This is a genomic window from Sphingomonas oryzagri (genome assembly GCF_029906645.1).
GTDB lineage: Bacteria > Pseudomonadota > Alphaproteobacteria > Sphingomonadales > Sphingomonadaceae > Solisphingomonas > Solisphingomonas oryzagri.
The window spans coordinates 341,483-394,600 of sequence record NZ_JARYGZ010000002.1; the positions used below are offsets into that span (position 1 = coordinate 341,483).

At 66.9% G+C, this 53,118-nt stretch carries 63 protein-coding genes (2 of these 63 only partly in view); 30 read left to right on the plus strand and 33 right to left on the minus strand.

The window, feature by feature from the left end:
- Positions 1-334: the beginning of a quinone-dependent dihydroorotate dehydrogenase gene (locus tag QGN17_RS15695; protein ID WP_281045541.1), read on the minus strand. It extends 689 nt beyond the left edge of the window; only the first 334 of its 1,023 coding nucleotides appear in the window; the start codon lies at positions 332-334; its stop codon lies beyond the left edge, outside the window.
- Positions 335-580: 246 nt separating this feature from the next.
- Here QGN17_RS15695 and QGN17_RS15700 point away from each other — a divergent pair, with 246 nt between their 5' ends.
- From QGN17_RS15700 to QGN17_RS15750, 11 genes are all read left to right on the plus strand, one after another.
- A complete protein-coding gene (locus QGN17_RS15700; RefSeq protein WP_281045542.1) occupies positions 581-1,111 on the plus strand; it encodes an SUF system Fe-S cluster assembly regulator in 531 nt (176 codons plus the stop codon).
- Between the two features lies 1 nt (position 1,112).
- Positions 1,113-2,606, plus strand: a complete 1,494-nt coding sequence (gene sufB / locus QGN17_RS15705; RefSeq protein WP_281045543.1) for a Fe-S cluster assembly protein SufB — start codon at positions 1,113-1,115, stop codon at positions 2,604-2,606.
- Entirely contained in the window at positions 2,603-3,016 is a 414-nt protein-coding gene (locus tag QGN17_RS15710; protein WP_281045544.1) for a hypothetical protein, read from the plus strand. Before sufB ends, QGN17_RS15710 begins: the two co-directional genes overlap by 4 nt.
- Positions 3,003-3,848 (plus strand): Fe-S cluster assembly ATPase SufC, encoded by an 846-nt coding sequence (sufC, locus tag QGN17_RS15715; RefSeq protein WP_281045545.1) that lies wholly within the window; start codon positions 3,003-3,005, stop codon positions 3,846-3,848. The genes QGN17_RS15710 and sufC overlap by 14 nt, the downstream gene beginning before the upstream one ends.
- A gap of 160 nt (positions 3,849-4,008) precedes the next feature.
- Positions 4,009-4,734 (plus strand): SufD family Fe-S cluster assembly protein, encoded by a 726-nt coding sequence (locus QGN17_RS15720; RefSeq protein WP_281045546.1) that lies wholly within the window; start codon positions 4,009-4,011, stop codon positions 4,732-4,734.
- A 5-nt stretch (positions 4,735-4,739) separates the two neighbouring features.
- Positions 4,740-5,945 (plus strand): cysteine desulfurase, encoded by a 1,206-nt coding sequence (locus QGN17_RS15725; RefSeq protein WP_281045770.1) that lies wholly within the window; start codon positions 4,740-4,742, stop codon positions 5,943-5,945.
- Between the two features lie 10 nt (positions 5,946-5,955).
- Entirely contained in the window at positions 5,956-6,444 is a 489-nt protein-coding gene (locus tag QGN17_RS15730) for an SUF system Fe-S cluster assembly protein (RefSeq protein ID WP_281045547.1), read from the plus strand.
- Positions 6,444-6,800, plus strand: coding sequence for a HesB/IscA family protein (locus tag QGN17_RS15735; RefSeq protein ID WP_281045548.1), 357 nt, complete (start codon positions 6,444-6,446; stop codon positions 6,798-6,800). Before QGN17_RS15730 ends, QGN17_RS15735 begins: the two co-directional genes overlap by 1 nt.
- 119 nt (positions 6,801-6,919) lie before the next feature.
- A complete protein-coding gene (locus QGN17_RS15740) occupies positions 6,920-7,591 on the plus strand; it encodes a pyrimidine 5'-nucleotidase (protein ID WP_281045549.1) in 672 nt (223 codons plus the stop codon).
- A complete protein-coding gene (gene dapD / locus QGN17_RS15745) occupies positions 7,588-8,415 on the plus strand; it encodes a 2,3,4,5-tetrahydropyridine-2,6-dicarboxylate N-succinyltransferase (RefSeq protein ID WP_281045550.1) in 828 nt (275 codons plus the stop codon). Before QGN17_RS15740 ends, dapD begins: the two co-directional genes overlap by 4 nt.
- Positions 8,415-9,173, plus strand: a complete 759-nt coding sequence (locus QGN17_RS15750) for a glutaminyl-peptide cyclotransferase (protein WP_281045551.1) — start codon at positions 8,415-8,417, stop codon at positions 9,171-9,173. The genes dapD and QGN17_RS15750 overlap by 1 nt, the downstream gene beginning before the upstream one ends.
- A gap of 93 nt (positions 9,174-9,266) precedes the next feature.
- On the opposite strand, the gene QGN17_RS15755 is transcribed toward QGN17_RS15750, so the two are convergent.
- Positions 9,267-9,674: a TlpA family protein disulfide reductase gene (locus tag QGN17_RS15755; protein WP_281045552.1), complete on the minus strand. Its 408-nt coding sequence runs from the start codon at positions 9,672-9,674 to the stop codon at positions 9,267-9,269.
- Between the two features lie 187 nt (positions 9,675-9,861).
- Here QGN17_RS15755 and argH point away from each other — a divergent pair, with 187 nt between their 5' ends.
- The 6 genes from argH (at position 9,862) to QGN17_RS15785 (ending at position 16,703) form a co-directional block, all read left to right on the plus strand.
- Complete coding sequence (gene argH, locus QGN17_RS15760) at positions 9,862-11,232, plus strand: argininosuccinate lyase (protein WP_281045553.1); 1,371 nt, start codon at positions 9,862-9,864, stop codon at positions 11,230-11,232.
- Entirely contained in the window at positions 11,229-11,474 is a 246-nt protein-coding gene (locus QGN17_RS15765) for a hypothetical protein (RefSeq protein WP_281045554.1), read from the plus strand. Before argH ends, QGN17_RS15765 begins: the two co-directional genes overlap by 4 nt.
- 7 nt (positions 11,475-11,481) lie before the next feature.
- Positions 11,482-12,579, plus strand: a complete 1,098-nt coding sequence (gene lysA / locus QGN17_RS15770) for a diaminopimelate decarboxylase (protein WP_390902704.1) — start codon at positions 11,482-11,484, stop codon at positions 12,577-12,579.
- Positions 12,580-12,764: 185 nt separating this feature from the next.
- A complete protein-coding gene (gene galU, locus QGN17_RS15775; protein ID WP_281045555.1) occupies positions 12,765-13,637 on the plus strand; it encodes a UTP--glucose-1-phosphate uridylyltransferase GalU in 873 nt (290 codons plus the stop codon).
- 45 nt (positions 13,638-13,682) lie between these two features.
- Entirely contained in the window at positions 13,683-14,438 is a 756-nt protein-coding gene (locus QGN17_RS15780) for a precorrin-2 dehydrogenase/sirohydrochlorin ferrochelatase family protein (RefSeq protein WP_281045556.1), read from the plus strand.
- A 63-nt stretch (positions 14,439-14,501) separates the two neighbouring features.
- Positions 14,502-16,703 carry a transglycosylase domain-containing protein gene (locus QGN17_RS15785; protein WP_390902705.1) on the plus strand — a complete coding sequence of 734 codons (2,202 nt, stop codon included), beginning with the start codon at positions 14,502-14,504 and terminating at the stop codon, positions 16,701-16,703.
- Here the strand turns inward: QGN17_RS15785 and QGN17_RS15790 are convergent.
- The 3 genes from QGN17_RS15790 to QGN17_RS15800 are packed head-to-tail and all read right to left on the minus strand — an operon-like array spanning position 16,688 to position 18,424.
- The gene (locus QGN17_RS15790) at positions 16,688-17,386 is read right to left on the minus strand and encodes a M48 family metallopeptidase (protein WP_281045557.1); all 699 of its coding nucleotides are present in this window, start codon (positions 17,384-17,386) and stop codon (positions 16,688-16,690) included. The genes QGN17_RS15785 and QGN17_RS15790 overlap by 16 nt on opposite strands.
- Positions 17,376-17,819: a YcgN family cysteine cluster protein gene (locus QGN17_RS15795; RefSeq protein ID WP_026094573.1), complete on the minus strand. Its 444-nt coding sequence runs from the start codon at positions 17,817-17,819 to the stop codon at positions 17,376-17,378. Before QGN17_RS15795 ends, QGN17_RS15790 begins: the two co-directional genes overlap by 11 nt.
- Positions 17,819-18,424, minus strand: coding sequence for an SCO family protein (locus QGN17_RS15800; RefSeq protein WP_281045558.1), 606 nt, complete (start codon positions 18,422-18,424; stop codon positions 17,819-17,821). Before QGN17_RS15800 ends, QGN17_RS15795 begins: the two co-directional genes overlap by 1 nt.
- Before the next feature lie 40 nt (positions 18,425-18,464).
- On the opposite strand from QGN17_RS15800, the gene QGN17_RS15805 reads away from it, so the two are divergent.
- Positions 18,465-19,073, plus strand: coding sequence for an ankyrin repeat domain-containing protein (locus QGN17_RS15805; protein ID WP_281045559.1), 609 nt, complete (start codon positions 18,465-18,467; stop codon positions 19,071-19,073).
- Here QGN17_RS15805 and QGN17_RS15810 read toward each other — a convergent pair.
- The 11 genes from QGN17_RS15810 to QGN17_RS15860 form a co-directional block, all read right to left on the minus strand.
- Positions 19,066-19,566 (minus strand): MmcB family DNA repair protein, encoded by a 501-nt coding sequence (locus QGN17_RS15810; RefSeq protein ID WP_281045560.1) that lies wholly within the window; start codon positions 19,564-19,566, stop codon positions 19,066-19,068. The genes QGN17_RS15805 and QGN17_RS15810 overlap by 8 nt on opposite strands.
- A 97-nt stretch (positions 19,567-19,663) precedes the next feature.
- Positions 19,664-20,344, minus strand: a complete 681-nt coding sequence (locus QGN17_RS15815; protein WP_281045561.1) for a cell wall hydrolase — start codon at positions 20,342-20,344, stop codon at positions 19,664-19,666.
- Between the two features lie 151 nt (positions 20,345-20,495).
- On the minus strand, positions 20,496-20,837 hold the full coding sequence (locus tag QGN17_RS15820) for a DUF1491 family protein (protein WP_281045562.1): 342 nt from the start codon (positions 20,835-20,837) through the stop codon (positions 20,496-20,498).
- Positions 20,834-21,292: a PaaI family thioesterase gene (locus tag QGN17_RS15825; RefSeq protein ID WP_281045563.1), complete on the minus strand. Its 459-nt coding sequence runs from the start codon at positions 21,290-21,292 to the stop codon at positions 20,834-20,836. The genes QGN17_RS15820 and QGN17_RS15825 overlap by 4 nt, the downstream gene beginning before the upstream one ends.
- On the minus strand, positions 21,289-21,756 hold the full coding sequence (locus QGN17_RS15830) for a PTS sugar transporter subunit IIA (protein ID WP_281045564.1): 468 nt from the start codon (positions 21,754-21,756) through the stop codon (positions 21,289-21,291). The genes QGN17_RS15825 and QGN17_RS15830 overlap by 4 nt, the downstream gene beginning before the upstream one ends.
- A 20-nt stretch (positions 21,757-21,776) precedes the next feature.
- Positions 21,777-22,361 carry a ribosome hibernation-promoting factor, HPF/YfiA family gene (gene hpf, locus QGN17_RS15835; protein WP_281045565.1) on the minus strand — a complete coding sequence of 195 codons (585 nt, stop codon included), beginning with the start codon at positions 22,359-22,361 and terminating at the stop codon, positions 21,777-21,779.
- 35 nt (positions 22,362-22,396) lie between these two features.
- Positions 22,397-23,128 carry a DNA polymerase III subunit epsilon gene (dnaQ, locus tag QGN17_RS15840; protein ID WP_281045566.1) on the minus strand — a complete coding sequence of 244 codons (732 nt, stop codon included), beginning with the start codon at positions 23,126-23,128 and terminating at the stop codon, positions 22,397-22,399.
- Entirely contained in the window at positions 23,089-23,730 is a 642-nt protein-coding gene (gene coaE, locus QGN17_RS15845; protein ID WP_281045567.1) for a dephospho-CoA kinase, read from the minus strand. The genes dnaQ and coaE overlap by 40 nt, the downstream gene beginning before the upstream one ends.
- Positions 23,727-24,578 (minus strand): shikimate dehydrogenase, encoded by an 852-nt coding sequence (gene aroE / locus QGN17_RS15850; RefSeq protein ID WP_281045568.1) that lies wholly within the window; start codon positions 24,576-24,578, stop codon positions 23,727-23,729. The genes coaE and aroE overlap by 4 nt, the downstream gene beginning before the upstream one ends.
- Positions 24,575-25,168 (minus strand): Maf family protein, encoded by a 594-nt coding sequence (locus tag QGN17_RS15855; RefSeq protein WP_281045569.1) that lies wholly within the window; start codon positions 25,166-25,168, stop codon positions 24,575-24,577. Before QGN17_RS15855 ends, aroE begins: the two co-directional genes overlap by 4 nt.
- A gap of 10 nt (positions 25,169-25,178) precedes the next feature.
- Positions 25,179-26,006: a pyruvate, water dikinase regulatory protein gene (locus tag QGN17_RS15860; protein WP_281045570.1), complete on the minus strand. Its 828-nt coding sequence runs from the start codon at positions 26,004-26,006 to the stop codon at positions 25,179-25,181.
- A 322-nt stretch (positions 26,007-26,328) separates the two neighbouring features.
- On the opposite strand from QGN17_RS15860, the gene hemE reads away from it, so the two are divergent.
- Positions 26,329-27,360, plus strand: a complete 1,032-nt coding sequence (hemE, locus tag QGN17_RS15865) for a uroporphyrinogen decarboxylase (protein ID WP_281045571.1) — start codon at positions 26,329-26,331, stop codon at positions 27,358-27,360.
- Positions 27,357-27,815 carry a CopD family protein gene (locus QGN17_RS15870; protein WP_281045572.1) on the plus strand — a complete coding sequence of 153 codons (459 nt, stop codon included), beginning with the start codon at positions 27,357-27,359 and terminating at the stop codon, positions 27,813-27,815. The genes hemE and QGN17_RS15870 overlap by 4 nt, the downstream gene beginning before the upstream one ends.
- On the opposite strand, the gene QGN17_RS15875 is transcribed toward QGN17_RS15870, so the two are convergent.
- Complete coding sequence (locus tag QGN17_RS15875; protein WP_281045573.1) at positions 27,787-28,122, minus strand: hypothetical protein; 336 nt, start codon at positions 28,120-28,122, stop codon at positions 27,787-27,789. The two genes, QGN17_RS15870 and QGN17_RS15875, sit on opposite strands and share 29 nt — an antisense overlap.
- Positions 28,123-28,203: 81 nt before the next feature.
- On the opposite strand from QGN17_RS15875, the gene QGN17_RS15880 reads away from it, so the two are divergent.
- Positions 28,204-28,629: a TIGR01244 family sulfur transferase gene (locus QGN17_RS15880; RefSeq protein ID WP_281045574.1), complete on the plus strand. Its 426-nt coding sequence runs from the start codon at positions 28,204-28,206 to the stop codon at positions 28,627-28,629.
- Between the two features lie 197 nt (positions 28,630-28,826).
- Here the strand turns inward: QGN17_RS15880 and QGN17_RS15885 are convergent, their stop codons facing one another.
- Both QGN17_RS15885 and QGN17_RS15890 read right to left on the minus strand, forming a co-directional pair.
- Entirely contained in the window at positions 28,827-30,281 is a 1,455-nt protein-coding gene (locus QGN17_RS15885) for an ammonium transporter (RefSeq protein WP_281045575.1), read from the minus strand.
- Positions 30,282-30,295: 14 nt separating this feature from the next.
- On the minus strand, positions 30,296-30,634 hold the full coding sequence (locus QGN17_RS15890; protein WP_022688693.1) for a P-II family nitrogen regulator: 339 nt from the start codon (positions 30,632-30,634) through the stop codon (positions 30,296-30,298).
- A gap of 202 nt (positions 30,635-30,836) precedes the next feature.
- Between QGN17_RS15890 and QGN17_RS15895 the strand changes: the two genes are divergently transcribed.
- Positions 30,837-30,968 carry a hypothetical protein gene (locus tag QGN17_RS15895; protein ID WP_281045576.1) on the plus strand — a complete coding sequence of 44 codons (132 nt, stop codon included), beginning with the start codon at positions 30,837-30,839 and terminating at the stop codon, positions 30,966-30,968.
- Between the two features lies 1 nt (position 30,969).
- On the opposite strand, the gene recQ is transcribed toward QGN17_RS15895, so the two are convergent.
- Complete coding sequence (gene recQ, locus QGN17_RS15900) at positions 30,970-32,736, minus strand: DNA helicase RecQ (RefSeq protein WP_281045772.1); 1,767 nt, start codon at positions 32,734-32,736, stop codon at positions 30,970-30,972.
- A gap of 113 nt (positions 32,737-32,849) precedes the next feature.
- Between recQ and QGN17_RS15905 the strand changes: the two genes are divergently transcribed.
- The 3 genes from QGN17_RS15905 (at position 32,850) to QGN17_RS15915 (ending at position 35,485) form a co-directional block, all read left to right on the plus strand.
- Positions 32,850-33,365 (plus strand): thioredoxin family protein, encoded by a 516-nt coding sequence (locus QGN17_RS15905; protein ID WP_281045577.1) that lies wholly within the window; start codon positions 32,850-32,852, stop codon positions 33,363-33,365.
- Between the two features lie 221 nt (positions 33,366-33,586).
- Positions 33,587-34,843 (plus strand): transcription termination factor Rho, encoded by a 1,257-nt coding sequence (gene rho / locus QGN17_RS15910; RefSeq protein WP_281045578.1) that lies wholly within the window; start codon positions 33,587-33,589, stop codon positions 34,841-34,843.
- Positions 34,844-34,852: 9 nt separating this feature from the next.
- Positions 34,853-35,485, plus strand: a complete 633-nt coding sequence (locus tag QGN17_RS15915) for a YjbE family putative metal transport protein (protein ID WP_281045579.1) — start codon at positions 34,853-34,855, stop codon at positions 35,483-35,485.
- On the opposite strand, the gene QGN17_RS15920 is transcribed toward QGN17_RS15915, so the two are convergent.
- Entirely contained in the window at positions 35,482-36,156 is a 675-nt protein-coding gene (locus QGN17_RS15920) for a YggS family pyridoxal phosphate-dependent enzyme (protein WP_281045580.1), read from the minus strand. The genes QGN17_RS15915 and QGN17_RS15920 overlap by 4 nt on opposite strands.
- A 60-nt stretch (positions 36,157-36,216) precedes the next feature.
- Between QGN17_RS15920 and QGN17_RS15925 the strand changes: the two genes are divergently transcribed.
- Positions 36,217-36,720: a thiamine phosphate synthase gene (locus QGN17_RS15925; protein WP_281045581.1), complete on the plus strand. Its 504-nt coding sequence runs from the start codon at positions 36,217-36,219 to the stop codon at positions 36,718-36,720.
- Here the strand turns inward: QGN17_RS15925 and QGN17_RS15930 are convergent.
- Positions 36,710-37,402, minus strand: a complete 693-nt coding sequence (locus tag QGN17_RS15930) for a hypothetical protein (RefSeq protein WP_281045582.1) — start codon at positions 37,400-37,402, stop codon at positions 36,710-36,712. The two genes, QGN17_RS15925 and QGN17_RS15930, sit on opposite strands and share 11 nt — an antisense overlap.
- 223 nt (positions 37,403-37,625) lie before the next feature.
- Here QGN17_RS15930 and QGN17_RS15935 point away from each other — a divergent pair, with 223 nt between their 5' ends.
- The 4 genes from QGN17_RS15935 to holA are packed head-to-tail and all read left to right on the plus strand — an operon-like array spanning position 37,626 to position 42,176.
- Positions 37,626-38,087 (plus strand): DUF3576 domain-containing protein, encoded by a 462-nt coding sequence (locus tag QGN17_RS15935; protein ID WP_281045583.1) that lies wholly within the window; start codon positions 37,626-37,628, stop codon positions 38,085-38,087.
- Between the two features lie 17 nt (positions 38,088-38,104).
- Positions 38,105-40,642 (plus strand): leucine--tRNA ligase, encoded by a 2,538-nt coding sequence (gene leuS / locus QGN17_RS15940; RefSeq protein WP_281045584.1) that lies wholly within the window; start codon positions 38,105-38,107, stop codon positions 40,640-40,642.
- Positions 40,639-41,151 carry an LPS assembly lipoprotein LptE gene (lptE, locus tag QGN17_RS15945; protein ID WP_281045585.1) on the plus strand — a complete coding sequence of 171 codons (513 nt, stop codon included), beginning with the start codon at positions 40,639-40,641 and terminating at the stop codon, positions 41,149-41,151. The genes leuS and lptE overlap by 4 nt, the downstream gene beginning before the upstream one ends.
- Positions 41,151-42,176, plus strand: coding sequence for a DNA polymerase III subunit delta (holA, locus tag QGN17_RS15950; protein ID WP_281045586.1), 1,026 nt, complete (start codon positions 41,151-41,153; stop codon positions 42,174-42,176). The genes lptE and holA overlap by 1 nt, the downstream gene beginning before the upstream one ends.
- On the opposite strand, the gene QGN17_RS15955 is transcribed toward holA, so the two are convergent.
- From QGN17_RS15955 to QGN17_RS16005, 11 genes are all read right to left on the minus strand, one after another.
- Positions 42,173-43,054: a ParB/RepB/Spo0J family partition protein gene (locus QGN17_RS15955; protein WP_281045587.1), complete on the minus strand. Its 882-nt coding sequence runs from the start codon at positions 43,052-43,054 to the stop codon at positions 42,173-42,175. The two genes, holA and QGN17_RS15955, sit on opposite strands and share 4 nt — an antisense overlap.
- Positions 43,051-43,836, minus strand: a complete 786-nt coding sequence (locus QGN17_RS15960) for a ParA family protein (protein ID WP_281045588.1) — start codon at positions 43,834-43,836, stop codon at positions 43,051-43,053. The genes QGN17_RS15955 and QGN17_RS15960 overlap by 4 nt, the downstream gene beginning before the upstream one ends.
- Positions 43,833-44,426, minus strand: coding sequence for a 16S rRNA (guanine(527)-N(7))-methyltransferase RsmG (gene rsmG / locus QGN17_RS15965; protein ID WP_281045589.1), 594 nt, complete (start codon positions 44,424-44,426; stop codon positions 43,833-43,835). The genes QGN17_RS15960 and rsmG overlap by 4 nt, the downstream gene beginning before the upstream one ends.
- Entirely contained in the window at positions 44,423-46,186 is a 1,764-nt protein-coding gene (gene mnmG / locus QGN17_RS15970) for a tRNA uridine-5-carboxymethylaminomethyl(34) synthesis enzyme MnmG (RefSeq protein WP_281045773.1), read from the minus strand. Before mnmG ends, rsmG begins: the two co-directional genes overlap by 4 nt.
- 28 nt (positions 46,187-46,214) lie before the next feature.
- On the minus strand, positions 46,215-47,495 hold the full coding sequence (gene mnmE / locus QGN17_RS15975; RefSeq protein WP_281045590.1) for a tRNA uridine-5-carboxymethylaminomethyl(34) synthesis GTPase MnmE: 1,281 nt from the start codon (positions 47,493-47,495) through the stop codon (positions 46,215-46,217).
- Positions 47,476-47,712, minus strand: coding sequence for a DUF6489 family protein (locus tag QGN17_RS15980; protein ID WP_022692175.1), 237 nt, complete (start codon positions 47,710-47,712; stop codon positions 47,476-47,478). The genes mnmE and QGN17_RS15980 overlap by 20 nt, the downstream gene beginning before the upstream one ends.
- 36 nt (positions 47,713-47,748) lie before the next feature.
- Positions 47,749-48,276, minus strand: coding sequence for a L,D-transpeptidase family protein (locus tag QGN17_RS15985; protein WP_281045591.1), 528 nt, complete (start codon positions 48,274-48,276; stop codon positions 47,749-47,751).
- Positions 48,276-49,361 carry a GTP cyclohydrolase II gene (ribA, locus tag QGN17_RS15990; protein WP_281045592.1) on the minus strand — a complete coding sequence of 362 codons (1,086 nt, stop codon included), beginning with the start codon at positions 49,359-49,361 and terminating at the stop codon, positions 48,276-48,278. Before ribA ends, QGN17_RS15985 begins: the two co-directional genes overlap by 1 nt.
- Positions 49,358-50,149 (minus strand): exodeoxyribonuclease III, encoded by a 792-nt coding sequence (locus QGN17_RS15995; RefSeq protein ID WP_281045593.1) that lies wholly within the window; start codon positions 50,147-50,149, stop codon positions 49,358-49,360. Before QGN17_RS15995 ends, ribA begins: the two co-directional genes overlap by 4 nt.
- Before the next feature lie 259 nt (positions 50,150-50,408).
- On the minus strand, positions 50,409-51,029 hold the full coding sequence (locus tag QGN17_RS16000) for a LolA family protein (protein ID WP_281045594.1): 621 nt from the start codon (positions 51,027-51,029) through the stop codon (positions 50,409-50,411).
- 97 nt (positions 51,030-51,126) lie between these two features.
- Positions 51,127-53,118, minus strand: the 3' portion of a protein-coding gene (locus QGN17_RS16005; RefSeq protein ID WP_281045595.1) for an FtsK/SpoIIIE family DNA translocase. Its footprint extends 360 nt past the window's final position; only the last 1,992 of its 2,352 coding nucleotides appear in the window; its start codon lies off the right edge, out of view; it ends in the stop codon at positions 51,127-51,129.

Genomic DNA, 53,118 nt, shown 5'->3' on the forward strand with positions numbered 1-53,118 from the left:
TGAAGCCCATGCGGTTGATCACGGCGTGGTCCTCGACCAGCCGGAACAGGCGCGGCTGCGGGTTGCCCTGCTGCGGCTTGGGCGTCAGCGTCCCCACCTCGACGAAACCGAAGCCCAGCCCCAGCATCGCGTCCGGCACCCGAGCATCCTTGTCGTAGCCCGCCGCGAGGCCGACCGGCGACGGGAAGCGCAGCCCCGCCACCTCCGTTGCCAGCCTCGGATCGAAGGCGGGCACCTTGCGCTTCGGCGCCATCTCCAGCGCGGACAGCGAAAGCAGGTGCGCGCGCTCCGCCTCGAAGCGGAAGACGAGCGGGCGGAGAAGGGGGTAGAGCATGAGCCCAGCTAGTGTTAATGGCGTGCCCTGTCACCTCTTCTCCCCTCCCAGAAAGGGAGGGGTCGGGGGTGGGTTCGCTCGGGGCGGGCGCAACCGGATACGGAGGCGAACCCACCCCAAACCCCTCCCTTTCTGGGAGGGGCTTATACCCCTTGACCCAGCCCCTCCCCGCGCCCACATGGCAATTCGGATCGAATCAGTCTGAATTGAGAACGGATCGCAAGAAGACATGCGCCGGAACCGGATATGAGACTCTCCAGCCTCGCCGACTATGCCGTCGTCATGATGGCCGCCGCCGCGCGGCATTGCCCGCATGCGCGCCTGTCCGCAACGATCCTCGCCGCCGAGACCGGCGTGCCGCTGCCCACCGCGCAGAAGCTGGCGGGCAAGCTCGCCGCCGCCGGCCTGCTGGAGACGCAGCGTGGCGCCGCCGGCGGCTTCGTACTGGCGAAGTCGTGCGAGACGATCACGCTGGCCGATATCGTTGAAGCGGTCGAAGGCCCGATCGCGCTCACTGCCTGTGTCGAGGAGGCCAAGCATGACTGCGCGCTCGAAAGCGCCTGCAAGGTCCGCCCGCACTGGGGCGTCGTCAACGAGGCGGTGCGCGGCGCGTTTGCCGGTGTCAGTCTTTCCAGCCTCGCCGCTTCTCCACCCGTTCGTCCTGAGCCTGTTGAAGGACGTGCCGCAGTCGAAGCGCTTGGAGCACGTGCTTCGACAAGCTCAGCACGAATGGGGGATAAGGCATCCCCGGAATTGAACTCGATGAGTGTCGCTTAAAATGGCCACCCAGAATCTCGAAGCTATCGCCGCCGCGGAGAAGCTGTCCACCTACGAGTGGGGCTTCAACACCGAGATCGAGCAGGAGTTCGCGCCCAAGGGCCTGAACGAGGATACCGTCCGCTTCATCTCCGCCAAGAAGAACGAGCCGGAGTGGATGCTCGACTGGCGGCTCAAGGCCTTCCGCCTGTGGCAGACGATGGAGGCGCCGGACTGGGCCAAGCTCAACGTCCCGCCGATCGACTATCAGGACGCCTATTATTACGCGGCGCCCAAGAAGAAGCCGACGCTCGCCTCGCTCGACGAGGTGGATCCGGAGATCCTGCGCACCTACGAGAAGCTCGGCATCCCGATCGCCGAGCAGAAGCTGCTCGCCGGCGTCGTCGAGGAGGAAGATCCGAACGCCCCGCCCAAGCGCAAGATCGCGGTCGATGCGGTGTTCGACAGCGTCTCGGTCGCCACCACCTTCCGCGAGGAGCTGAAGAAGGCCGGCGTCATCTTCCTGTCGATCAGCGAGGCGATCCGCGAATATCCCGAGCTGGTGAAGAAGTGGCTCGGCAAGGTCGTGCCCACGTATGACAATTATTTCGCCACGCTCAACTGCGCGGTCTTTTCGGACGGCACCTTCGTCTATGTGCCCGAAGGCGTGCGCTGCCCGATGGAGCTCAGCACCTATTTCCGCATCAACGCGGAGAATACCGGCCAGTTCGAGCGCACCCTGATCGTCGCCGACAAGGGCGCCTACGTCTCCTACCTCGAAGGCTGCACTGCGCCCCAGCGCGACGAGAACCAGCTCCACGCCGCCGTGGTCGAACTGGTCGCGCTCGACGATGCCGAGATCAAATATTCGACCGTGCAGAACTGGTATCCGGGCGATGCCGAGGGCAAGGGCGGCATCTACAATTTCGTCACCAAGCGCGCGCTCTGCCAGGGCAGGAACAGCAAGGTGAGCTGGACGCAGGTGGAGACCGGCTCCGCGATCACCTGGAAATATCCGAGCTGCGTGCTGGCGGGCGAGAACAGCGTCGGCGAATTCTATTCGGTCGCCGTCACCACCAACCGCCAGCAGGCCGATACCGGCACCAAGATGATCCACCTCGGCAAGGGCAGCCGATCGACCATCGTGTCGAAGGGCATTTCGGCGGGCCGATCGGACAACACCTATCGCGGCCTCGTCCGCGTCGGGCCGACCGCCGAAGGCGTGCGCAACTTCACCCAGTGCGATTCGCTGCTGCTGGGCGATCAGTGCGGCGCGCACACCGTGCCCTATATCGAGGTGCGCAATCCGTCGGCGCAGATCGAGCATGAGGCGACCACCTCCAAGATCAGCGACGACCAGCTCTTCTACGCGATGCAGCGCGGGCTGGACCCGGAGGCGGCGGTGGCGCTGATCGTCAACGGCTTCGCGCGCGAGGTGCTCCAGCAGCTGCCGATGGAGTTCGCGGTCGAGGCACAGAAGCTGCTGGGGATCTCGCTGGAGGGGAGCGTGGGATGAGCGCAACTCCGAATTTTGTCGATGATGCTGCCGATTTCCTGATCAGCACTACTGACGGCTCACCGAGCGAAAGGTCGCAACGGATCGCTGATTTTTATGAGTTTGCAGAAGCCCTTGCCTACAAAGCTGGCGCGGCCGGTTTTGTTGATCTCGCAGAACGAGGAACGCCGATTGCTATGGCTCGCGCGGTTGAGATGTCGCGGTCATGCTATCTAGAAGCTCACGCCGAAAAAGCTGACGATACTGGCGTAATCGCTGCCGCGCATTTGATGGCGTTCAATCTTGTCCGAGGATTGGAGCAAGCGCCGGAAGCCAAGAAGGTCGCTGAAATGGCAGCTTACTTATTTTCTCAAGAAACAGCTTATCGCCGCCTCTCCGGAAAGCAGACCTCCTCTAATGCTCAAAATTGAAAACCTCCACGCCGAAGTCGACGGCAAGGCCATCCTCAAGGGTATCACGCTCGCGATCAATCCGGGCGAGATCCATGCGATCATGGGGCCGAACGGCGCCGGCAAATCGACCACCGCCTATGTGCTCGGCGGGCGGCCCGGCTACGAGGTGACCGAGGGGACGGTCCGCTTCCGCCCCACCACCGTCACCCCGGACTTGATCCGGGGTCCCGCTTCTTCTTCTGCGGGGCAAGGCAGCGGGACCCCGGGTCAAGCCCGGGGTGACGAAGAAGATGGTTGGCTGGACCTCCTCGCGATGGAGCCGCACGAGCGCGCCGCCGCCGGCCTGTTCCTCGGATTCCAGTATCCGGTCGAGATCCCCGGCGTCTCCAACCTCCAGTTCCTGCGCGAGGCGCTGAACGCGCAGCGTAAGGGGCGTGGCGAGGAGCCGCTCAGCGGCGGCGAGTTCATCAAGCTCGCCCGCGCGCAGGCGAACGAGCTGGGCCTCGATCCGGAGATGCTCAAGCGGCCGGTCAATGTCGGCTTTTCGGGCGGCGAGAAGAAGCGCAACGAGATGGTGCAGATGGGCATCATCGGCCCCAAGCTCGCCATCCTCGACGAGACCGACAGCGGCCTCGATATCGATGCGCTGAAGACGGTGGGCCACGGCATCAACACGATCATGCGCCGGCCGGACCGCGCCGTGCTGCTGATCACCCACTATCAGCGGCTGCTCGATTACGTGAAGCCGGACTTCGTGCACGTGCTGGCGGGTGGCCGCATCGTCCGCTCGGGCGGGCCGGAGCTGGCGCTGGAGCTGGAGCGTGAGGGCTACGCGGCGGTGGCGGCATGAGCGCGGTGCTGAAAATCCTCCCCCGGCGGGGGAGGGGGACCGCTCGCGCAGCGAGTGGTGGAGGGGTAGCTCTCCGTATGGCGAATGGTTTGCCCAGCCGTGACCTACCCCTCCGTCACGCCTTCGGCGCGCCACCTCCCCCTCCGGGGGAGGATTTCCGATGAGCACGCTCCCCACCCGGCGCGACGAGGCGTGGCGCTATTCCGATCTGGAGGCGGCGGCGGCCGTGTGGCCGGTGGCGACGCGCACCCACGTCGTCGCGCCGGGCGAGACTTTGGTGCTGCCGATCCTGATCGACGGCGATGCCGAGAGCGTCGGCATCGAGGACCATGCGATCGAGGTCGGCGCGGGCGCGCGGGTCGAGGCGCAGGTGGCGGTGACGGGCGGCAGGCTCGGCCGGGTGTCGCTCGCGGTGAAGCTGGGCGAGGGCGCGCATCTGTCGCTGGCCGGCGTGATCGTCGGCGGGGGCAGCGAGACTCACGAGATCGTCACCCACGTCACCCATGCCGAGCCCGACGCCACCAGCGAGCAGACGGTGCGCATCATCCTCGGCGGGCAGGCGACCGGCTCCTATCTCGGCAAGGTCGCGGTCGCGCGCGGCGCGCAGGGGACGGACGCGGTGCAGTCGGCCAAGGCGATGCTGCTGAACCGCACCGCGACCGCCAATTTGAAGCCCGAGCTGGAAATCTACGCCGACGATGTGAAGTGCGCGCACGGTGCCACGGTCGGTGAACTGGACGCGCAGGCGCTCTTCTACTTGGCTTCGCGCGGCATCGCCCCGGCCGAGGCCAAGACGTTGCTGCTGCGCGCCTTCGTCGGCGGGTTGTTCGAGGAGAACAGCGATTTCGCCACCGCGATCGACCGGGCGCTGGAGCGCGTGCTGTGAGCGTGATGGTGTCCGACAAGCCGCTCGATCGCGTTGCGGATTTCCCGGCGATCCCCTCCGGCTGGGCCTATCTCGACACCGCCGCGACCGCGCAGAAGCCGACGCCCGTCGTCGACGCCATCGACCGCGCCTATCGCGAGACCTACGCCACCGTGCATCGCGGCGTGTACCAGCGCTCCGCCGACATGACGCTCGCCTACGAGGCGGCGCGGCGGCGGGTGGCGCAGTTCATCGGCGCGGCCTCCGACAAGGAAGTGGTGTTCGTGCGCGGCGCCACCGAGGCGATCAACCTCGTCGCGCAGAGCTGGGGCCTCACTCACCTCAAGCCCGGCGACCGCATCCTGCTCTCGACGCTGGAGCATCACAGCAACATCGTGCCGTGGCAGCTGATCCGCGAGCGGACCGGCCTCATCATCGACGTCTGCCCGCTGACCGAGGACGGCCGCATCGATCTCGATGCCGTCGAGGCGATGCTGACGCCGCAGCACAAACTGGTGGCGCTGGCGCACGTCTCGAACGTGCTGGGCTCGGTGCTGGACGTGAAGCGCGCCGCCGATCTGGCGCGTGCGGTGGGCGCGAAGATCCTGATCGACGGCTGCCAGGCGGTGCCGCGCCTGCCTGTGGACGTGCAGGCGCTCGGCGTCGATTTCTACGCCTTTTCCGGCCACAAACTCTACGGGCCGACCGGCATCGGCGTGCTGTGGGCGCGCTCGGAAATCCTCGATTCCATGCCGCCGTGGCAGGGCGGCGGATCGATGATCGACAAGGTCACGTTCGAACAGACCACCTACCTCCCCGCTCCCGCCCGCTTCGAGGCGGGGACGCCGCACATCGTCGGCGTTGTCGGCCTCCATGCCGCCATCGATTATGTCGAGAGCATCGGGCTGGAGGCGATCCACGCCCACGAAACCGCTCTGGTGGCGGAGACACGCGCGGCGCTGGCGGGCATCAACTCGGTGCGGGTGTTCGGGCCGGAGGATTCGGCCGGGATCGTCAGCTTCGCGATCGAAGGGGTTCATCCCCACGACATCGGCACCATATTGGACGAGAGCCGGGTGGCGATCCGGGCGGGGCATCATTGCGCGCAGCCGCTGATGGCGGCGCTGGGCGTCGATGCGACCGCGCGGGCGAGCTTCGGCGTCTACAATGGCCCTGCCGACGTGCAGGCGCTGGTCGAGGGCATCGAGCGTGTTACGCGGATTTTTGGCTAGGTTTCGGAAGATGAGCGACAGCGAGATCAGGGTCGAGGAAGTGGCGGCGGCGCCGGACAAGCCGGAGCGGCCGCGTCTCGATGACAGCGACGTGCGCGCCAACGGCAGCGAGATGGTGAAGCGCGCGGTCGATTATCTCGACGGCTTCTACAATCCGAAGCCCGCCGTCGCGGCGTCGGCGGAGGACGAACAGCCGGGCGGCGCGCTCTACGAGGCGGTGATCGAAGGGCTGAAGGACATTTACGACCCCGAAATCCCGGTGAACATCTACGATCTCGGCCTGATCTACGGGCTGGAGATCGCCGGCGGCCATGCCGTCGTGACGATGACGCTCACCACCCCGCACTGCCCGGTCGCGGAATCGATGCCCGGCGAGGTCGAGATGCGCGTCGGTGCCGTGCCGGGCGTCGGATCGGCCGAGGTCAATCTCGTCTGGGATCCGCCATGGGATCCGCAGAAGATGTCCGACGAGGCCAAGCTCGAACTGGGGATGCTGTGATGACCACCACCACACGCCGCCCCCGCCCCGCCGCGCTGACGCTCACCCGGTCGGCCGAGGCGCGGATCGCCGAACTGATGGCCAAGGCCCCCGAAGGCGCGATCGGCGTCAAGCTCTCGACCCCGCGCCGGGGCTGTTCGGGACTCGCTTATTCGGTCGATTACGTCGCGCAAGCCGATCCGATGGACGAGCGGATCGAGACGCCCGGCGGCACCTTCTTCGTCGATGGCGGATCAGTACTCTACCTGATCGGATCGACGATGAACTGGGTGGAAGACGATTTCACCGCCGGCTTCGTGTTCGAGAACCCCAACGCCAAGGGCAGCTGCGGCTGCGGCGAAAGCTTCATGGTCTAAGTACCCAAATCCGTTCGGCCTGAGCGCAGTCGAAGGCCATGCGCTACGGCTGCACTTCGACTTCGCTCAGTGCGAACGGGGGTGGATTGTGGAGCGGGCAAAGGCTAACGCCGCGCCCGATGCCCCCCGGTCTCTCGCATATCCGCGCCTGGATCTTCGATCTCGACAACACGCTGTATCCGGCGTCGGCGGACCTGTTCGGGCTGATGGACAAGCGCATGACCGCCTATGTCGCCCGCACGCTCGGCATCGACGACATGACGCAAGCCTACGCGCTCCAGAAGAGCTATTTCCAGCAGCACGGCACGACGATGGCCGGGCTGATGGCCGAGCACGGCATCGATCCGCATCATTATCTCGCCGACGTCCATGACATCGATCTCTCGGTGCTGGCCGAGGATGCGCGGCTCGCCCGCCTGATCGCGCGGCTGCCCGGCCGCAAGCTGATCTTCACAAACGGCGACGAGCCTTATGCCCGCAAGGTGCTGGCGCGGCTCGGCCTGTCGGAGACGTTCGAGGCGATCCACGACATCCACGCCAGCGCCTACAAGCCCAAGCCGCATGACGACAGCTACGCCGCGATGATCGCCGGCCTCGGCGTCGATCCGCGAGAGAGCGTCTTCGTCGAGGACATGGCGCGCAACCTCGCCCCCGCCAAGGCGCTGGGCATGACGACGGTGTGGATCGACAACGGCTCCGAACAGGGCCACGACGCCGATCGCTCCTACGTCGATCATCACATCACCGATCTCGCCGACTGGCTCCATTCCATCCTGGGAGACCCCGAATGACCGCCGATCTCGCCGCCACCATCGATTCCGCCTGGGAGGCGCGCGACGGCCTCGGCTTCTCCACCACCGGCGCGGTGCGCGAGGCGGTGGAGGAGGCGATCGCCGGCCTCGACGCGGGCACCTACCGCGTCGCCGAGAGGCAGGCCGACGGCAACTGGCACGTCCACCAGTGGCTCAAGAAGGCCGTCCTCCTCTCCTTCCGCCTCAACGACAACGAAATCGTCGACGGCGGTGCGGCGGGCGCCCCGGCCTTCGACAAGGTGCCGAGCAAGTTCGCCGGCTGGGGCGAGGCCGAGTTCCGCACCGCCGGCTTCCGCGCCGTGCCGGGTGCGATTGCGCGGCGTGGCGCCTTCATCAGCAAGGGCGCGGTGCTGATGCCTAGTTTCGTCAATATTGGCGCCTATGTCGGCGAGGGATCGATGGTCGATGCCTGGGCGACGGTCGGCTCCTGCGCCCAGATCGGTAGCGGCGTCCACCTTTCGGGCGGCGCCGGGATCGGCGGCGTGCTCGAGCCGCTGCAGGCGAACCCGGTGGTGATCGAGGACGGATGCTTCATCGGCGCGCGCGCCGAGGTGGCCGAGGGCGTGATCGTGCGCGAAGGCGCGGTACTCTCGATGGGCGTCTATCTCGGCGCCTCCACCAAGATCGTCGACCGCGCCACCGGCACCGTGCATCGCGGCGAGGTGCCGGCCTATTCGGTGGTCGTGCCGGGCGCGCTGCCCGATCCCAAGGGCGGCCCCTCGCTCTATTGCGCAGTGATCGTGAAGACCGTCGATGCGCAGACCCGCGCCAAGACCGGTATCAACGAGCTGCTGCGCGATTGATGCGCGGCGCGGTCGCGCTCCTCGTCGCGTTGCTCCTGCCGGCGGCGGCTTCGGCCGAGCTGCCGGTGGAGCCGGCGCAGGTGGTGCGCAGCTACCCGCACGACACCGGCGCCTTCACCGAGGGCCTGCTGATCCGCGACGGCTGGCTCTACGAGAGCACCGGCTACGAAGGGCAGAGCTTCATCCGCAGGAAGGAGCTCGCCACCGGCCGCACAGTCCAGAGCATCCAGATCCCGCCCGGCCTGTTCGGCGAGGGCATCGTCGACTGGGGCAACACGCTCTACAGCTTCGTCTGGCATGGCGAAAAGGGCTTCGTCTGGGATCTGAAGAGCCTGAAACAGACCGGCGCATGGCATTATACCGGCGAAGGCTGGGCGATGACGCAGGACGGCCGCCGGATCATCATGTCCGACGGCACGCCGGTGCTGCGCTTCCTGGCACCCGGATCGATGAAGGTGGTGCGCCGCCTGACCGTGACGGCGGAGGGCAAGCCGGTCTCGCAGCTCAACGAGCTGGAATATGTCCATGGCGAGATCCTCGCGAACATCTGGCAGACCCGCTACATTGCCCGCATCGACCCCAAGGACGGCCATGTGAAGGGCTGGATCGACGTCGGCGCGTTGTGGGACCAGGTGGGCGTCACCGATCCCGGCGCGGTACCCAACGGCATTGCCTACGACAGGAAGGCCGACAGGCTTTATGTAACGGGCAAGGACTGGCCGACCCTGTTCGAGATCCGGTTGCCGAGCCAACTCTGATCCCCAACATCCGTTCGGCCTGAGCGCAGTCGAAGGCCATGCGCAAATGGTGGCTGCACTTCGACTTCGCTCAGTGCGAACGGATGTGATGGACTATTTCGCCTCCGCCAGCAGCTTCGCCATCTCCGGACCGTTCCAGTCCTTGCCGCCGGCGACGCGCCAGACTTCCTTGCCTTTCGAATCGTAGAGCACCGTCACCGGCAGCTCGGCCGCACCCATCGCGGTCATCAACTTGTTGGCCTTGTCGGTGTAGGCGGTCAGCGCCTTGATATTGTGCGATTTCCAGAAGGGCTGGACGTCGCTATCACCGTTCATATCCTGGCTGACCGCGATCACCGCCATCTTGCCTGTGCTGCTCGCTGCCAACGCATCCAGCGCGGGCAGTTCCTTCACGCACGGCGCGCACCAGGTCGCCCACAGGTTGACCAGAACCGGGTGACCTCTGAAGGCGGTCAGCGTCGCGGGCGCGCCGCCGGGTTGCGCGAAGGGCATGGCGGGCATCGCATCGCCCTTGTGGCTGCGATCGACGCCCCCCGCGGCAGGAGCGGTCGGGAAAGCAGGGGTAGCCGCATTGTTACCGGCGCTTGCTTGCTCGTTGGCGGCCTTGGGCTTATCGCAGCCGGCGATTCCAAGGGCGACGATCAGCGGGAGACAGGCGATTAGCGAGCGCAAGACTAGCTCCAATCAGATGTGGGGCGGGCGCTTCGCCGAAGGCCCGGCCGCGGTGATGCGCGAGATCAATGCCTCGATCCCGTTCGACAAGAGGCTCTGGCGGCAGGACATAGCCGGCTCCAAGGCCCATGTCGCCATGCTTGGCAAACAGGGAATCGTCGCCGAGGCCGATTCGGTTACAATCGCCGAAGGGCTGGATCGGGTCGCGGCGGAATATGAGGCGCACGGCGTCACCGACGATCTCGCGCTCGAAGATATCCACATGGCGACCGAAAGTCGTCTGGCGGAACTGATCGGGGCGACGGCGGGCCGCCTCCACACCGCCCGTTCGCGCAACGACCAGGTGGCGACCGACTTCCGCCTGTGGGTGCGCGATTCGATCGATGCGGTGGATGCCGGGCTGAAGGCGCTCCAGCAGGCGCTCGTATCCCGCGCGGAGGAACATGCCGAGAGCGTGATGCCCGGCTTCACCCATCTGCAGGCAGCGCAACCGGTGACGCTCGGCCATCACCTGATGGCTTATTACGAGATGGTCCGCCGCGACCGCTCGCGCTTCGCCGATGCGCGCGCCCGGATGAACGAATGCCCGCTCGGTGCCGCCGCACTGGCCGGCACGGGCTTCCCGATCGACCGGGAGGCGACGGCGCAAGCCCTCGCATTCGATCGGCCCACCGCCAATTCGCTCGATTCGGTGTCGGATCGCGACTTCGCGCTCGATTACCTGATGAGCGCGGCGCAGGCCTCGCTCCACCTCTCGCGTCTCGCCGAGGAGATCGTGCTGTGGGCCTCGCAACCCTTCGGATTCGTGTCGCTGCCCGATCAATGGTCGACCGGATCGTCGATTATGCCGCAGAAGCGCAACCCCGATGCCGCCGAACTGGTGCGTGGCCACAGCGGGCGGATCGTCGGCTGCCTGACCAGCTTGATGATCACGATGAAGGGCCTGCCGCTGGCCTATTCGAAGGATATGCAGGACGACAAGCCGCCAGTGTTCGAGGCGCACGACCTGCTCGCGCTGTCGATCGCGGCGATGACCGGCATGATCGAGACGCTGACCTTCCGCACCGATCGCATGCGCGCGGCGGCCGAGGCGGGTTTCTCCACCGCCACCGATCTCGCCGACCGGCTGGTGCGCGTGGCGGGTGTCCCGTTCCGCGAGGCGCACCACATCACCGGCGCCGTAGTGAAGACGGCCGAGGGCAAGGGCTGCGCGCTCTCCGACCTCAGCCTCGCCGAACTGCAGGCGATCGATCCGCGCATCGACGAAGGGGTGCAGGCCGCGCTATCGGTGGACGCATCGGTCGCGGCGCGCGCATCCGAGGGCGGCACCGCACCGGAGCGCGTCCGACAGGCGGTCGCACGGGCGAAGGAGGCTTTGGGATCATGAAGCGGATCGCGATCGCAGCGGTGGCGGCGCTGGCCTTGCTGGCGGGCTGCGGCAAGCGCCCGGTACTGCGCCCGGCCGATGGCAAGGTCCTGCCCCCCAAGGCGCAGACCGCCGCTGCACAACCGGGCGTCGGCGATCTGCTCACCGTGCCGACCCAGGCCAAGCCGAGCCGCGATGACGAGCTGGTGACAAAATCCACCCCGCTCCAGCCCGACCGTTTCGATCTCCCTCCTCCCGGCTGACATCCCCATGGATCATTTCGACATTCGCGACGGCGCCATGCACGCCGAGGGCGTTCCGCTCGACACCATCGCCGACGCGGTGGGGACGCCGGTCTATGTCTATTCGGCGGCGACGATCCGCCGCCACGTCCGCGTGTTCCGCGAGGCTCTGGACGGGCTGGCCCATGAGGGACAGGAGCCGCTGGTCGCGTTCGCGGTGAAGGCCAATCCCAACAAGGCGGTGCTCACCGTGCTGGCGCAGATGGGGTGCGGCGCCGACGTCGTCTCGGGCGGCGAGCTGAAGCGCGCTTTGGCCGCCGGCATCCCGGCGGAGCGCGTGGTGTTCTCGGGCGTCGGCAAGACGGCGGACGAGATGGCCTTCGCGCTCGACGCCGGTATCGGCCAGTTCAACCTCGAATCCGAGGAAGAGGCGGAAACCCTGTCCGCCGTCGCCGCGAGGATGAGCAGGACGGCGCGCGTCGCCTTCCGCGTGAATCCGGACGTCGATGCCGGCACCCATGCCAAGATCTCGACCGGGCGATCCGAAAACAAGTTCGGCATCCCCTTCGATACCGCCCCGCAGGCCTATGCCCGCGCTGCCGCATTGCCGGGCCTGGCGGTGCAGGGCGTCGCCGTCCATATCGGCAGCCAGCTGACCGATCTCCATCCGCTCAAGCAGGCCTTCGCCCGCATCGGCGCGCTGATCCAGAGCCTGCGTGCCGCCGGCCACGCCATCGTCACGGCCGATCTCGGTGGCGGGCTCGGCGTGCCCTACGATCCGGCCAAGCCCGCCCCGCCCTCGCCCGCCGCCTACGGCGCGATGGTGCGCGAGGCGACCGCCGGCTGGGGCTGCCGCCTGATCTTCGAGCCGGGTCGCCTGATCGTCGGCAATGCCGGCGTGCTGCTGACCAGCGTGATCCGGGTGAAGCCGGGCGTCCGCTCGCCGTTCGTCATCGTCGATGCAGCGATGAACGACCTGATGCGCCCGGCACTCTACGATGCGTGGCACAATATCCGCGCCGTCCGGCCCAAGGGCGACCAGTTCGAGGCCAATGTCGTCGGCCCGGTCTGCGAGACGGGCGACACCTTTGCGATGCAGCGTGGCATGGACCAAGTCGGATCGTAGCCATGTCGTTCTGTGAGCCAAGGAGTTGTGTACACACCTTGTCTTCCTAAGACCGCTTGGCCTCCGACTTCGCCGGAGGTGATGGTGTCGGGCGATCGGTGGGCGGTCGTGCGGGCACGTCAGCCGGTCGAGGCACTGATCGCTGCCGACAGCGTTCCTGCCTGGGCAATCGAACAAACGGAGGAATGATGGTCGCCAGGGTTCGTAAGGCGGTATTCCCGGTCGCGGGCTTCGGCACGCGATTCCTGCCCGCCACCAAGGCGGTGCCGAAGGAGCTGCTGCCGGTCGTCGACAAGCCGCTGATCCAGTACGCCATCGACGAGGCGCTGGCGGCGGGCATCGAGCAGATGATCTTCGTCACCGGCCGCGGCAAGGGGGCGATCGAGGATTATATCGACACCGCCTTCGAGATCGAGGCCGATCTCGTCGCCAAGAACAAGTCGGCGATCCTCGAACTGATGGCCGAAACCAAGCTCGGGCCGGGCCAGGCAGCGTTCGTCCGCCAGCAGCAGATGGCGGGCCTGGGCCATGCCGTGTGGTGCGCGCGCCATCTCACCGGGGACGAGCCGTTCGCGGTGCTGCTGCCCGACGAACTGCTGTGGAATCCGGACAAACCCTGCCTCAGCCAGATGATGGAAAGCTACGAGGCGAAGGGCGGCAGCGTCATCGCCGTCGTGGACGTGCCGAAGGAGCATACCGGCCGCTACGGCATCGTCTCGCCGGGCGACACCGACGGCAAGGCGATCGAGGTGAAGGGATTCGTCGAGAAGCCCCGACCGGAAGAGGCGCCCTCCACGCTGGCGGCGGTGGGCCGTTACATCCTCGATCCCAAGGTGATGCGCCTGCTCGAGGGGCAGGAGAAGGGCGCGGGCGGCGAGATCCAGCTGACCGACGCACTGGCGAAGCTGATCGGCGATCAGGCCTTCCATGCCCACATCTTCGAGGGCGCGCGCCACGATTGCGGCGAGAAGACCGGCTTCATCCAGGCCAATATCGCGCTGGCGCTGGAGCGCGAGGACATGGCGGGGCCGCTCCGCGCCTTCCTCAAGGGGCTGTAACAGCGACCGCTTGGCAAGGCGCCCGGACGGGACGACAAGGGCACGATGCACAGCCTGCCCGTCTTCCTCCGGCTCGCGGGGCGTCCCGTCATCCTGCTGGGTGACGGCGCCGCTGCCGATGCCAAGCGCCGGCTGCTCAACCGTGCCGGGGCGGTGATTGTCGGTGAAGGGACCGACGCAGCACTTGCGATCGTCGCGATCGAGGATGAAGGCGAGGCGACGAAGGCGGTCGCCCGACTGAAGGTTCGCGGCATCCTCGTCAACGCGGTCGATCGGCCGGCTCTGTGCGATTTCACCCTGCCCGCCATCGTCGATCGCGATCCGGTGCTGGTCGCGATCGGCACGGGCGGCGCTTCGGCGGGGCTGGCCAAGGCGCTCCGCCAGAGGATCGAGGCGTTGCTGCCATCGGGTCTCGGCGGATTGGCGGACCGGCTGCACGGCGCGCGGACACGGATCAAGGCGCGCTTTCCCGAGCCCGACGCGCGGCGGCGCGCGATCGATGCGGCGCTCGATCCCGGCGGCCCTCTCGATCCTTTGGGCACGCCTGCGGAGATCGACGACTGGCTGGCCTCGCCGGACTCGCGCGCTCCGCAGATTGTCACCATCACGCTCCGCTCGGACGATCCCGACGACCTGACGCTGCGCGAGGCCCGCTGGCTGGCGCAGGCGGATGCCGTGCATGTCTGCGACGCAGTGCCCGTCGCCGTCCGGAACCGGATTCGTGCCGATGCGCGCCAGATCGAAAGCGCCGGCGCCGACACCACAACAGGGCTGACCGTCATTTTGAAGGCGGCGGTTTGACGTCGTTCGCATCGCTTCCGCTTGTCCCGGCGCGGCGGGCGCGCTAACGGCCAGAACAGTAGCATGGCTCGCCCTATCCGTCAGACGCCCCGACAGGCCCCCCCGCCTCCGCCCGAGCCGCCCCGCCGCAAACGGAGTGGTTTCGTGAAGGCGTTGATCACCGCTGCCAAGCTGTTCGGCGGTGCCGCCTTCCTTGGACTGGTCGCGCTGGTCGTGGCGGTCGGCATCGCGATGTCGGGCCTGCCGAGCTTCGATCAGCTCAAATCCTCGCCCAACGGCCAGATGATCCGCGTCCATGCCGTGGACGGCACGGTGCTCGTCTCGCTCGGGCCGAGCTACGGCCAGTGGCTGCGGTCGGACCAGATCCCGCAGGTGATGAAGGACGCGATGATCTCGGTCGAGGATCGCCGCTTCTACGATCATCCCGGCGTCGATCCGATCGGCATCATCCGCTCGATCGGCGTGCGCGCACAACGCGGGCATTGGACGCAGGGCGGATCGACGATCACCCAGCAGCTCGCCCGCAATGTCTTCCTGACCAGCAACAAGACGTTCGGGCGCAAGTTCCGCGAGGCGATCATCAGCCTCGCGCTCGAGCGGAAGTTCTCGAAGGACCAGATCCTCGAACTCTATCTCAACAAGGTCTATTTCGGCGGCGGCAGCTACGGCATCGATGCCGCCAGCCGGAAGTTCTTCGGCCACGGCGCCGATCATCTGAGCCTGGGCGAAGCGTCGATCATCGCCGGCCTCGTCAAGGCGCCTTCCAACTATTCACCCACTGCCGATGCGCAGGCCGCGGTCGATCGCGCGGGGGTCGTGCTGGAAACGATGGTCGAGACCGGCAAGATCACCAATGCCGAGGCGCAGGCCGCGCAACCTTCCGCGGTGAAGCTCGCGCCCGAGCCGAAGCAGAACAGCGTCCGCTATTTCACCGACTGGGCGCTGCCGCAGCTCAACACGCTGATCGACGACCAGACCGATCCGCTCGACGTGTGGACAACGCTGGACATCCGTATGCAGCGCCAGGCCGATCAGGCGATTGGCGCGGACACGCCCGCCGGGCTGCAGGGTGCGCTCGTCTCGATGGAGCGCGACGGCGCGGTGCGTGCGATGGTGGGCGGCAAGGACTATATCACATCCAACTACAACCGTGCCGTCACCGCCGAGCGTCAGCCCGGTTCCGCGTGGAAGCTGTTCGTCTATCTCGCGGCGATCGAGGCCGGGCATAAGCCCGACGAGGCGATCGTCGACGAGCCGGTGACGATCGATGGCTGGAGCCCGCGCAACGACGAGCGCACCTATTCGGGCCAGATCAACATCCGGACCGCCTTCGCCTTCTCGCTCAACACGGTGGCGGCGAAGCTGGGCCAGGCAGTGGGCTTCGAGACGGTTGCCGACATGGCCCGCCGCTTCGGCATCTCGACGCCGATCAACACGCATCCGGCAATGGTGCTCGGCACATCTGACGTCCACCTGATCGACATGGTCCGCGCCTTCGCCGAGATCGACAACAAGGGCGCCATGGTGCAGCCCTATGCGATCGAGAAGGTCGTCGGGCCGGACAACAAATTGCTCTACCAGCATACGCCGCCCGAAAATCGCGTGCTCGTGGCACCATGGGTGGCGGCCGAGATGACCGACCTGCTGCAGACTGCCGTGAACACCGGCACCGGCAGGGCCGCGCAGATCGGCCGCCCGGTGGCGGGCAAGACGGGAACGACCTCCACCAACCGCGACGGCTGGTTCTTCGGCTTCTCCTCGGGCCTCACCACCGGCGTATGGATGGGCCGCGACGACGCCAAGCCCAATCCCGGCCTCTACGGTGGCCGCGCCCCCGCGCGTGCCTTTGCCGATTACATGAAGGTCGCGGTGGCGAACCGCCCGGTCGAGCAGTTCGATACGCAGGTGACGCTGCCCGAATGGCAGCTCGAGCCCGACGACGAAGCCTATTACGGCCAGCCCGACAGCGGCATCCCGACGATCGACGCCAACGGGCAGGTGATCGAGCAGGGTGGCGATCAGGGCCAGCCGATGAGCGACGGCGGCGATCAGGGCTATCCCTCGCAGCAACAGCAGCCTGCGCAGCAGCAGCAGCAAGGTGGCGGTCGTCGGCAGCCGCAGCAGGATGACGATTGGCAGGGTCCGCCTCCGCCACCCGCGCCCGGCCAGCGGCTCGACCAGAACTGGCTGAACGGCGTGCTGGGTCGCAAGGGCACCGCCACCCCGCCGCAACATGGCGGCGGAACGCCTCAACCCAACCAGTAAAGTCCGGCGCCGTGCGCGCGCAACCAGTCGCGCGCGGGCCGGGGATCACGGCCGTAGAGCCGCTTCTCCGCCGCCCGGAAGGCGGACGAATGATCCATGTGCAGCCGGTGCGCCACCTCGTGCGCGACCGTGGAACTCAGCACGAAGGGCGGCGCCAGGATGAGTCGCCACGAATAGCGGATGTCGCCATTGGCGGAGCAGCTTCCCCAGCGCGTCCGCGGATCGCCGATCGCCACGCGGCCGACCGTGACGCCGGCCTCGATCGCGACGGCCCGCGTTTCCGCCTCCAGCTGCCGAAGCGCCTCGCGGCGAAGCCAGGCCACCACCCGTTTTGCCACCGATTCGGCCGGCCCGCCGACACGCAGGCGATCGCCCTCCAGCCGGACGATGCGCGAATGATTGGGCGACCAGTCCACCACCACATCATCGCCGCGAAACGGGATGGTCGCGCCCGGTTCGATCCGCTGCGGACGCGGAAGCTTCGCCAGCTGCGCCTCGATCCAGTCGCGATGCTGCTCGGCCCAGGCGCGCCCGCTCCGCTCCGACGCGCGGCGCGGCAGCGTCAGCCGGACGTCGCCGGTGCGCGGATCGATCGCGAGGCGCATCCGCCGCGCATTGGCGACGCGGCGCACCAGCAGCGGACGACGCCCCTCGCCCTCGCCGAAGAAGATCTCAGAGCTCACGCTCGACGATATGGTGTTCGAGGTCGCCGGCTTCATCCTCGGAGACGGTCCAGCCCTTCACCGAAATGCCGGCCTTGTGGACCGAGTCCGGATCGCCGGAGATCAGATAATGCCATTCGCGCAGCGGCTCGCCACTGGCGAGCAGGCGGTAGGCGCAGGTATTGGGCAGCCAGTCGATCGAGGCGAGCGTGCGCGGCGTGAGGCGTACGCACTCCGGCACATAGGCATGACGATGCCGGTAATCCTTGCACCGCCCCGTGCGGCGATCGAGCAGGCGGCAGGCGACGTTGGTGGGGAAGACCTCCCCGGTCACGTCGTCCTCCAGCTTGTGCAGGCAGCATTTGCCGCAGCCGTCGCACACCGCTTCCCACTCCTCGCGGCTCATCTCGTCGAGGCGTTTGGTCTCCCAGAAGCGTGGCGCCAGCGCGGCCATCACCGCACCCACTGGGCAAGCGTGTCCGCCACCGCCTTGGCGCCCTGATCGGTCGGCACCATGGCGATCGGCTTCCCGTCCGGCCCGAACAGAATCACGACGCTCGAATGGTTCATCAGATAGCCGCTCGCGCCCTTGGCCGGCGGCTGCTTGCTGTAGGAGACGGCATATTCCTTCGCGACCTTCGCGATCTCCTGCGCGCTGCCGGTCAGCCCCTTCAGCTCCGGCCCGAAAGCGGCGACATATTGCTTCAGCACCGCCGGCGTGTCGCGCGCCGGATCGACGCTGATGAAGATCGGGACCAGCCTGGCGGCCGCGTCCGGGCTGTCCTTGGCGAAGACGTGATAGCCCTGCATCAGCACCTGCAGCGTCGTCGGGCAGACGTCCGGGCAGAAGCTGTAGCCGAAATAGATGGCGCGGTAGCGGCCGGCAAAATCCTTGTCGGTGACGGCATGGCCATCCTGATCGACCAGCGCGAAGGGTCCGCCGATCGCAGCCCCCTCGAGCGGCGGTTGCGAGGCGGGGCCGCTGCACGAGGCCAGCGGCAGCATACCGAGCCAGAGTGCGGCGAAAGCGGTGCGCATGTTCATGACAAGGCCAGCCATGCTTTGCTATGGCGCGCGATGCAAGAACAGGGAGTGACCAATGAAGCGTGGCGTGCGGGCGGTGATGCTTTCCGCTCTGGTGGCGACGGCCGCCGTGGTGCCGGCGAACGGCCAGCAATTCACCTCGCAGGGCTACACCTTCCTGAAGGCCGTGAAGGATCGCGACGGCACCAAGGTGACCGACGCGCTCAACACGCCGGGCACGACGGTGATCACCTCGCGCGATGACGATGGCCAGAACGCGCTCCATATCGTCGCCAAGCGCCGCGATCTTCCCTGGCTGCAGTTCATGCTTTCCAAGGGCGCGCCGATGGATGCGCGCGACAACAATGGCGACACGCCGCTGATGGCGGCCACCCGCATCGGCTTCGTCGAGGGCGAGCAGCAGCTTCTCGACGTCGGCGCGCAGGTCGATCTCGCCAACAATCGCGGCGAGACGCCACTGATCGTCGCCACGGAGGCGCGCGATCTCGGTTCAGTTCGCGTGCTGCTCACCCACGGCGCCGATCCCCGCGTGCAGGATCACGTCGCCGGCCTGTCGGCGATCGACTATGCCAAGCGCGACAACCGCGCAGCGCCTATCCTGAAGCTGCTGCTGGAGGTGAAGCCGGCGGCCAAGAAGCAGGTCTCCGGCCCGACCCTCAACTGAGCGCGGCGATCCGATCCAGATCCGGATCGAGCGCCGCCATTGTCCGCCGCGCCGCGCGGCGGGCGAAGCGCAGCGTTTCGGCCTTGCGACGCGCTGCTGCCATCGGCCGATGCGAAGGCTCGCGCAGGATCGCCGCATCGTAGCGATCCGCCACGATCAGCCCGGCCAGTTGGGGGCGGAACGCCTCGGTCTCGAACGGGGACAGATCGAATCCCGGTGGCACCGCCCAGAAGAAGCGATCGCAATAATCGAGATAGTCCGGCCACTTCATGTCGCCGAGCAGGTCCGCACGCGACACCTTGATCTCGACGATGGTCAGGCAGCCCCTGGCATCGACCGCCATGATGTCGGCACGCCGGCCGTTGCCGAGCGGCACCTCGCACAGCGCCATGCAGTCCGCGCGGAACAGCAGACGCGAAACGCCCCGCGCGACGTCCACCGCGATCGGTGGCGCATCGGCGAGGCATTGCGGTTCGGAAGGCTGAGTCGCCATGCCGCCTGATTAGAACATCAGGCGAACGATGGAAAGATTATGGAAGGAGGATCGGGATTTCCGAGTCGCCGGACCTTACGGCCCGGCGCGAAATCCCTCAGCGGAAGAAGATGTGGTTGCCGAGCGACGCGACCCGAATCTTGCCCCAGCCCGGCGAGACGCGACGGGCGTGGAAGAAGAGCGCCGACGGGGCGACCTGCTTCCACAGGCCCTGGCGGGCGATGGTGGCGACCGCGACGGCACGCTGCCAGGCGCTGTTCGTGTGGCTTGGCTCGGGGATCGACCCGCCGCGCAGGAAGGAGAACTGGCCCGGCTGGCGGACCACGCCGCACACGGTATTCGGGAAGCGGCCCGACGTCGTGCGGTTCATGATCACCTGGGCGACGGCGAGCTGGCCGTTGAGCGGCTCGCCCTTCGACTCGTAATAGACCGAACTGGCGAGGCAATCGCCCTGCTCGTCACCGGTCGTCGACGCCGTATGGGCGGCGACCATGTCCTCGAGCGTCTGCGGGGTCTGGGCGGCCGTGTCGGCATCGGCCTGCGGCGTGATCGGGGAACCGTTGTCCTGACCAGCCGTTGAGAAATCCTGATCGCGATTCTGAAGCGCATTCACATCGACGGCGAGGAGAGGAGCCGTCACTGCTGCCAGCATGGCCGTGGCCGAACCCGCGGGAGCGGTGCCTTCGGCGGCGAGGGACGGGACCGCGACGGTCACCGCGCCGAGCAGACAGGAAAAAGACGCCACCGCGAGGGCAGCGCGCGAAAACGTGCGCATCATGATCCGCGAACTTGCGGCAGACCCCGCCCTGGCCCCCCAAAACTCTTGGGCCGGATTGTGATCCCCCGACTACGGAAGCCGCTTTTTGAAACTGAGAGCGACAGCCGTTACCGAAATGTGTCGGCCTCTTGGCCCATGCTGCGCTGCACCGTCAACCCGTCGCGGTCATTTCAGCGGCGAACCGTTCGACTCCTGCGACATCAAGCTCGACCACCCAGGAATCGGCGTCAAACCGGCGTCTGCGCTCGATATAGGCATTAACCTGCTGGTAATCCTCAATATCTTGTGGTCCTACCGGCTGCCATCGGTACGTTCCCGTAACATCGAGAACCCGCTCCAAGAATCCCTTGTGGGCGCCGCGATCGGACAGGACGAGCAGGATCGCGCCCGATTCTCCCTCCCCTTTGGCCAGCACCATACCCGTTCCGCCTTGCCCCTCGATCCGCCGGATCAGGCCGGAAACCTCGATCCGCGAGGCCAGGCGGGGGGTCATCCACGGTATCCGGGCAGCGAGGAGAGCGGGATGTGCGAGCGCATGAAGGTGCCCGTTCCCCGCGCGACCTCCTCGCCCTCGGCGTCGATCAGCCGCGAATCCGCGACCAGTACGCGGCGTCTACCCGAGACCCAGCGCCCCTCCGCGATCAGCGGCCCGACCTTGACCGGCCGAGTCAACAGCAGGTTGAACGCGGTGGTGAGCAGGAAGCGATCGCTGACCAGCGTATTCGCCGCGTAGAAGGCGGCATCGTCCAGCATCTTGAAATAGATCGTGCCATGCGCCGCACCGGCGGCGTGGAAGACGCGCTCGTCGACTTCGAAATGGATGCGCGCGAGCCCGGATTCGATCACCTCCAGCCGCGAGGCGAACAGGCGATTGATCGGTGCGGCCGCATAGAGCGACTGAAGCGCATCGAAATGTGCGCGTTCCCCCGCCGACGGCGCGTCGGTCACGCCGCGTCGCGCGTTTCGTCGCCGGCGAACAAGGCGTAGAGCGCATCCGCCGATCCCGCGCCGCGCAGCTTGGCGACGAACGCCCGATCGCGGAGCCGCCGGCTGACGCGGGCCAGTGCCTTCAGATGATCGACCCCGGCATCGGGCGGCGACAGCAGCAGGAAGACGAGATCGACCGGCAGCCCGTCGATCGCGGCGAATTCGATCGGCTGGGCCAGCTTGGCGAACAGGCCGACCACATGGGTCAGCCCGTCGATCTTGCCGTGGGGAATGGCGACTCCGCCGCCGAACCCGGTCGATCCCAGCCGTTCGCGTTCCCCGAGCCGATCGCCGATGTGGCGCGCGTCGAGATCCGTCTGTCGCGCGGCAAGGCCGGCCAGCGTCTGGAACAGCGCCTTCTTGGAAGGCGCTGCCAGATCGTGGAACACGGCGTCATGCGCGAGGATGTTGCTGAAATCGTCCATTCGGCGGCGGATAACGCGCGTCAGCCCGCCCGGTTCGGCTCAACCCAGCCGATCGTGCCGTCACCCCGTCGATAGACCATGTTGAAGGCACCCGTGCCGGTGTTGCGGAACAGTAGCGCGCCGGTGTTGCGCAGATCGAGCATCATCACCGCGTCGGACACGGTAGCGTCGGGCACGTCAACCCGCGTCTCGGCGATGATCAGCGGCGCGTCGGCGACTTCCGTCTCCTCGTTGCCGCCATCGAACACCGTGTAGCCGGCATTGTTGGCATCGATCCCGCCATCGATATCGATGACCTGGCCGTTGCCGTTCTTGTCCTTGAGCCGCTTCATATAGCGTCGCAGCTGCTTTTCGATCTTGTTCGCGGCATCGTCGAAGGCGGGGTGCGCCTCCTGCCCCGTGCCGTGCGCCTTGAGCACCACGCCCTGCATCACGTGGGCGACGATATCGCATTTGAAACTGTCGTGCGGGGCCTTGCCGAAGGTGGCGTGGGCCGAGAGCGCTCGCGAGAAATATTTGTCCGCGATGGCGCCCAGCCGATCCGAGACATGCTCCTGAAGAGCCTCGCCGGTGTCGACCTGATGGCCGGAAACGCGGATGTCCATGTCTCGTTCTCCTTCTTGTTCTGCGGGAGCGCGGGCTAGGCCTGCCCCCCCGACACGTCAACCGCCGGGGCCAACGCGGCCCAGACGGGATTCACCAACGTCGCGACGAACGCCTGGTGCCGTTCCAATTCTTCCGGACTGGCACAATGCGGACGCGGCGGACGGATCGCGCGGGAGACGGGAACCGCCGCGATATCCGCGACGATCGTCTCGGTGACGGTAATGGCGGCCGAGTCGGCGAGGCCGAGGCCGATCTGGCGGCCGCCCGTCAGCTCGACATAGAGCTGGGCGAGCAGTTGCGCATCGAGCAGCGCGCCGTGCTTCACGCGGTGGCTGCGATCGATGCCGTAGCGCGTGCAGAGCGCGTCGAGGCTGTGCTTGGCACCCGGATGACGGGTCCGCGCGATGGCGAGCGTGTCGACCATCCGCGCCATATCGACGATCGGCCTGCCGCACCGCTCCAGCTCGGCATTGAGGAAGCCGAAATCGAAAGCGGCATTGTGCGCCACCAGAGGCGAATCGCCGATGAATTCCAGCAGGTCCTCGACCGATTCGTGGAAGCGCGGCTTGTCCGACAGGAAGGTGATCGACAGGCCGTGGACCCGCTCGGCCTCCATCGGCATGTCGCGATCGGGATGGAAATAAGCGTGATAACTGCGTCCCGTCTCAACCCGGTTGACGATCTCGATACAGCCGATCTCGACCAGCCGGTCTCCGTTCGAGGGACTCAGGCCGGTGGTTTCGGTGTCGAAGACGATTTCGCGCATGAGCGACAATATCGGATTCCTCGCGCGCGGAGGCAAGCGAGGAGAGTCATCACTTGCGCACGCGTTTCCGCCCGGCTCGTGCCGGTATCGATGACGAAATCGGCGCGGCGCCGTTTCTCCCGATCGGGCACCTGCAGCTTCAGGATCTGGGCTAGCCGCGCCTGCGTCATGCCCGGCCGCGCGAGCACGCGGCGGCGCTGCATCCAGGCGGGGGCGGAAACGACGATGGTCGCGTCCATCCGCCGCTCGCCGCCTTTCTCGAACAGCAAGGGCACGTCGTCCACGACCAGCGGCTTCGCGCGATGGCGCCGTACGAAATCGCGGCGCATCGCAAAAACGGCGGGATGGACGATCGCCTCCAGCCGGCGCAGCGCCTCGCGATTGCCGAACACCGCCTTGCCGAGCGCCACGCGATCGACGCCGCGCGGGCCGGTGGTGCCGGGAAAGGCCGCCTCGATATCCGGCAAAAGGCGCCCGCCCGGCCCCTGCAGCCGGTGCACGGCGGCATCGGCATCGAAGACGGGCACGCCGGCGCGGCGCATCATCGCGGCGACGGTGGACTTGCCCATGCCGATCGAGCCGGTGAGGCCGAGCAGGATCATGCGGTGAGCTTCGCCCGCAGCTCAGGATCGCGGTCGCGTGGCGGCTCGGCGCCGAAGAAGAGGCGGAAGGCGACCGCCGCCTGGCCGACCAGCATCTCCAGCCCGTCCACCGTGCGCAGGCCTTCGTCACGCGCCCGCCGAAGAAACGGCGTGTCGAGCGGCGCGGTGACGATATCGTAGGCGACGCTCCCCGGCGGCGCGTGGCTGAAATCGAAGACAAGCGGCGGTTGACCCGCCATACCGAGCGAGGTGGCGTTGACGATCAGATCGAGGCAGCCCGCCCGATCATCAAAGGCGAAATCGGTGGGCGTCGCGAAATGATCGAGCGGGGCGACGTGATGCTCGCCCTCCGCCAGCTCGGCGAGCAGGGTCTCGGCCTTGCCGATGTCGCGCCCTGCCAGCACCAGCACGAAACCCTCCCCCGCCAGTGCGGAGACGATCGCGCGCGCTGCGCCCCCGGTGCCGAGCACGCGCGCCATGCGGAACAGATGCTGGCGACCGAGAAACGGTCGCAGCGGCTCCAGAAACCCCGCCGCATCGGTGTTGTGGCCGGTCAGCGTGGCATCGGCTTCGCGAACGATCGTGTTCACCGCGCCGATCCTCTCCGCCGAGGGATCGAGCCGATCGATCAGCGGGATGACGGCCTGCTTGTGCGGCATGGTGACGTTACACCCGCGCCAGTCCGGATCGGCACGCCGCGCGGCGATGTAATCGGCGAGACCGTCCGCCTTCACATGCGCATGGCGGTAATCGCCGGGCAGACCCAGCGCCTCCAGCCAGAAGCGATGGATGATCGGCGACTTGGACTGCGCGATCGGATCGCCGATCACCTCCGCATAAATGGTCACGCCGGCATCTCGCCGATATCGCGCAGCCAGCCGAGCAGCGGCATCAGCGGCATGCCGAGAATCGTGAACTGGCTGCCCTCCAGCTTCCCGAAGAGCTGCACGCCCGGCCCCTCGATCCGAAAGCAGCCGACGCAACCGGAAATCGCCGGCCATTCGGCATCGAGATAGCTTTCCAGAAACGCATCCGAGAAATCGCGGACCTGCAGCTTCGCGACATCGACATGCCGCCATACCGGCACGCCATCACGTGCGCCGACCACCGCGCTCACCAACCGGTGCGACCCGCCTCGCATCATGCGCAGCTGCTCGGCCGCCCGCTCGCGGGTATCCGGCTTGTCGAGCATTCGGCCGTCGGCCAGCGCCATCACCGAATCGCTGCCGATCACCGTCCGCCCCGGCATCCGCCGCGACACCGCCACCGCCTTCAGCTCGGCGAGCGCGTCGGCCAGGCCCCGCGCCTCGATCCCTTCGGCCTTCAGCGCCTCCTTGGCGGCATCCTCGTCCACCTGCGGACGCACCACCTCGAACGGCACGGCGGCCGCCTCCAGCATCGCCCGACGCGACGCGCTTCCCGACGCCAATACGATCATGTGAAGGTCCTCATACCTTGGCCGGCATCTTGTCGCGCCGTTCGGTGACGAGGTTGATGATCGCCGCCGCCGTCTCCTCGATCGATCGGCGAGTGACATCGATCGTCGGCCAGCCATGATCCGAGAACATGCGACGCGCATAGGCCAGTTCTCGGGTCACGCGATCCTGATCGACATAGGCGGTCTCGGTCTTCTCATTGAGCGACAGCAAGCGGTTGCGGCGGATCTGGATCAGCCGGTCGGCACTGGTGGTGAGGCCGACCACCAACGGCTTCTGCAGCGTGAACAGATTGGCCGGCGGCGGGCTTTCGACCACCAGCGGGATGTTCGCCACGCGATAGCCGCGATTGGCGAGATAGATGGAGGTCGGCGTCTTGGACGAGCGCGAGACGCCGGCGAGCACGATGTCCGCCTCCTCCCATTCGTGGGAGTCGATGCCGTCGTCATGCGCGATCGTGTAATGGATCGCCTCGACCCGATCGAAATAAGCGGCGTCCAATGCGTGCTGCCCGCCCGGCCGGCTGATCGTCTCCTTGCCGAGCAGGCGCGACAGCGCGTCGATCACCGGATCAAGCGCGGAGACGGCGTGCAACCCCATCGCGTGACATCGCGATTCCAGCCGTCGTCGCACCGTCGAGTTGACGAGCGTGTAGATGACGAGGCCGGGCTTGGCGGAAATCTCGTCCAGCACGCGATCGAGATGGCCTTCGGAGCGCACCATCGGCCAGAAATGCTTGACCGCCTCGACACCCTCGAACTGGGCGAGGCCGGCCTTGGCGACATTCTCCAGCGTCTCGCCGGTGGAATCCGAGAGAAGGTGGAGGTGGAGGCGCGTCATATCCTCTGGCTTGGTCCGTTGCCGCCCGTCCTTGGGCCGAAAGCTGTGGATAAGCATGGGTGAGGCCTCGCGACAAGCCGAGGGACATCGCCATGCCAGTGATTCGCTACCGCTGTGTGGCGGTAATCCTATCGATTCGCCCACAAGAGGGCCGAGATTCCCCCAGCCTGTGGATAAGAGGGAGGAATCGAATCGACTCGTGCTGACTCCACGAGTCGCCGATTCAGAGCGTCTGTTGGCAATCGTGGGTGTTGCGAATAAACCCCGCGACCAAGCCGCCCTACTGACTCTCAACCACCTATGAATCTAAATAAGGAATGATATGGGGTCCGAGACTGATCGCCCTCTTCTCGCCGTCCTGAAAGGCGAGCGACGCGATCCCCCGCCCGTCTGGCTCATGCGCCAGGCCGGGCGCTACCTGCCCGAATATCGCGCGCTTCGGGCCACCAAGGGCGGATTCCTCGAGCTGTGCTACGATCCGGAGGCTGCCGCCGAGGTAACGCTCCAACCGATCCGCCGTTTCGGCTTCGACGGTGCGATCCTGTTTTCCGACATCCTAGTCATTCCCCATGCGCTGGGTCAGGATCTCAGCTTCACCGCCGGCGAAGGCCCCCGCCTCTCCCCTCCCCTCAAGGATATGCCGCTGGAGCGCCTGCAGAGGGCCACAGAGCGCCTCCAGCCCATCTACGAGACCGTGAGGCGGGTCGCGGCCGCTCTGCCGCCTGAGACCACCTTCCTGGGCTTCGCGGGGTCGCCGTGGACGGTCGCCACCTACATGGTCGCCGGTGAGGGCTCGAAGGATCAGGCGGAGACGCGCAAGCTCGCCTATCTGGAGCCGGAACGCTTCGGTGCGATCATCGATGCGATCGCGACGCTGACGGTCGAGTATCTGGCGGGCCAGATCGCGGCCGGCGTCCACGCCGTCCAGCTGTTCGACAGCTGGGCGGGCACGCTCTCGCCCGAACAGTTCGCGCGCTGGGTGATCGAACCCAATGCCCGAATCCTCCGCGAACTGCGCGCGCGTTGTCCGGGCACGCCGATCATCGGTTTTCCGAAGGGTGCCGGCGGCAAGCTCGCAGCCTATGCCGAGGGGACCGGGGTCGACGCGATCGGGATCGATGAAACGGTCGATCCGCGCTGGGCGAATGCGGTATTGCCCGAAGGACTGCCGGTGCAGGGCAATCTCGATCCGCTGGCGCTGCTGGCGGGTGGCGAGACCCTGGAGCGCGCGGTGAAGGGCATCCGCGCGGCTTTCGCGGGGCGGCCGCATGTGTTCAACCTCGGCCATGGCATCACGCCCGAGGTTCCGGTGGCGCATGTCGAACAGCTTCTGGAATGGGTGAAGGCACGATGACGAGCATGATCGGCTGGCTGGGCGGGGCCTATCCCTGGGTGAAGGCGGCCCACCTCATCTTCGTGATCTTCTGGATCGCGGGCCTGTTCATGCTGCCGCGCTTCACGATCTACCAGTGCGAGACGGTGCCGGGGTCGGCCGAGGACAGGGCCTGGGTCGATCGGATCGCCCGGTTGCGCCGGATCATCATCACCCCCTCGATGGTCCTGGTCTGGATCTTCGGCCTGTGCCTCGCATTCGACATCGGCGCGTTCGGGCAGGGCCAGGGCTGGTTCCACATGAAGCTCGCGCTCGTCCTCGCGCTGTCTGGCTATCATGGCTGGGCGATCGGCGCGGCGAAGAAAGTCGCGGACGGCCATCGCCCGGCCAGCACCCGTTCGCTTCGCATCATGAACGAGATACCCGGCATCGCGACGATCCTGATTGTCATCCTGGTGATCGTGAAGCCGTTCTGATCTGGGCCGGTGATGCCGAACGGCGCTCGCGTCTCAGCCACTCGCACCAGACGTGAAGCGCCATGAACGGCATTGCCAATCGCAAGAGGCTTGCCGGGAGAGCGGCGCCGATGACGGCGATCAGCGCGACGAGCAGTGCGAGATGGACCAGCGCCAACGGCAACACAGCGAGCCGGCGATCCCGGGCGAGGCTGGCGATCAGCCATGACGGCATGTGCAGGCCGACATAGGCGGTCCAGAGGCTCATCGCCGGCAGCAGCACGGTGACGACGCCGAGGCCGGTGAACCGGAGGCCGGTTTCGAGCATGGGTTTCCTAATCCGCGAAACGGGCATAAGCCCGCCGCCGATGCGCTACCCCGGCGCATCCCTAGAAGCAGGAGGTTGCCAATGGCTAAATGGCTCGACGAGACGATCGCCGTATCCCCGCAGATCAGCGTGGCGGAGATCGACGAGGCCAAGGCCAACGGCATCCGTATGATCGTCAACAACCGTCCCGACGGCGAGCAGCCAGGCCAGCCGACGGCGGCCGAGATCGGCGCTGCGGCCGAGGCGGCTGGCCTCGGCTATGTCCATATCCCGGTCGATCATTCGGGCTTCTCGATGGATCAGGTCGACGCAATGACGGCGGCGCTGGCCGAGCCGGGCCCGGTGCTCGCTTTCTGCCGATCGGGCACGCGATCGACCTTCCTCTGGTCGCTGGCGCGCGGCGCGGCGGGTGACGAGCCGTCCGAGATCGCGGCGAAGGCGGCCAATGCCGGCTACGACGTTTCGCCGCTGATGGGCATGATCGAAAGCCTGCGCCCGAAGGGCTGACCACCCCATAATGACGGTGCAGTACGGGTCGGACCCGCAGGGGTCCGCAAGCGCGAACGCGCGCCCGGACCGCGAACGCAGCTCGCGGGAGGGATAGCCAAGCGATGCGGACGCATCGCGCCGGCGCCCGAGGCCCAAACAAAAAAAGAGGCCGGCAGGTTGCCCCGCCGGCCCAGGCTCTTCGCAGGAGGAAGCTCTTAGTAGTGGTAGGCCCGCTCGCCGTGCTCGGCGATGTCGAGGCCCTCATGCTCGACCTCGGGGGTGACACGCATGCCCCACGTCTTGTCGATGATGAGGAAGAGGATGGCCGAACCGATGCCCGACCAGAGCAGCGTGATGCCGACGCCCTGCGCCTGGATCCACAGCTGGCCCAGCATGTCGTAGCTGCCCGCGATCAGCGTGCCCGGCTTGGTGGCGTAGTCGGCGGTGCCCTGCCCGCCGAGGGCCGGATCGACCAGGATGCCGGTCATCAGCGCGCCGAAGATGCCGCCGATGCAGTGCACGCCGAACACGTCCAGCGAGTCGTCGTAGCCGAACTTGTTCTTCACCGTGGTGACGAAGAAGAAGCAGATCGGCGAGACGAGCAGGCCGAGGATCACCGAACCCATGGTGCCGGCGAAGCCGCAGGCCGGGGTGACGGCGACGAGGCCGGCGACCACGCCCGAGGCGGCACCCAGCAGCGAGGGCTTGCCCTTCACCGCCTGCTCGACGAGCAGCCAGGAGAGACCCGCCGCCGCGGTGGCGACCATCGTGTTCATGAAGGCGACCGAGACGACGCCGGCCGCTTCCAGGTTGGAACCGGCGTTGAAGCCGAACCAGCCCACCCACAGCAGCGAGGCGCCGATCATGGTCATGGTCAGCGAGTGCGGCGGCATCGGCTCGGTGCCGTAGCCGATGCGCTTGCCGAGCAGGATGCACATCACGAGGCCGGCGATACCGGCGTTGATGTGCACGACCGTGCCGCCGGCGAAGTCCAGCGCGCCCTTGGCGTTCAGGAAGCCGGCATGGCTGGTGACCTCGTCGAGCGCGGCCTGGCCCTTGAGCGCGGCGGCGGCGACAGCGTCAGGGCCGTCCCAGCACCACACCATGTGCGCGATCGGGAAGTAGATGAAGGTCGCCCACAGCGCCACGAACAGCATCAGCGGCGAGAACTTCACGCGCTCCGCCACCGATCCGAAGAACAGCGCCGGGGTGATCATCGCGAAGGTCATCTGGAAGAGGACGAACACCATCTCGGGGATGTAGACACCGTTCGAGAAGGTGGCGGCCTGCGAGTTCATGTCGACGCCCTTCAGGAACGCCTTGCTGAACCCGCCGAAGAAGGGGTTGCCGGCCGTGAAGGCCTCCGAATAGCCCCACGTCACCCAGATCACGCCGATCATGCAGACGCACATCAGCACCTGGGTCAGCATCGACAGCATGTTCTTGGTGCGGACTAGGCCGCCGTAGAACAAGGCGAGGCCCGGAACGGCCATCATCAGAACCAGCAGGGTGGAGACCATCATCCAGGCGGTATCGCCCTTGTTGACGGTCGCCGCCGGAATCGGGGAGGTCGGAGCGGCAGCCGCCGCCTGCGCGAGCGCGGGATGGGTGAGCAGCGCGGCAGTGCCGACAGCCCCCAGCCCGGCCAATATCCTGGTCGATAGCTTCATGGTTCCCCCTTCCCTCAGAGCGCGGTTTCGTCGATTTCGCCGGTGCGGATGCGGACCGCCTGCGCGAGATCGAGAACGAAGATCTTGCCGTCGCCGATCGCGCCGGTGTTGGCCGCCTGCTGGATCGCCTCCACGACGCGCGACGCCAGATCGGAGCCGCACGCGACCTCGATCTTGATCTTCGGCACCATGTTCGTGGAATATTCCGCACCGCGGTAGATTTCGGTCTGCCCCTTCTGCCGGCCGAAGCCCTTGACCTCGGTCACGGTCATCCCCGCGACGCCGATGCCCGAGAGCGCCTCACGCACTTCGTCCAGCTTGAATGGCTTGATGATGGCTATGATCAGTTTCATGCCGCCTCCCTGCTCTTGCCCGGAAATCTCTTCCGCAAGAGCCGTGCCAAGTAACGAAAGCGCCTTATTCCGCGGCGCAACATGGCGAAGGGACGATTCAGCCTCGAAACGATCGCCCGACTCTTGGGCAGATCACATCATGTGCTGATTTTTTAGGCAGCCTCTTGCCGGAACCTGGGCGCGCGGATAAAGTTTGCGCCGCATGGGCGTGCAGTCTGATCGCCGGCTCGGCCTCGTTCAATCCGCGCTGGTGCTTGGCGCGGCCTTTCTCGTGCTGGGCTGGCTCTATCTGCTGCTGTGGGGCGTGAACGAGCCTTTGCGCGCACGGCGCTAGTTCAACCCCGCCAGTTTTTCAGAACTTCGAGGAAGGCGTCGCCATAGGCCTCGCGCTTGGCCTCGCCGACGCCCGTCACCTGCGCCAGCCCGGTGAGAGTCGTCGGATGCAGGCCCGCCATCTCGCGCAGCGTCGAATCGTGGAAGATCACATAGGGCGGCACACCGCGATCCTTGGCGATTTCGCGGCGCTTGGCGCGCAGCGCCTCGAACAGCGGATCGTGCGGATACTCCTCCTGCGCCGCGCGCTTCCGCCTCCGCTCGCGCTTCGGCTGGACGACGAGGCCGACCGATTCCTCGCCCTTGAGGATCGATCGCGCCGAAGGGCCGAAAGAAAGACCGCCATAATCGTCGGCCCGCAAGGCATCGCGCGCGATCAGCACGCGTGCCACCGGGCGGACCAGCTTCAGCTCCTCCTCGTCGGCGATGCCGAAAACCGAGAGGCGATTGTGGCCGTTCGAGATCACCTTGTCGGTATCGCGCCCCGCCAGCACGTCGACGAGATGGCCGACGCCGAAGCGCATCTCGGTGCGGAAGGCGGCGGAGAGCAGCTTCTGCGCCACCGTCGTCACGTCCACCGTGGCGGGCGGCGACAGGCAATTGTCGCAATTGCCGCAGCGTTCGGGCGGGTGCTCGCCGAAATGGCGGAGCAGGATGGCGCGGCGGCACTCGCTCGTCTCGACCAGTTGGGCGAGCGCATTGAGCCGCGCCCGCTCGCCCGCCACCCGCGTATCGTCCACCTCGCCGAGCCGCTTTCTCGCCCGCGCGAAATCCTCCGCGCCCCAGAAGAGCTGAGCCACCGCCGGTTCGCCGTCGCGGCCGGCGCGGCCGGTCTCCTGATAATAAGCCTCGATCGATTTGGGCAGGCCGGCATGGGCGACGAACCGGACGTCAGGCTTGTCGATGCCCATGCCGAAGGCGATGGTCGCCACCATCACCATGTCCTCGGATGCCACGAAGTCGCGCTGGTTCTTGGCGCGCACCGCGGGGTCGAGGCCGGCATGATAGGCGCGGGTCGGGCGCCCCGCTTCCGCGATCTGTGCGGCCAGCCGCTCTGTCGCGTCGCGGGTGGGTGCGTACACGATCCCCGCTCCCTCCTGCTCGGCGATGAAGGCCTTGAGTTGCTGGGCCAGGCCGTCGCGTGGCGAGATACGATACTGGATGTTCGGCCGGTCGAAGCCGGCGACGATCAACCCGTCTTGCGGCAATCCGAGCTGCTGGAGGATGTCCGCGCGGGTATGCTCGTCGGCGGTCGCGGTGAGCGCGAGGCGCGGAACCTCCGGAAAGGCATCGAGCAGCGGGCGGAGAAGGCGGTAATCGGGGCGGAAATCGTGGCCCCATTCGCTGACGCAATGCGCCTCGTCGATCGCGAAGAGAGATAGCTCGGTCAGCCGCAGCAGATCGCGGAAGCCAGGGTTCGACGCGCGCTCGGGCGCGACGTAGAGCAGATCCAGCTCGCCCTCGCGGAAGCGGCGCATCGTCTCGTCGCGGTCGCTGTCCGCTGACGTGAGCGTCGCGGCATGGATACCGAACGCCTCGGCCGAGCGGACCTGATCGTGCATCAGCGCGATCAGCGGCGAGATCACCACCGCCGTACCGCGCCGGGCCAGCGCCGGCAGCTGGTAGCAGAGCGACTTGCCGGCACCCGTCGGCATCACCGCCAGCGTTCCCTCGCCCGCCATCACCCGCGCGACCACCCGCTCCTGCACGCCGCGGAAGGCCGGGAAGCCGAAGGTGGTCTTCAGGATGTCGAGGGGATCGGCGAGCATCCCTAGCCGGTTAGCGTGCGGTACCGATGCCGTCACCCCGCCAAGTGGGACTTCGACCATGCCAAGCGAAGCTGCACTGGCGGACGTCCGGACGCGGCCCTAGGTTCGCCGTCATGATCAAGTCGCTTGCGTATCCACTCTTCGCCCTGGCTTTGCTGGCCAGCCCTGCCACCGCCGCCCCGCAGGCGCCGCACGTCTCGGTTGCGGGGGTGAACGACCTGCCCCAGCCCCTGCCCTTCCCTTATGACGAGCAGGCCGATGCGCAGGCCGTCGTCGCCAAGGCAAAGGCGCAGGCGAAGCGCGAGCACAAGCGCCTGCTGATCGATCTCGGCGGCAACTGGTGCCTCGATTGCCGCGTGCTTGCCGGCATCATGGAGTTGCCCGAACTGCACACCTTTCTGAACAGGCATTTCGTGATCGTCAGCGTGAATATCGGCCGCTTCGACACCAACGGCGCGATCGCCGCGCATTACGGCATCACCAGGCGGCTGGACGGCGTGCCGGCAATCCTGGCGGTCGATCCTGTGCATGATCGCCTGCTCAACCGCGACAAGCTCTTCGCGCTGTCCGACGCGCGCCACATGACTCCGCAGGGGCTGTCCGACTGGTTGGCCCAGTGGGCGGCCTGAGGCCCCCCTCCACGTACCACCGATCCCGTTCGCGCGGCGGCCTTGCCACAGGCCGCCGCGCTTCTTATGTCCGTTCGGCGTAAGCGCCGCGCGCTTGCTTGACTTGCGAAAAGTCGCGGCCTAACCGCCGATTCAAGGCTTACCCATCCGGGCCGGCCTCCATTCCCGACATCGACGTATCCCGTCCCCACCTCGTCGCGAATCCCAGTCCCAGGACCGTCATGCACCTCAAAGACCTCAAGAAGACCGCCCCCGCCGACCTCGTTTCCATGGCCGAGGAGCTCGGCGTCGAGGGTGCGTCGACGCTGCGCAAGCAGGACCTGATGTTCGCCATCCTGAAGGAGCAGGCGGAACAGGGCGATCAGATCATGGGCGAGGGCACGATCGAGGTGCTGCCCGACGGCTTCGGCTTTCTGCGCAGTCCGCAGGCCAATTATCTCGCCGGCCCGGACGACATCTACGTCTCGCCCAACCAGGTCCGGAAGTTCGGCCTGCGTACCGGCGACACCGTGGACGGCGAGATCCGCGCGCCCAAGGACGGCGAGCGTTACTTCGCGCTGACCAAGCTCAATTCGATCAATTTCGACGATCCCGACGTCGTCCGCCACCGCGTCAATTTCGACAATCTCACCCCGCTCTATCCCGAGCAGAAGCTGACGCTCGATCCGGGCGATCCGACCCAGAAGGACAAGTCGGCGCGCGTCATCGACATCGTTTCGCCGCAGGGCAAGGGCCAGCGTACCTTGATCGTCGCCCCGCCGCGCGTCGGCAAGACGGTGATGCTGCAGAACATCGCCAAGGCGATCACCGACAACCATCCCGAAGTCTTCCTGATCGTGCTGCTGATCGACGAGCGGCCGGAAGAAGTCACCGACATGCAGCGTTCGGTGCGCGGCGAGGTGATCTCGTCCACCTTCGACGAGCCGGCCACGCGCCACGTCCAGGTCGCCGAAATGGTGATCGAGAAGGCCAAGCGCCTCGTCGAGCACAAGAAGGACGTCGTGATCCTGCTTGATTCGATCACGCGCCTCGGCCGCGCCTACAACACCGTCGTCCCGTCCTCGGGCAAGGTGCTGACCGGCGGTGTCGACGCCAACGCCCTGCAGCGCCCCAAGCGCTTCTTCGGTGCCGCGCGCAACATCGAGGAAGGCGGCTCGCTCTCGATCATCGCCACCGCGCTGATCGACACCGGCAGCCGCATGGACGAGGTGATCTTCGAAGAGTTCAAGGGCACCGGCAACTCGGAAATCGTGCTCGACCGCAAGGTGGCCGACAAGCGCATCTTCCCGGCGATGGACGTCGGCAAGTCCGGCACTCGCAAGGAGGAACTGCTGGTCGAGAAGGACAAGCTGTCCAAGATGTGGGTGTTGCGTCGCATCCTCATGCAGATGGGCACCACCGACGCGATGGAATTCCTGCTCGACAAGATGAAGGATTCCAAGACCAACGAGGACTTCTTCGCCTCGATGAACCAGTAAGGCCGCGGCTTGCCGGCCTTCGACTTCGGCGAGATCCTGACCGGCCCCGGCCTTGCCGCGCTGGTTCAGGTGCTGACGATCGACCTCGTCCTCGCGGGCGACAATGCGATCGTGGTGGGTGCGCTGGCGGCGGGATTGCCGCCGCGCGACCGGCGGCGTGTCATCCTCGTCGGTATCATTGCGGCGCTGGTGCTGCGTATCGCTTTCGCGCTGGTCGCCACCGCCCTCATCGAAATTACCGGGCTTCTGCTTGCGGGCGGGCTGCTGCTGCTGTGGGTCGCCTGGAAATTCTGGCGCGAGATCCGGTCGGGCGGTGACGAGATCGGCGAGGCGGAAGCGGCGGCGGAGTCCGCGCCCGGCAGCTTCCTCCGCGCGGCGATCGCCGTGGCTGTGGCCGACGTCTCGATGAGCCTCGACAATGTGCTCGGCGTCGTCGGTGCGGCGGCCGAGCACCCGGCAGTGCTGGTGATCGGGCTGGTGCTGTCGGTGGCGCTGATGGGGCTGGCCGCAAACCTGATCGCGCGGATCATCGGGCGCCATCGCTGGATCGCCTATGTCGGCCTGGCGGTGATCCTCTACGTTGCGCTGCACATGATCTGGCGCGGCAGCGCGGAACTGGCGCCGCTGCTCGGCAGCGGCTAGGCCCGCGCCCCGAACAAGGCAGTGCCGACGCGGACCTCGGTCGATCCGAGCAGCACAGCCGTCTCGTAATCCCCCGACATCCCCATGCTGAGACGCGCGAGGCCATGGTCCTTCGCCAGCTTGGCGAGCAGCGCGAAATAGGGCGCGGGTTCGACGTCGGCGGGCGGCACCGCCATCAACCCGACGATCGGCAGGCCGGCCTCGCGCGCCTCTGCAAGCAGGGCGGGCAGCTCGGCGATCGCGACGCCGCCTTTCTGCTCCTCCTCGCCAATATTGACCTGCACGAAGCAATCGGGCCGCTTGCCTGACGCGCCCATCGCCTTGCCGAGCGCCTGCACCAGCGACGAGCGATCGACCGAGTGGATCGCATCGAACAGCGCGACCGCCTCGACCGCCTTGTTCGACTGGAGCTGGCCGACGAGGTGGAGGACGACATCCGGATGGCGTGTCCGCAGCGCCGGCCATTTGCCCTGCGCTTCCTGCACGCGATTCTCGCCGAACACGCGCTGCCCGGCGGCGAGCAGCGGCTCGATCCCCTCGGCGGGGACCGTCTTGGAGATGGCGATCAGCGTCACCGCCTCGGCGGGCCCGCCGGCGATCTTCGCGGTGTGGGCGATCGTATCGCGGACGGCGGCGAGGCGTTCGCGCGGCGGTGCTTCGGTTCCGGGCATGGCGCGCCTATAGAGAGGGCGATGCCGCCTCGCCAAGCCCGTCTTCCTAACCTGCTGCTGATGACGGACGAGCGGATCGGCGATGCGCTGTGGATCGCGCTGGAGCGGTTGCCGCGCGGCGCGGGCATCGTATTCCGCCATTATGGGGTGCCGCCGGGCGAACGGCGCGCGCTCTACGAGCAGGTGCGTGCCGTGGCACGTCGTCGTCGCCTCGTATTGATTCTTGCATCATCGCCCGAGCAAGCGGCCGCCTGGAAAGCGGATGGCGTTCATGGCCGCTCGCCGCGCCGCGGGGCGCGTCCGCTGATTCGCTCCGCACCGGCTCATGACGGCATGGAATTGCGCGCCGCGCGCCATGCCGATCTCCGGTTCGTGTCGCCGGTCTTTGCCACGCGGTCCCATCCCGGCGCGCGCACGCTGGGGCCGATTCGGCTCGGGCTGATGCTGGGCCGCGAGCGAGACGGCATCGTCGCGCTCGGCGGCATGAATCACCGCCGTGCTCAGGCTTTGAGAAATCTCGGAATCACGCGTTGGGCCGCGATCGACGGCCTGATCAGAACTTGAAGGCGGTGCCGATATAGACGGCCTGGCTGTCGCGCCGGTCGTCGGAAAGCTGCACCAGCCGGTCCTTCTCGACGCGGTAGCGGACGCCACCGGTCACGTCGAAATGGTTGGTGATCGAATAGGAGCCACCGAAGTCGACCGCGACGCCCTGCTCGCCACCGATCAGGCGCGTGGTGTCGCCGGTGCTGCGGTCGGCGGCCAGCGCCAGGCGGGTGCTCCAGCGCCTGCCGCCATAGCTGAGCGCGACATCGGCCGATTCGTGGCTGCCCGGCACGACGCCGAGATCGACCTTACTGTAGTCGCTGGTGACGGCGAAGCGCTTCCAGCCCACCGCGACGCCCAGATTGTAGGCGTAAGGCGTGAAGCCGGCATAGGTGTTGGTCGTGCTGGTCGCGCCCGGAGCCGACGTACCCGCCCGCGCGCGCACCGCGACGGTCACGCGGCGGCTCGCGCCGGGGCCGAGCGACGGCGTGAAACGGAAGCCGGACGAAGGAAGGCCACCCCGGCCGAAGGTCGATCCGAATCGCGGATCGGCGGCGGCCGGCGTGAACGAGCCGATCGAGCCGGACACGTTGGCGCCAGCCTTGGGCGCACGCTTCTTCTGGAGGGCAGCCGACGCGGTGCCGGGCACGAGCAACAGCGCGAGGCTCGCCATCGCGATCCCCCCGCTCAACCTGCTCATGATTCGACTCGTACGCATCTGGTCTGACAAACTCCCCTGCAATCCGGCGCCTAGCATGGCACAAACGCGGATGTCACCGCTTTGGATCGCCGCTCCGTCCGGAATTGGATGCCCTGTTGCACGCGGTCCACAGACTCGCGCGCCCGGACGTGTCCGCAGCGCTTGCCCAAGCCCGCTCAGCCTCTATAGATGCGGGCTTCCACGCGCGTCCGAAGGCACCTTGATGATGCAGTTTCCCGCCCGCACCCTGCGCCCGATCGCCGGCGCTTTGACCGCCGCTTTGCTGCTCGCCGGGTGCGCGCATCACGACAAGAACAAGGCCAAGGCGCTCAGCGCCGATCTGGCCGCGTCCAAGATCACCCAGATCGGCGTGAACGCCTATCTGTGGCGTGCCGCGCTCGACACCGTGTCGTTCATGCCGCTCGCCCAGGTGGATTCGAACGGCGGCGTAATCGTCACCGACTGGTACGCCAACCCGCAGACGCCGGGCGAGCGGATGAAGCTCACCGTATCGATCCTCGATCAGGATCTGCGCGCCGACGCCGTGCGCGTCGCCGCTTCGCGCGAGGTCAACCAGGGCGGCAACTGGGTCGATGCCCCGGTCGCCGCGCAGACGGTGCAGAAGCTGGAGGACATCATCCTGCAGCGCGCCCGTGACCTGCGCCGCGGCGCCATTTCGGGCTGACGCCCCACAGGAAAGTTATGGAAAAGCGCTTCAACCCGCTCGCCGCCGACGGCCGCTGGCAACAGGCGTGGGACGAGGCGCAGGCCTTCCGCGCCGACGATTCCTCGCCCAAGCCCAAATGCTACGTGCTGGAGATGTTCCCCTATCCGTCGGGGCGCATCCACATGGGCCACGTCCGCAATTACACGATGGGCGACGTGCTCGCCCGCTACAAGCGGATGACCGGGCATGAGGTACTCCACCCGATGGGGTGGGACGCCTTCGGCATGCCGGCCGAGAATGCCGCGATGGAGAAGAAGGTCCATCCCGGCGACTGGACCCGCGCCAACATCGCCGCGATGAAGGCGCAGTTGAAGCGGCTGGGCTTCGCGCTCGACTGGTCGCGCGAACTCGCCACCTGCGAGCCGGATTATTACGGCCACGAGCAGGCGCTGTTCCTGAAGATGCTGGAAGCCGGCCTCGTCTACCGCAAGGAGAGCGAGGTCAATTGGGATCCGGTCGACATGACCGTGCTCGCCAACGAGCAGGTGATCGACGGGCGCGGCTGGCGCTCGGGCGCCTTGGTCGAGCGGCGCAAGCTGGCCCAGTGGTTCCTCAAGATCACCGACTTCGCCGAGGATCTCCTCGACGGGCTCGACGGCCTGCCCGACTGGCCCGAGAAGGTGAAGCTGATGCAGGCCAACTGGATCGGGCGATCCAGGGGGCTGCGCTTCGGCTTCAGGCTGGATCAGGCTGCCGGCGGGCATGACGGGATCGAGGTCTACTCCACCCGCCCCGACACCATCTTCGGCGCGAGCTTCGTGGCGATCGCGGCGGATCATCCGCTGGCGCTGGCGCTGGCCGAGCAGGACCCGGCGCTCGCCGCTTTCGCCGACGAGTGCCGCCGCACCGGCACCGCGGCCGAGGAGATCGAGACCGCCGAGAAGAAGGGCTACGACACCGGCCTCAACGCCGTGCATCCTTTCGATCCGGAGTGGAAGCTGCCGGTCTTCGTCGCGAACTTCGTGCTGATGGGCTACGGCACCGGCGCGGTGATGGGTGTGCCCGCGCACGACCAGCGCGACCTAGATTTCGCGCGCAAATATATGCTGCCGGTGCCGCGCGTGGTGGCCGCCGAGGGTGAGGCCGACAAGCCGATCCACGACGAGGCCTATACCGGCCCCGGCAGGCTGGTGAATTCGCGTTTCCTCGACAGCATGAGTGTCGATGAGGCCAAGGCTGCCGTGATCGCCAAGGCGGAGGAAGGCGGCTGGGGCCAGGGCACCACCGTGTTCCGCCTGCGCGACTGGGGCGTTAGCCGTCAGCGTTACTGGGGCACGCCGATCCCGGTGATCCATTGCGGCACCTGCGGCATCGTGCCGGTGCCCGCCGACCAGCTGCCGGTGGTGCTGCCCGAGGACGTCAGCTTCGACGTGCCCGGCAACCCGCTCGATCGACACCCGACATGGCGCGATGTTAGCTGCCCGACCTGCGGCGCGGCGGCGAAGCGTGAGACCGATACGCTCGATACCTTCGCGGATTCGAGCTGGTATTTCGTCCGCTTCGCCAGCCAGCCCGAGGACAAGCCGTTCGACAAGGCCATTGCCGAGCAATGGCTGCCGGTCGGCCAGTATATCGGCGGCATCGAGCATGCGATCCTGCACCTGCTCTACGCGCGCTTCTGGACGCGCGCGCTCAAGCATCTGGGCCTGCTGGACTTCGCCGAGCCGTTCGGCGGCCTGTTCACGCAGGGCATGGTGACGCACGAAACCTATTCCTTCGTGTCTCACGAGGAACAGGGCGACCGGGTCAACTGGGTCGGCACCGATGAGATCGAGAAGCGCGACGGCGGCCTGTTCATCGCCGGCACGGACCAGCCGGTGACGGTCGGCCGCGTCGAGAAGATGTCCAAGTCCAAGAAGAACACGGTCGATCCCACCGCGATCATCGATCAATACGGGGCGGACGCGGCGCGCTGGTTCATGCTGTCCGACAGCCCGCCCGAGCGCGACCTCGAATGGTCGGAAGCCGGGATCGAGGGCGCGTGGCGCTTCGTCCAGCGCGTATGGCGCCTCGCCGCCGATCGCGAGCCGGCCGAGGGGCAGGACAAGGAGCTCGACCGCAAGCTGCACAAGGCTATCGCCGGCATCGCCGAGGATATCGAGGCACTCGGCTTCAACAAGGCGGTTGCCAAGCTGTATGAGCTGGCCAACGCGCTGGAGAAGGCCAAGCCGTCCGCCAGCCGCACCGCGGCGATCGACACGCTGCTGTTGCTGGTCGCGCCGATGATCCCGCATCTCGCCGAGGAAGCGTGGGCGGCTCGTGGCCATGACGGCCTGATCGCGTTGGCAGATTGGCCGAAGGTCGATCCGGCGCTGCTGGTGGATGAGGAGGTGACCATCGCCATCCAGGTCAACGGCAAGCTGCGCGACACCCTCACCGCCCCCAAGGGCGCCGACAAGGCGTCGCTGGAAGCGATGGCGCTGGGTTCGGAAAAGATCATCGCCTTCCTCGAGGGCAAGGAGCCGAAGAAGGTGATCGTCGTTCCCGATCGACTGGTGAATCTGGTCGCATGAAGCGTTTCGCCCGCCTCCTCCCCCTTCTCGCGCTGGCGCTGCCGCTCGCCGGTTGCGGCCTGCACCCGCTCTATGAGGGCGGCATGCACGGCGCCGTCGCCGAGAAGCTGTCGGGGATCGAGGTCGGCGCGATCAGCGGCCAGTCGGGCTGGCTGATGCGCAATGCGCTCAACGATCGGCTGGGCGCGACCGGGCATAGCGAGACGCCGCGCTACAAGCTGGTGGTCGATCTCAGCGATCAGATCAGCGGTCTGGGCATCAACCAGCAGGGTACCGTGACCCGCGAGCGGCGTGTCCTGCGCGCCCGCTTCCGTCTGGTCACCAATGATGCGGCCGGCACGACCCTGCTCGATGCGAGCGCCGGATCGGACGCGGGTATCGATGCCGTCAGCTCCGATTACGCCACCGTCGCCGCCGAGCAGACCGCGCTCGAGAATCTGGTGGACGATGTGGCGGATCAGATCGTGGCCCGCGTCGCGGTATTCGCGCGGCACAACAAGGACCGGTGATGGCCAAGGACGCGGCCATCCGCGCCGCGCTCGACAAGGCCGATCCGTCGATCCGCTGCTATCTGCTTTACGGCCCCGACGAATCAGCATCGCGCGCGCTCGCGCAGCGGCTGGCCACGGCTATGGGGCCGGATGCCGAGCGGATCGATCTCGAACCGTCCCAGATCACCGCCGATCCGGCGCTGCTGACCGATGAGGCCGCCTCGATCTCGATGTTCGGCGGGGCGCGGCACATTCGTGTCGAGGGCGCCAGCGATGCCTGCCTGGGGGCCGTGGAGGCTCTGCTGGAGGCACCCGCGGCGGGGAACCCGGTGGTGCTGATCGGCGGCGCGCTACGCAAGGATTCGAAGCTGGTGAAGCTGGTCTCCGGCCATGCGACGGGCATGGCCCATGCCAGCTGGCAGCCCGATGCGGGCGATATCGATCAGGTGGCGATGGAACTCGGCCGCGCGCAGGGGCTGCGTATCGGGCGCGAGCTGGCACGGCGCCTTTCCGCGTCGTCGGGCGGCGATCGCGCGGTGCTGGCATCGGAGATCGAGAAACTCGCGCTCTACGCCGATGCCTCGCCCGATCAGCCGCGCGAGGCCGATCATGCGATGCTCGATGCGATCGGCGCCGATATGGGGGAAGCCGATCTCACCCGCTTCACCGACGCCGTGCTGCGCGGGGACGAGGCGGTTCTCGATGCCGAGATCACGCGACTGGTACAGGAAGGGCGCGAAGGCGTTGGGCTGGTGCGCGCATTGCTGCCGCAGCTCGTCCAGCTCGCCGCGATCCGCACCGAGATCGATCGCGGCGCCTCTCCGTCGCAGGCGGTGGACAAGGCCGGTCGCGCGATCTTCTGGAAGCAGAAGGACAAGATGGCCGGCTACGCGATGCGCTGGCCCTCCACGCGCATCGCCCGCGCGATCGAGCGCATATCGGAGGCTGGCCGCGAGATCATGCGCGCATCCGGCCCCGGCCCGATCGCGGTGGATGCCGAGCTGTTCACCATCGCCCGGCAGGCCGGGCGCAGCCGGCGCTAGATCTTTTCGCCGCTCAGCCGCTGGCAGATCATGTCGAGCTGATCGAGGCTCGAATAAGAGAGCGTGACGGTACCGCCCTCCCCGGTATGCGCGATCTTCACCGCAAGGCCGAGCATGTCGCCCAATTGCCGCTCAAGCGCCGCGATATCCGCATCGGGCGCCGGCTTCTGCTTGGCGGCGCGCTGGCCGCGCGGTCCCTTCTCCGTACGCGCCAAGCGTTCGGTATCGCGGACGGACAGGCCGCGCTTGATCACTTCGGCGGCGAGCTTCTCCGGATCTTCGGCGGTGATCAACGCGCGGGCGTGGCCCATGCTGAGTGCGCCGGTTGCGACTTCCTGGCGAACTTTCGCCGGAAGATCGAGCAATCTCAACAGGTTAGTCACGTGACTGCGCGACTTGTGGACGAGTTTGCCGAGCGCTTCCTGGGTATGGCCGAAATCGGAGACGAGGCGCTGATAGGCCTCCGCCTCTTCGATCGCATTGAGATCGGCGCGCTGGATATTCTCGATGATCGCGATCTCGAGCGTCTCGGTGTCGTTGAGATCGCGGATCAGCGCCGGCACTTCATGCAGGCGTGCGCGCTGGGCCGCGCGCCAGCGACGTTCGCCGGCGACGATCTGGTATCCACCGCCTATCCTGCGCACGACGATCGGCTGGAGAACGCCGCGCTCGGCGATCGATTGGGCCAGCTCGTCGAGCTTCTCTTCGTCGAAATGGCGGCGCGGCTGATCGGGGTGCGGACGAATATCCGCGACCGCGATCAGGCGGACACCTTCGGTCAGCGTTTCGCCGGCCTCGATCGGCTGCTCGCGTTCGACTTCGCCGAGCAGCGCGGACAGTCCGCGGCCCAGTCCGGATGGGCGACGGCTGGCGCTCATGCCGCGACCCGTTCGCGCAGCGGCAGCCGCGCCATCAGCTCGCGGGCGAGTGCGATATAGGCTTCGGATCCCGAGCAGCGGTGATCGTAGATCAGCGCCGGTACGCCATGGCTCGGTGCCTCGGACAGCCGCACGTTGCGCGGGATGCTCGTCTCGAACACCAGCTTGCCGAGCGCGGCACGGACGTCCGCCGCGACCTGTTCGGAGAGGCGATTGCGACGATCGTACATGGTCAGCGCGACACCGAGAATCTGGAGGCCGGGATTGAAGCGGGCGCGTATGCGCTCGATCGTCTGGAGCAGCTGGCTCAGACCCTCCAGCGCGAAGAACTCGCACTGCAGCGGCACGAGCAGCGAATTGGCCGTACTCATGGCGTTGACGGTGAGCAGGCCGAGCGACGGCGGACAGTCGATCAGCACGACATCCCACCGTCCTTCCGGTACTTCCGACAAGGCGATGTCGAGGCGATGGGCACGACGTTCGATATCGACCAGCTCGATTTCCGCACCCGACAGATCGACAGTGGACGCGATCAGATCGAGCCGCGGAACACGCGTCGCGATCGCGGCATCGATCACGTCGCAATTGCCGACGAGCAGATCATAGCTAGACCGCTTGCGCTGCGATCGATCGATACCCAGCCCGGTGGAGGCGTTGCCCTGCGGATCGAGATCGATCACCAGCACCTTCCATCCGGTCGCGGCCAATGCCGTTCCGATATTGATCGTCGTCGTCGTCTTTCCGACGCCGCCTTTCTGGTTGGCAACCGCGATACGAATCATCGAGCCCGTCTCCGTCGAACGCCCTCGGCGATGACGATGGCCGCTTCGGCATCCGTCACGCTCGGAACGAGGCGGAAATCACCCTGCCACGTCCGGCGCGCCACTTCCAGTTCTGATGCGGCTCCCCTGCCCTTAGGAAGCACCCAGCGCGTATTTTCGTCGCTCAAATGCTGCGCCATGGCGAACAGCGCGTCGAGGTTCGCGACCGCGCGCGCGGTGATCGTCCTGACGGGCGCAAGTTCGACGCGTTCGACTTTCGATGCGTGGACGCGGACATGGCCCAATCCCAGCTCGGTGGCCGCATCATGAAGAAAGGCCGCTCGTTTTGCGCGGGGTTCGACGAGGTGAACAGGGGACGTGTTGATGCAGGCGAGCACGAGACCGGGGAAGCCACCGCCCGATCCGATATCGAGTAGAGACCGCTCCAGCGCGAAAGACGCGAGCTGAAGCGAATCCACGATATGTCGCTGGTCGAACGACTCGATCGTCGATGCCGAGATCAGGTTTTGCCGGGCGCTTTCGGCAAGGACGAGTCCTTTCAGTCGCTCGATCAACACGGATGTTTCACGTGGAACATCATCGAGCGTCATGCAGCGACTCGCGCGGCAACGAGCAGGGCCGTAAGCGCAGCCGGCGTTATCCCCTGTATGCGGCTCGCCTGATCGATCGAGTCAGGGCGCGCCTTGGATAGCCGCTCGATCATCTCGCTCGATAGTCCGGGTACAGCGGCATAGTCGAACGTGGCGGGAAGCGGGGCACCGCCGCGCCGCAGCCGGGCGACCTCATTAGCCTGACGCTCGACATAGGGGCGATAATGTTCGTTCGTCGCAATCTCGTCGAGGATGGACGAAGGGATGGCCGCCGCGTCCTTGGCGACACCGAAGTCGCCGTTCCACTTTCGCTTTGTGACGAGCGAATCGAGGATGGCGGATGCGCGATGGCGTGCATCCATACGCATGCGAAGCGACCGTTCTTTCTCCACCCCGACCACACCGGCGGCCAATGCTGCATCGGCGAGACGCGCCTCGGCATTGTCGGCACGGAGGTGAAGACGATGCTCGGCACGCGCGGTCAGCATTCGATACGGCTCCGTCACGCCCTGCAACGTCAGATCGTCGATCATCACCCCGATATAGCTCGAAGCGCGATCGAAAATGGGTGCCGGCCGATCCAGCACGGTGGCGGCAGCGGCGAGTCCCGCGACCAACCCCTGTGCGGCGGCCTCCTCATATCCGGTGGTCCCGTTCACCTGGCCGGCAAAATAGAGTCCGGGCAGACACCGTGTTTCCAGCATGGTGGAAAGCACGCGGGGATCGATATGGTCATACTCCACCGCATAGCCGGGCACCGCTATCTCGGCTCGCTCGAGGCCAGGGATGGAGCAGATAAACCGCTGCTGTGTTTCGGTCGAAAGCGAGGTCGAAATCCCGTTGGGATAGATGAGCGGACCACCGATCGTCTCGGGCTCCAAGAAGATCTGGTGTCCGTCACGATCGCCAAAGCGCTTCACCTTGTCCTCGATCGACGGGCAATAGCGAGGGCCCCTGCCCTCGATTTCCCCGCTGAACAGAGGCGATTCGTGGAAGCCGTCGCGGATGATGGCATGAGTCGCGTCGGTTGTTCGGGTGATGCCGCAGAACAATTGTGGCTGGCGTGCGCCCGACGAATCCGGCGACATCCGCCAGTTCTCGCCATCCGATGGCTGGCGGGCGATCCGTGACCAATCGATGGTGCGTCCGTCGATCCGGGGGGGCGTTCCAGTTTTCAAGCGAGCGATCGGCAGGCCGAGATCACGCAACTGCACGGCTAGGCGATGCGCACCCGGCTCCCCAACCCGCCCGCCATCGAAGCGCTCGAGGCCGCGAAACAACTTCCCGCCGAGGAAGGTGCCCGATGCAAGCACCACCGCTGGCGCGTCGAGTATTTGGCCGTCCCGGAGCCCGATCCCGGTGATGCGGTTCGACCGGAGGCGCAGCTCCACGGCCTCACCTTCGATCATTGTCAGGTGGGGAAGGCGCGCAAGCCGGGCTTGGATTGATCGACGGAAGAGCGTTCGGTCCGCCTGTACGCGCGGCCCGTGTACGGCGGCACCCTTGCTGGCGTTCAGCATCCGATAGTGGATGGCAGCGTCATCGGCCGCCGCCGCTATCAATCCGTCGAAGACATCGACTTCGCGAACCAGATGGCCCTTGCCGACGCCACCAATTGCGGGATTGCACGACAGCGATCCTGTCGCGGCGACATCGAGCGCTACAAGCGCCACTCGTGCGCCCATACGTGCGGCCGCCGCCGCCGCTTCGCATCCGGCATGGCCTCCGCCTACGACGATGACATCAAATTTTCGATCCATCACGCCCGTCATGTTTCACGTGGAACATTCACTTTCCCAGGCAGAAGCGCCCGAACAGCGCATCCAGCATATCCTCCAGCCCGTCACCTCCGAGCACCGCGTCGAGCGCGCGCCCCGCCCGTCTGAGATGTTCGGCAGACAGGACCAGATCCGGCACACGGTGTGCGAAGACAAGTTCGTCCCTTACCGCAAAAAGTGCCTCGCGGTAACGGCGCTCAAACGTCACCTCCCCCTCGCCTGGCAATATGCCCCGTGCCATGGCCACAAGTCGGCGTTGCAGTTCGTCCAATCCGCGACCGTCGAGTGCCGACACTGCAAGATGCTCCGGCCGTGGCGTTCTGAAATCCGCCTTGGACGAAACCGCAATCGTTCGGGCATCCTCTTGTGCATCGTCACGAAGGTCGATCCGAATCTGTGCGAGATCCTCTTCGTCCAGGGCGCGCGATACGCCGATCCTTTCGATCGGATCGACCGCCTCGCGAAGGCCAGCGGTGTCGATAAGCACGAACGGGATGCCGTCGATCGCGATGGGCGCCTCGATCACGTCACGTGTGGTGCCGGCAATGTCGGACACGATGGCGGCATCGCGGCCGGCGAGCGCATTGAACAGCGTCGATTTGCCGGCGTTTGGCGGGCCGACGATGGCGACGCGAATGCCATCGCGCAGTCGCTCGGCGGGCGCCAGCGTGGCTGCCCGCTCGATTTCCGCGAGCAGCGAATCGGTGAGCGCCGACCATGCGCACTGGCCGGCCACCTCCTCCTCACCATCGTAATCGATCGCCGCCTCCATCGCGGCCGAAATCAGCGTGAGCCGGCTGCGCCACCCGGCGAGGAGGCGCGGCACGGCACCGCGCTGACGGCGGATCGCATCGCGTCGCTGGCTCTCCGTCTCGGCAGCGAGGAGGTCGGCTAGTCCTTCGACCGCCGCAAGATCCATCTTGCCATTGAACAGGGCGCGGCGGGTGAACTCGCCCGGTTCCGCCAAGCGCAGGCCCAGCCGCCGAAGCGCGGCATAGCAGGCCTCCACGACGGCGCGACTGCCGTGGAGATGCAGTTCCGCAAGATCCTCGCCCGTCACCGTGCGCGGTGCGGGAAACCAAAGAACCATGCCCTCGTCGAGCACATCGCCGGCGTCGCATAAGGTCCGCAGCGCCGACTGTCTCGGCTGTGGAAGGCGACCGGCCAATGCTTCCAACGCCATGCGCGCGCGCGCGCCGCTGATCCGGATGATGGCGATGGCGGAGGGAAGCGCGCCGCTCGACAGCGCGAAGATCGTGTCGCCGGCGGGGTTATTTGGTGCTGCTGCCACCCATATTATCCAGCATGTGGCGCCACAGGTTGAAGCCCGCCTCGCCCATCGGCCCCCAGCTCTGCATCATCGTCTGGATCGTATCGGGCGTCACGCCCTGCTCGATCGCGGTGCGCATCTTGGACAGATAGGCTTCGTGGAGCGAGGAGAGGTCAGGCAGGCCCATGAAGCGGCGAGCCTCTTCCGGCGTGCAATCGACATCGACCGTGATCTTCACCGGCGTCTCCCAGCGCGAGGACTTCGCACGCCTGCCTTAGCCGAGCGACGGGCGATCGCCAATATGGCGGCGGATTTCCACGGTCGATCCCGGCGTCAGTGCAGAGAGCAGCGAGGCCATCCCTGTGCGATCGATCGCGACACAGCCTTCTGTGGGCCTGTCGCCGCGGAGATGGAGAAAGATGGCGCTCCCCAGTTCGGGGACCGGCGGTCGATCATTGTGGCCGAGGATCAGGACGGCATCGTAATGGGCATCATCCCGCCACATCCGCTCGGCGGAAAAGGGGTGCGGATGACGTACCGGCCGATTGTAGGCCGGATCGGCGACATCGTCCGACCAGCCATCGTCGGGGCGCAGCCATCGCCAGGCTATTCCCGATGGTGGATCGAAGCCACGATCGGGACGGAGGAGGACGGCGCGGACCGGCCAGACCCCAAGCGGTGTATAACCGTCGCCTTCGCGCTTGTCGGCGGCGCCGCAGGCGCCGCTTCGCCCGATCGCGCAGGGCAGCGTCGTCGCGCCGAAATGAAGCAGGCCGGCGTCCGTCTCCACGACGATCCGCATCAGAGCATGTGCCCGGTGCGATCGCGCTTGGTGGCGAGATAATCGACGTTGTGCGGGTTGGCCGTCACGCGATGCTCGACGCGCTCGACAATGTCGATCCCCGCAGCCGCCAGCCCTGCCACCTTGGCGGGATTGTTGGTGAGCAGCCGGATGCGGGTCTGGCCGATCAGCGCGAGCATGCGCGCCGCGACGCCGAAGTCGCGTTCGTCGATCCCGAAGCCGAGGCGAAGATTGGCGTCCACCGTGTCGAAGCCCTGGTCCTGCAGAGCATAGGCGCGCAGCTTGTTGATCAGGCCGATCCCCCGCCCCTCCTGCCGGAGATAGAGCAGGATGCCCCACCCCTCTTCGGCGATGCGGTGGAGCGCACCATCAAGCTGCGGCCCGCAATCGCACTTCAGCGATCCGAAGACATCGCCGGTCAGGCACTCGCTGTGCAGGCGCACGAGCGGGGGCCGGCCGTTCGGCGCGCCGATCACCAGCGCGACATGCTCTGTCGCCTCTTCAGCCGAGCGAAATGCAATAATATCAGTATGTTGACGTGAAGCTGCGACCGGAAGGCGCGCGCGCGAGGCGATGACGAGATGGCTGGGCGCATCGTAGTCGAAGATCGCTGCGGCCGAGGGGCGAGGCGTGTCGCTTCCCCCCTCCCCGTCCCGCACGAAGAATGCGGGAAGGATTCCGGCCAGCCGCGCCAGCTTGAGCGCCGCCGCCGCCGCGCCATCGGCCCCCGTCGCGCGTGTCGCGAAGGGGCCTTTCATCGGCGACGACAGATCCCGCGCGGGATCCGCCAGCGCGGTTGCCTTATCGAGATCGAGCCACGGCACCTGCGCAATCCGCACCGCGGCGGGCGCTTGCGCGGCAGGACGCTGGTTGGCGAGCATCAGGGTCGCCGCGCGCTCGGGAGACACCAGTACGTCATAGCGGCCATCGGGAGCGAAGCCGGCCAGCCGACCGGCGTCGGCGGTCTCGATCGCGAGCAGGGTCAGCGCCGCCCCGGCCTCGTCGATCACGACGGGCCAGCCCCGGCGCAGCGCGTCGATGGCGCGGGCCACGTCCCGCCGGTCTGCGATTCCGGTGTTGCTCACCAGTCGAACTCGGTGACCAGCGGCACATGGTCGGAGGGTTTCAGCCAGTTGCGGCAATCCTCGTGCACGCGGTGCGCGACGGCGGTCTTCGCCACCTCCGGGCTCGCCCACATGTGATCGAGCCTCCGCCCGCGATCGTTCACCGTCCAGTCGGGCGAGCGATAGCTCCACCAGGTGTGGAGTCGCGCCGGCGCCGGAAAGAAATGGCGGCCGAGATCGACCCAGCCGTGCGCCGCCTGCATCCGCGTCAGCGCCTCCACCTCGACCGGCGTGTGGCTGACGACGTTGAGCAGCTGCTTGTGGCTCCACACATCGCTTTCGAGCGGCGCGATGTTGAAGTCGCCGACGATCAGCGTCGGCTCGCGCAGATCCTCGGACCAGCGCGTCATCCGCTCGACGAAGGCCAGCTTCTGCGCGAATTTCGGGTTGGCCGCAGGATCGGGGATGTCGCCGCCGGCCGGCACGTAGACATTTTCCAGCCGCACGCCGTTGGGCAGGCGGGCGCCGACATGGCGGGCCTCGCCATTGTCCTGCCAGTCGTGCCGGCCATGTTCGCCCAGCGGGATCCTGGAGAGGATCGCGACGCCATGGTGCATCCGCTGACCGGCGAGCAGGCGGTGGACGTAGCCCAGCTTTTCAAAGGGCGCGTGGGGGAAGGTGCCGTCTTCCACCTTGGTTTCCTGCAGGCAGAGGATGTCGGGCTGTTCGGTGCGCAGGAACTGCTCGACGATCTCGATGCGCGCGCGCACCGAGTTGATGTTCCACGAGGCGATCTTGGTCGTAGGCATGGCCCTGCGATGTAGGGGACCGAAGGCCTATGCGCCAGATACGGAAAGGCCCCCGTTCCGGGGGCATGGAACGGGGGCCGACCTGGCGTTCGTCACGCAGGCGGGACACGAAGACGGTGTTCCGGACAACAGGGGGAATTCCGGAACGGCTCCGTGGCCGCACAGATGGTCTATGCCCCCTCACCTGTCGCCCGGATGAACGGCGCCGTTAACTTTGGCTCATACAAACGCCATGTCGCCGGGATGAAACCGTTCGTCGTTACCGGCGCGGGCCTTGGGGGCGCGGGTCCGTCCACCGGAAGGCCGAATCGTCGATCGGCACATTGAACTTCTGGTTGGCGAGGCGGACGGTCGTGCGGTTGTTCTGCGCGTCGAGCACCTGCCAGCCATCCAGCATCAGCCCACCCGGCGCGCCGGGGGAGCGGCGGAATGTCACGGTGATGCTGCCATATTCGCGGTGCTTCTTGTCCTGCCCCGCCAGCATCACGACGTCGGGGCGCCCGCCGGGAATGATCGTCGCGTATCGGGCGACATCCTTGTTCGGATCGAGCAGCAGCGCCAGCGGCGTGTTGCCGATCGGCCAGCGCGACACCTGCTTCACCGAATAGTCGATCATGGTGAGCGCCTTGCCGTCCCCCACGACGAGCAGCGGCACGCCCTTCTGATACTGGAACCGCACCTTGCCCGGCTTCTTGAGCTGGATCGTGCCGGAGACGATCTGGCCCCTGGCATTGGTCTGCTCGAAATCGGCGGTCATCGTCTGCACCGCCTTCAGATGCGCCTGCACGGCGGCGAGATCGGGCGACGGCGCGGGCGCCGGGGCAGCGGCGAGAACGGGCGTGGCGAGGGCCGCGGCAAGCACGGCCGGCGAAAGGCGCATCGAGAAACTCCGGATCATGACCGCCGCCGGATAGCGGCAGGCCGTTGAATGGGCTGTGAACCCCAATCGACTCAGGCGCGGGTGGTTCCCGGACGGATCAGATCGCCTGCCCGTCGCGATCGATCAGCACCTCGCGCCTGCCGACATGGTCCGGCGCGCCGACCTTGCCTTCGCGCTCCATCCGCTCGATCAGGCGCGCGGCGCTGTTGTAGCCGATGCGCAGCTGGCGCTGGACGTAGCTGGTCGAGGCCTTCTGCGATTCGGCCACCACCTGCACCGCCTTGCGGTAGAGCGCGGCATCGGGCGAATCGTCGTCGGCAGGCTGGCCGTCGAGCGCGAAGCCGCCATCCTCCGGCTCCTCGGTGACCGCCGAAATGTAGTCCGGCGTGCCCTGCGAGCGCCAGTGATCGGCGACCGCGCGCACCTCCTCGTCGGACACGAAGGGGCCGTGGACGCGGGCGATCTGCTTGCCGCCCGGCATGTAGAGCATGTCGCCCTTGCCCAGCAGCTGTTCGGCGCCCTGCTCGCCCAGGATGGTGCGCGAGTCGATCTTGGAGGTCACCGCGAAGGAGATGCGCGTCGGCAGGTTCGCCTTGATGACGCCGGTGATGACGTCGACCGAGGGGCGCTGCGTCGCCATGATGAGGTGGATGCCTGCCGCGCGCGCTTTCTGGGCGAGGCGCTGGATGAGGAATTCCACCTCCTTGCCTGCCGTCATCATCAGGTCAGCCAGCTCGTCGACGATCACCACGATCTGCGGCAGCGTCTCGTAATCGAGCTGCTCCTCCTCATAGACCGGATGGCCGCTCTCGGCGTCATAGCCGGTCTGCACGCGCCGTCCGAGCCGCTGGCCCTTGGACTTGGCGACCCGGACCTTCTCGTTGAACGAGGCGAGGCTGCGCACGCCGACCGAGGCCATCATGCGATAGCGCTCCTCCATCTGCTCGACCGCCCATTTGAGCGCGCGCACCGCCTTGGCGGGCTCGGTGACGACAGGCGAGAGGAGATGGGGGATGTCGTCGTAGATGCTGAGTTCGAGCATCTTGGGATCGATCATGATCATCCGGCACTGCTTGGGCGTCAGCCGGTAGAGCAGCGACATGATCATGCAATTGAGGCCGACCGACTTGCCCGAACCGGTGGTGCCGGCGACGAGCAAATGGGGCATCGGCGCGAGATCCGCGACCACCGGATCGCCGGCGATGTTCTTGCCGAGGATGATGGGGAGCTGCGCGGTGCCGTCCTCGAACTGCGAACAAGCCACCATCTCGGAGAAAACTACCGCCTCGCGCTTCACGTTGGGCAGCTCGATGCCGATCACGGTGCGGCCGGGGATGGTGGCGATGCGCGCCGACAGTGCCGACATGTTGCGCGCGACGTCGTCGGCCAGCGCCACCACGCGACTCGCCTTGATGCCGCTCTCCGGCTCCAGCTCGTACATCGTCACGACCGGGCCGGGGCGGACCTGGGTGATCTTGCCGTGCACCTTGAAGTCGTCCAGCACGGTTTCGAGCAGGCGGGCGTTGCGCTCCAGCGCCGCCTTGTCGATCGCCTGGCCGCCGCCGGTCGGCACCGGCGAGAGCAGGTCGATCGAAGGCAGCACATATTCGTCGCGCAGATCGAGCGAGGCCTGGCGCTTGCCCTCGGGCTTCTTCGGCGCGGACTGCTGGCGATCGGCGATGATCGGGCGGGACGGCGCGCGCGGCTCCTTGGCCGTGGCGGTGGCGGCCGGCTCGTCCTCCTCCTCGAAATCGTCGAAATCATCCTCGTCGTCGGCCACGATCGCCTCGCGACGCGGCGTCCGCTTCTGCGCGACGCGGGCGACGGGCTTGGCGGTCTGCCGGCCGGCGCTGACCAGCCAGTCCCACTCCTCGGCTTCGAGGCCGATCGCCTTGATCCACAGCCACACCCCCAGCGCGAAGGCGATCAGCTCGATCGCGTAGCGCAACGGTATGTCGAATCCGGGTGCCTTGACCAGACCGAGGCCGGCATCCACCGCATCGGCGCCGAGGATACCGAATGCCCCGCCCCATCCGGCGGGCAGCTGCAGGCTGGTGCTCTCGCGGAACAGGGTGACGGCGGTGCCGGC

Excerpts from the sequence above, each read along its gene's own strand:
- QGN17_RS15700 (WP_281045542.1), top strand. The coding sequence starts at position 581 with ATGAGACTCTCCAGCCTCGCCGACTATGCCGTCGTCATGATGGCCGCC.
- QGN17_RS15800 (WP_281045558.1), bottom strand. The coding sequence starts at position 18,424 with ATGGCTGGCCTTGTCATGAACATGCGCACCGCTTTCGCCGCACTCTGG.
- QGN17_RS15890 (WP_022688693.1), bottom strand. The coding sequence starts at position 30,634 with ATGAAACTGATCATAGCCATCATCAAGCCATTCAAGCTGGACGAAGTG.
- QGN17_RS15880 (WP_281045574.1), top strand. The coding sequence starts at position 28,204 with ATGGCTAAATGGCTCGACGAGACGATCGCCGTATCCCCGCAGATCAGC.
- QGN17_RS15895 (WP_281045576.1), top strand. The coding sequence starts at position 30,837 with ATGGGCGTGCAGTCTGATCGCCGGCTCGGCCTCGTTCAATCCGCGCTG.
- holA (WP_281045586.1), top strand. The coding sequence starts at position 41,151 with ATGGCCAAGGACGCGGCCATCCGCGCCGCGCTCGACAAGGCCGATCCG.
- mnmG (WP_281045773.1), bottom strand. The coding sequence starts at position 46,186 with ATGGATCGAAAATTTGATGTCATCGTCGTAGGCGGAGGCCATGCCGGA.
- leuS (WP_281045584.1), top strand. The coding sequence starts at position 38,105 with ATGGAAAAGCGCTTCAACCCGCTCGCCGCCGACGGCCGCTGGCAACAG.
- QGN17_RS16000 (WP_281045594.1), bottom strand. The coding sequence starts at position 51,029 with ATGCGCCTTTCGCCGGCCGTGCTTGCCGCGGCCCTCGCCACGCCCGTT.
- QGN17_RS15730 (WP_281045547.1), top strand. The coding sequence starts at position 5,956 with ATGAGCGACAGCGAGATCAGGGTCGAGGAAGTGGCGGCGGCGCCGGAC.
- QGN17_RS15955 (WP_281045587.1), bottom strand. The coding sequence starts at position 43,054 with ATGAGCGCCAGCCGTCGCCCATCCGGACTGGGCCGCGGACTGTCCGCG.
- QGN17_RS15820 (WP_281045562.1), bottom strand. The coding sequence starts at position 20,837 with ATGACCCCCCGCCTGGCCTCGCGGATCGAGGTTTCCGGCCTGATCCGG.
- QGN17_RS15795 (WP_026094573.1), bottom strand. The coding sequence starts at position 17,819 with ATGGCCGCGCTGGCGCCACGCTTCTGGGAGACCAAACGCCTCGACGAG.
- QGN17_RS15725 (WP_281045770.1), top strand. The coding sequence starts at position 4,740 with ATGGTGTCCGACAAGCCGCTCGATCGCGTTGCGGATTTCCCGGCGATC.
- QGN17_RS15810 (WP_281045560.1), bottom strand. The coding sequence starts at position 19,566 with ATGGCGACTCAGCCTTCCGAACCGCAATGCCTCGCCGATGCGCCACCG.
- QGN17_RS15855 (WP_281045569.1), bottom strand. The coding sequence starts at position 25,168 with ATGATCGTATTGGCGTCGGGAAGCGCGTCGCGTCGGGCGATGCTGGAG.
- QGN17_RS15885 (WP_281045575.1), bottom strand. The coding sequence starts at position 30,281 with ATGAAGCTATCGACCAGGATATTGGCCGGGCTGGGGGCTGTCGGCACT.
- sufC (WP_281045545.1), top strand. The coding sequence starts at position 3,003 with ATGCTCAAAATTGAAAACCTCCACGCCGAAGTCGACGGCAAGGCCATC.
- QGN17_RS15740 (WP_281045549.1), top strand. The coding sequence starts at position 6,920 with ATGCCCCCCGGTCTCTCGCATATCCGCGCCTGGATCTTCGATCTCGAC.
- QGN17_RS15765 (WP_281045554.1), top strand. The coding sequence starts at position 11,229 with ATGAAGCGGATCGCGATCGCAGCGGTGGCGGCGCTGGCCTTGCTGGCG.
- QGN17_RS15720 (WP_281045546.1), top strand. The coding sequence starts at position 4,009 with ATGAGCACGCTCCCCACCCGGCGCGACGAGGCGTGGCGCTATTCCGAT.
- QGN17_RS15860 (WP_281045570.1), bottom strand. The coding sequence starts at position 26,006 with ATGACGCGCCTCCACCTCCACCTTCTCTCGGATTCCACCGGCGAGACG.
- QGN17_RS15875 (WP_281045573.1), bottom strand. The coding sequence starts at position 28,122 with ATGCTCGAAACCGGCCTCCGGTTCACCGGCCTCGGCGTCGTCACCGTG.
- hpf (WP_281045565.1), bottom strand. The coding sequence starts at position 22,361 with ATGGACATCCGCGTTTCCGGCCATCAGGTCGACACCGGCGAGGCTCTT.
- QGN17_RS15960 (WP_281045588.1), bottom strand. The coding sequence starts at position 43,836 with ATGATTCGTATCGCGGTTGCCAACCAGAAAGGCGGCGTCGGAAAGACG.
- QGN17_RS15985 (WP_281045591.1), bottom strand. The coding sequence starts at position 48,276 with ATGCGGATCGTCGTGGAGACGGACGCCGGCCTGCTTCATTTCGGCGCG.
- QGN17_RS15755 (WP_281045552.1), bottom strand. The coding sequence starts at position 9,674 with ATGCCCGCCATGCCCTTCGCGCAACCCGGCGGCGCGCCCGCGACGCTG.
- sufB (WP_281045543.1), top strand. The coding sequence starts at position 1,113 with ATGGCCACCCAGAATCTCGAAGCTATCGCCGCCGCGGAGAAGCTGTCC.
- QGN17_RS15780 (WP_281045556.1), top strand. The coding sequence starts at position 13,683 with ATGCACAGCCTGCCCGTCTTCCTCCGGCTCGCGGGGCGTCCCGTCATC.
- rsmG (WP_281045589.1), bottom strand. The coding sequence starts at position 44,426 with ATGACGCTCGATGATGTTCCACGTGAAACATCCGTGTTGATCGAGCGA.
- QGN17_RS15995 (WP_281045593.1), bottom strand. The coding sequence starts at position 50,149 with ATGCCTACGACCAAGATCGCCTCGTGGAACATCAACTCGGTGCGCGCG.
- QGN17_RS15930 (WP_281045582.1), bottom strand. The coding sequence starts at position 37,402 with ATGAGCAGGTTGAGCGGGGGGATCGCGATGGCGAGCCTCGCGCTGTTG.
- QGN17_RS15920 (WP_281045580.1), bottom strand. The coding sequence starts at position 36,156 with ATGCCCGGAACCGAAGCACCGCCGCGCGAACGCCTCGCCGCCGTCCGC.
- QGN17_RS15935 (WP_281045583.1), top strand. The coding sequence starts at position 37,626 with ATGATGCAGTTTCCCGCCCGCACCCTGCGCCCGATCGCCGGCGCTTTG.
- hemE (WP_281045571.1), top strand. The coding sequence starts at position 26,329 with ATGGGGTCCGAGACTGATCGCCCTCTTCTCGCCGTCCTGAAAGGCGAG.
- QGN17_RS15870 (WP_281045572.1), top strand. The coding sequence starts at position 27,357 with ATGACGAGCATGATCGGCTGGCTGGGCGGGGCCTATCCCTGGGTGAAG.
- QGN17_RS15750 (WP_281045551.1), top strand. The coding sequence starts at position 8,415 with ATGCGCGGCGCGGTCGCGCTCCTCGTCGCGTTGCTCCTGCCGGCGGCG.
- QGN17_RS15815 (WP_281045561.1), bottom strand. The coding sequence starts at position 20,344 with ATGATGCGCACGTTTTCGCGCGCTGCCCTCGCGGTGGCGTCTTTTTCC.
- QGN17_RS15710 (WP_281045544.1), top strand. The coding sequence starts at position 2,603 with ATGAGCGCAACTCCGAATTTTGTCGATGATGCTGCCGATTTCCTGATC.
- QGN17_RS15830 (WP_281045564.1), bottom strand. The coding sequence starts at position 21,756 with ATGGACGATTTCAGCAACATCCTCGCGCATGACGCCGTGTTCCACGAT.
- galU (WP_281045555.1), top strand. The coding sequence starts at position 12,765 with ATGATGGTCGCCAGGGTTCGTAAGGCGGTATTCCCGGTCGCGGGCTTC.
- argH (WP_281045553.1), top strand. The coding sequence starts at position 9,862 with ATGTGGGGCGGGCGCTTCGCCGAAGGCCCGGCCGCGGTGATGCGCGAG.
- dapD (WP_281045550.1), top strand. The coding sequence starts at position 7,588 with ATGACCGCCGATCTCGCCGCCACCATCGATTCCGCCTGGGAGGCGCGC.
- lptE (WP_281045585.1), top strand. The coding sequence starts at position 40,639 with ATGAAGCGTTTCGCCCGCCTCCTCCCCCTTCTCGCGCTGGCGCTGCCG.
- dnaQ (WP_281045566.1), bottom strand. The coding sequence starts at position 23,128 with ATGCGCGAAATCGTCTTCGACACCGAAACCACCGGCCTGAGTCCCTCG.
- QGN17_RS15785 (WP_390902705.1), top strand. The coding sequence starts at position 14,502 with ATGGCTCGCCCTATCCGTCAGACGCCCCGACAGGCCCCCCCGCCTCCG.
- QGN17_RS15805 (WP_281045559.1), top strand. The coding sequence starts at position 18,465 with ATGAAGCGTGGCGTGCGGGCGGTGATGCTTTCCGCTCTGGTGGCGACG.
- QGN17_RS15925 (WP_281045581.1), top strand. The coding sequence starts at position 36,217 with ATGACGGACGAGCGGATCGGCGATGCGCTGTGGATCGCGCTGGAGCGG.
- recQ (WP_281045772.1), bottom strand. The coding sequence starts at position 32,736 with ATGCTCGCCGATCCCCTCGACATCCTGAAGACCACCTTCGGCTTCCCG.
- QGN17_RS15735 (WP_281045548.1), top strand. The coding sequence starts at position 6,444 with ATGACCACCACCACACGCCGCCCCCGCCCCGCCGCGCTGACGCTCACC.
- lysA (WP_390902704.1), top strand. The coding sequence starts at position 11,482 with ATGGATCATTTCGACATTCGCGACGGCGCCATGCACGCCGAGGGCGTT.
- rho (WP_281045578.1), top strand. The coding sequence starts at position 33,587 with ATGCACCTCAAAGACCTCAAGAAGACCGCCCCCGCCGACCTCGTTTCC.
- coaE (WP_281045567.1), bottom strand. The coding sequence starts at position 23,730 with ATGATCCTGCTCGGCCTCACCGGCTCGATCGGCATGGGCAAGTCCACC.
- QGN17_RS15905 (WP_281045577.1), top strand. The coding sequence starts at position 32,850 with ATGATCAAGTCGCTTGCGTATCCACTCTTCGCCCTGGCTTTGCTGGCC.